Below are 56,461 nucleotides of genomic sequence, written 5' to 3'. Positions count from 1 at the left end.
CTTTGGCTGTCCCGCCAAGGTAGTCAACCGCCACGGTGGTGGTGCAGCATTGCTGCAAGACCCTGAGCATATTGCGACGCTGGTAGCAGCGGTGCGCCGTGCTGTGCCTGCAGGGCTTCCGGTATCGGCCAAGATGCGTCTGGGCTACCACGATGGCAGCTTGGCCCGTGAATGTGCCCAGGCCATGGCAGATAACGGAGCCTGCGAGATTGTGGTTCATGCCCGTACCAAGCAGGACGGTTACCGCCCCCCCGCCTATTGGGAACAAATCCCCGCTATTCAGGCTGCAGTGTCTGTTCCTGTGGTGGCCAACGGAGAAATTTGGACAGTACAAGACGCACAGCGTTGTCGCATGGTCTCAGGGTGTCAGTCGCTGATGTTGGGGCGCGGTATGGTGGCTGATCCGGGGCTGGCGCTGGCTATTCGCGCTGCAGATACCGCCCCTGGTGGTCTGCCGTTTGAAGTGACTATGGCGGCACCTGTGCAATGGTCTGATCTGTTGCCCCATATTGCCAGCTTCTGGCAGTTGGTGTGCAATGGCCTAGAGCCCCGCCAGCGGGCAGGCCGCCTCAAGCAATGGTTGAACCTGTTGCGCCGCCGTTTTCCTGAGGCCGAAGTAGCCTACCAGCAAATTCGCACCCAGACCGATCAGCGCACGATCACAGACTGGGTGCAAGCCCAGCAGTCCACATAAACAGTGGCCTGCACGGTTTTTGTGCTTACCAGCTTACCTCTCGGTCGGGGGTGGCACTGATTTTGTGCAAAGACAAATCGGCCCCGTCAAACTCTTCTTCTTGTGACAGGCGCAGACCCACGGTAGCCTTCAGGGCACCATAAACCAACGCACCACCCAACAAAGCCCAACACACGCCCATCGCTGTGCCTATCACTTGGCCCCAAAAACTCACGCCCCCCAAGCCACCAAGTGCCGATTGGCCGAAGATGCCAGCAGCAATGCCGCCCCAAGCACCACACAGGCCATGCAGAGGCCAGACACCCAGCACGTCGTCAATCTTCCACTTGTTTTGTGTGAGCGTGAACATCTGCACAAAGATGCTGCCAGCAATGGCACCCACCACCAAGGCACCCAAAGGGTGCAAGAGGTCGGAGCCTGCACACACGGCCACCAATCCGGCCAAAGGGCCATTGTGGACAAAGCCAGGATCGTTCTTGCCCAATACCAAGGCCGCCAGGGTGCCACCCACCATCGCCATCAGCGAATTGACGGCCACCAGCCCCGAGATTTTGTCTAGCGTTTGTGCGCTCATCACATTAAAACCAAACCAGCCCACAATCAAAATCCACGCTCCCAAAGCCAAGAAGGGGATGTTAGAAGGGGGGTGTGCCGAAATGGCCCCGTCCTTGCGGTAGCGGTTGGCGCGTGAACCGAGCAGCAACACGGCAGGCAATGCAATCCAGCCACCCACCGCATGCACTACGACAGAGCCCGCAAAGTCGTGAAATTCTTCGCCAGTCAGTGCCTTGATTCCATCTTGCACGCCAAAGTGCCGGTTCCAAGCAATGCCCTCAAAAAAGGGATAGATCAGACCCACAATCGCTGCGGTGGCAATCAACTGCGGCCAGAACTTGGCCCGCTCGGCAATGCCGCCCGAAATAATCGCAGGAATCGCGGCCGCAAAGGTGAGCAAGAAGAAAAAGCGTGTTAGCTCAAAACCATTCTTTTGCACCAGTACATCGGCACCAACAAAAAAGTGGGTGCCATAGGCCACGCCATAGCCCACAGCAAAGTACACCACGGTAGAAACCGAAAAATCGACCAAAATTTTGACTAAGGCGTTGACTTGGTTCTTTTTGCGTACCGTGCCCAGTTCCAGAAACGCAAAACCGGCGTGCATTGCCAGCACCATAATGGCGCCTAGCAAGATGAATAGGGTGTCGGTGCCCTGTTTGAGTGATTCCATGACTTTCTCTCGGCCTTGCAAGAGGCAATAAACAACATTTATGGTGCAAAACACCAACTTTGCACCATAAACAAGCAAAAATTGCGCCAGCTTGGTGTGTCAACCAGATGACAAACTGAGGCGTTAAGTGGGGGCATTTGCTTTCGGTGTGGTTGCCTTCCGGCCCGCAGGCGGTTGGGCACGCTGCTTTTTCTCTCTATGAATTCCCCCATTTCCCGTAATCCCTTGATTGATGTCATCAAGGGTTTGGCCTGTGCTGTGATTGTTTGGCACCATCTGGCGTTTTATGGGCCAATGTCCGATGTGGTGCATCTTCAGGCACCAACCTTGATAGAGTGGCTGTACAACAATGCCCGCATGGCGGTGCAAGTCTTTTTGGTGTTGGGGGGGTATCTGGCAGCAGCCAGTTTGGCACCACAGCAGGTGGCCCGTTTTGACAGTGCAAGTGCGCAATTGTTGCGCCGTTTTGTGCGTCTGGTCGTGCCTTATGCGGTGGCGCTGTTGTTGGCTGTCGGCGTTGCGGCGTTGGTGCGGCCTTGGTTTGAGCATCCCAGCGTGCCCGATGCTCCTTCGCTGTCGCAATGGTTGGCCCATGCCTTGCTCTTGCAAGACGTTGTTGGGGAGGAGGCACTGTCTGCAGGCGTTTGGTATGTAGCAATCGACTTTCAGCTGTTTGTCCTCAGCGTTGGTTTGCTGGCTGCAGGTCGTGCTTGGTCGGGCCAGCACCACCACAGAGCCGTTTTTGTGAGCACGCTCATGGTGGTGCTGCTCACGGGGGCTTCTTTGCTGTTCTTCAACCGTGACCCTGCCTGGGATCAGTGGGGGGTGTACTTTTTTGGTGCCTACGGTTTAGGTATGTTGTCGTATTGGGCGGTACATGCCTCGCGCCCGAGCCTGTGGTTAGCCGGTATGGCGTTGTTGGGTGTTGTGGCTTTGGGGCTGGATTTTCGGGTGCGGATTGCGGTCGCCTTGGGCACCGCGCTGGCGTTGGTGCTGTTGATGCGGTGCCCGGGGGTTGGGGCGCGATGGCCTGGCATTGCACTGCTACAGCGTTGGGGCCAGATGTCCTATTCGGTTTTCTTGGTGCATTTCCCGGTGTGTTTGCTGGTCAATGCTGTTGTGAGCCATTTCTGGCCGCAGTCGCTGTGGGTCAACAGTGCTGGCTTGGTGCTGGCATTTGCACTTTCGTTGGCGGTGGGGCGCATCCTCTACTTACGGGTAGAGTGCCGAGTGCCATCTTGGACATTGGCGTGGCGCTGGCAAGCCAGTTTGGTGGGTATGGGCTTGCTGGTGGTCTGGCTAGAGTTGTTGGCTTGACAGCGCCTTAATCCAAGGGTGTATCGGTGTTGCCACGTTGTGTGCGCCGGTGGTCAATGAACCACGCCAGCAAGGGCAATAACAGCAGCGATCCCGGAACAATCCAGATGATCAAGTAGGGGCTGACCGAAGAGGCTGAACGCATCACTTGGCGCAGTTGGGCGCGTTCATTGGCACTCCATTGGCCTTGGCGGCGTTGGCGCAACAACCAAACCACCGACCCTTTCATCGTCGCCATTTCTCGGCGCAGCCGAGTTTTTTCTCGATGGTTGCCTGCCAGAAACGAGCTAAACCATTCTGGCCGTTGGGCCATGCGCCGCTCCAGTGCGCGGTGGCGCAGGCGTTGCACCTGCAGCATTCTCGTGCGTGGCATGGTGGGGCTGTCTTTGCGTGCCCGCTCAGCGGTGCAATTCTCCAGCGCGTTCAGGCTGGTAGAGAATGTCCGTGACACGCACGGTCATGGCTTTGCCACCAGGGCCGGGCCATGCCAGCTCGTCTCCTACCGACAAACCCAGCAGCGCACTGCCTACAGGGGCCAGAATCGATACTTTGTCGGCACTGCCATCCAAATCACGGGGATAGACCAGCGTCAGGCGCAGCTCTTTGCCAGTTTCTACCATCGTGAACTGCACGGTGGAGTTCATGGTCACCACGTTGGGGGGCATCTCTTCGGGGGGCAAGACATCGGCACGGTCTAGTTCTGCCTGCAATTCTGCTTTGCCTGCCAACGCACTCGATGGAATGCCCGCCAGCAGCGCCTCAAGACGCTCCAGATCCAAGGAAGACAAAATCAGCGGCGGCTTGTGGCTCATGGCATCCTCACAGTAGGCAAAGGGCCGCAATGTAGCCCATTGTCTATCTCGCACTGGACTGCACGGGCAATCGTAAGCCGCTGTGGCTATTGCCCATGTCAACTGGTGGTGGCGGGCATGGTTTGGGCATTTTGTTGACGGCGGCAAAGGGCATAGATGTCTTGGGCACCTTGGTAGGCCGTGGTTTGCACATTCATAAGGCCCAGTACCGAATGGAAATAGGCATCGTGGGTGATGCGTTTTTGGGCCAATTCTTGTTGTAAGCAAGAGGTTTGCAAGTGGTTGCGTGTCTGCATGGCTGGAGACAGCCAAGTAATCCACGGCACATGCTTTTGCACGTCTGGGGCGATTGCATAGGGCAGACCATGCAGATACAGATTGCCCTCGCCCAAAGATTCGCCGTGGTCTGAAACATACATCATGGCTGTGGAGGCCTGACCAGAGCGATCTTGCAACCATTCAATGGTGGCGTGCAGAAAGGCGTCTGTCGCCACGATGCTGTTGTCATACGCATTCACCACCTGTGCCTGTCCACATTCTTGCAGAGCATTGGAGGTGCATTCGGGCTCAAACCTCTTGTGTGCTTTGGTCGAGCGTTTGAAATAGGCTGGGCCGTGGCTACCCATTTGGTGCATAACTACCACTGTGCCACGGGCACGTTGTTCGGCAGGCAATGCGGCAATCCGGGCATCCAGATCTTTGAGCATGATAGTGTCAGGGCACTCGCCTTGGGGGCACCAGTCGGGGTCGGTGTCACGGCTGGTGCTGGCTTGGGCCACTCGGTCGCAGACACCCTTGCAACCCGATTGATTGTCTATCCACAGCACCGCCAGCCCTGCATGGTGCAATACATCCATCAGACTCTCGAAATTGGCTTTGCGGCCTTCAAAACCTTCGCGCCCAAGATGAGAAAACATACAAGGCACCGATGCCGCTGTACTGGTGCCACAAGACCACGCATTGCGGGCGCTGACCAGATCAGTCCGACTGGACAGCAGTGGGGTGGTGTTGCGTTCATAACCGTTGAGGCCAAAGTGGTCGCTGCGGGCGGTCTCGCCCAGCACCAGCACCAGCAGTGGCGGCTTGGCTTGCTGGGCATAGCTGGCACCGAGTTGGGCATCACGCCCCAGAGGGAGCAGGGTGCTTGTATCCATGCGCAGCGGTTTAGAGACCAAATGCACCAGCGCATAAACGCTATTGAGGGGGTTAATCAGGTAGCGCAACTGGGTGTGGTTACGCATGGTGGAGGCAAAGTCCTGAAACACCAACAGCAAGGCAGCCACCAATATCAACACGGCAGCTGTGAGCAGGCCTGCATTGTGGGCCAGATGGCGCACCACCCCTAGCGAGCGTACTGGATAGCGCCACAACCACCATAGCGGGGGCGCAGCCAGTGCCACCACGGTGGCAGGCAAACGCCAGTTGAGCAAATCGCCAGCTTCGCGCACATCGGTTTGCAGCACATTGGTCAACATGCTGGCATCAATCACGATGCCATAGTTGAGCATAAAGTAACTGCCAAAAGCGGCCATGATCACAAAGCTGCCCAGCACCCACTTGGTGGCACGACCCCAAGCCAACAGGCTTAACACGGCTACGTTGCCTGCCGCCACAATCACCGCAAAAGCCAGCACAAACCCCCAGCCATGCAGGCCTCCACCGCTGGGTAAGGCCGTGACTTCGCGCCACAGGGCGGCATTGCACACCGTAGCCAACCAGGCGCTGACCAGCACCATCAGCCAGGCAGGATGCCAGGCCAGAGGTGCGGTACTGTTGACGCTGGCTGTGTCTGAGGAGCGGGGGCGGAGGCGAGAGCTGGCTAAAAAAGACAGCCAGCGGGTCAGGGTCTGGGGCATAGGCGGCGATTGTTGTGCCGCTGCCTTAAGTGCAGATTAATGTTGTGCCAAGCCTGAGAGATGAAGGGCGTTGCTCAGTAAACCACTACCGAGCGGATCGATTTGCCCTCGTGCATTAAGTCAAATGCGCTATTGATATCGCTCAGTGGCATGGTGTGGGTGACAAAAGGTGCCAGCTGGATTTTGCCGCTCATTGCATCTTCCACCATGCCGGGCAACTCACTGCGGCCTTTGACCCCACCAAAGGCAGAGCCCAGCCACTTGCGCCCAGTGACCAATTGGAAGGGGCGGGTAGAGATTTCTTTACCCGCACCAGCTACCCCAATGATGACGCTCTGACCCCAGCCCCGGTGGGCGCACTCCAGCGCCGCACGCATCACCTCGACATTGCCAATGCACTCAAAGCTGTGGTCTACGCCCCAACCGGTCATCTCGACAATCACTTGCTGGATCGGCTTGTCAAAATCTTTTGGATTGACAAAATCCGTGGCCCCAAACACCTTGGCCAAATCAAATTTGGCCGGGTTGGTATCAATGGCGATGATGCGCCCAGCTTTGGCGAGCTTGGCCCCTTGAATCACGGCCAAGCCAATGCCACCCAAACCAAACACGGCTACGCTGTCGCCCTCTTGCACTTTGGCCGTGTTTTTCACGGCCCCTAGGCCGGTGGTGACGCCACAACCGAGTAGGCATACTTGTTCTGGGTTGGCCTCGGGGTTGATCTTGGCCAGTGAGACTTCGGCCACCACGGTGTATTCACTGAAAGTAGAGCAGCCCATATAGTGGTAAATGGGCTGGCCGTTGTACGAGAAGCGCGTAGTGCCATCGGGCATCACACCTTTGCCTTGGGTAGCACGCACGGCCACGCAGAGGTTGGTTTTGCCAGATTTGCAGAACAAGCACTCGCCGCACTCGGCGGTATAGAGCGGAATCACATGGTCGCCGGGTTTGACGCTGGTGACGCCTTCGCCCACCTCCACCACAATGCCTGCACCCTCGTGGCCCAGCACCGCCGGAAAGATACCTTCTGGGTCTTCACCCGACAGGGTAAACGCATCGGTGTGGCATACGCCGGTGTGCGTAATTTTGACCAGCACCTCACCTTTTTGCGGCGGTGCCACATCAATTTCAACGATTTGCAGGGGTTCACCGGCCTTGAAGGCAACAGCAGCTTTGGATTTCATGGGGTAAATATTCTGAAAGGATGGTGAAAAGAAGGTTGCAGCAGCGCATAGCCATGCCGCATAGACTCGCAACTATAGGCCAGCACTGGACGATGGGGCAAGCCGATGCAGCGCAACAGGACGAAATGGGCCTTCGTCCTGCCAGCCCATAATGGGGCACCGTTTTATTCCATGCCAAGTCCATACATGAAAACGACTGCTCTGACTCCGCTCCAGTGGAAAATTACCAAGGATGGTTCCGTGTCTGAAGTAGCCGCTCTGCGCGTTGGCATCATCGCCGTAGGGTATGGCGGCTGTGAAATGTTGCCACAGGTAGCCGCAGCCTTGGGCCAAACGGTTATGAGTACCATTGCCCTCCATACCGATACCGAAGAACTGGCGGCCAGTCTGGCCCAACACCGGCTGCACTTTAACAACACAGCCAAAGAGGCTTGGCCAGAAGACCTACAGGCGCAACTTCACACTTTGCAGCCAGTTTTAGCTACGCTGCAGGTGGTCTTTCTGCTGGCCCATTTGGGCGATGAAATCAGTGCCCACTTGTCCCCCACCCTAGCCGACCTGCTGGCAGCACAAAAATCACCCTGTGTGGCCGTAGTGACAACGCCGTTTGAGTACGAAGGCGGACGCAGGCAGCGGCGTGCCAACGAGTCTCTACAGTCTTTACAGGGGCGGGCGCCCATGCTGTGCGAGGTATCAGGCGACCTGATACTGGAACAAAACTCAGACATCACGCAGACGGAAGCCGCAGAAACCACCACGGAATGGACGGAGCAGATTTGTCGCAGTGTCTTGGCGCTGTTGGATCCGGGTGGTTTGGTGGCTTTGGATTGGCAAGACATCCAGCAAACCTTTGGTTCCGAAGTGCTGGTGATGGGCAAAGGCACAGCGACTGGGCCACAAGCTCCCTTGCGTGCTTTTGTGGCGGCGCTCGATGGCCCCTTGCTGAACGCTGAAACGTTGCGCCAGGCGGATGCTGTGTTGGTGGTGCTGGAGGCCGTGCCGGAAATGCTACAGCTTTGGCAGGTGCGCGATTTGATGGCTACTGTTCGCAAAACGCTGTCGTTGGATGCCGAAATGCTGTTCAGTGCTGTGCCTGTGGCCGAACAGGAGGGGGCAGCGGTGATGAGCGTTTTTTTGCCTAAGGGGGAATATAGTTGCCAATCAAAACCAACACCGTTGCATCAAGCCTGAGGCTGTATAAATAATTTTATGTAATCCATGTAAAAATTTTTAATATTTTCAACATATTCAATTTAAACAATCGCGTTTGATTGATATCAAATCGGTATTTTTAAGGGTAAATATGCTGTTGCTGGAAGATAATTTAAGCAGAGAAATCAAAAAACTTTTGAGCGGAGACAATACGTTGCGTATTGCCGTTGCTTTTATTGGCAATGGAGCAAGCCGATTAATCAATCCGATGGCGAGAGATGTTAGGATTGTCTGCAACTTGACCATGGGCGGCACCAATCCCGTAGAAGTTGCAAGACTTATTGAGCAATTCGGCAAGGAAAACATCAGACAAATCGACAATCTTCATGCCAAGCTCTACATCAGTTCTGAGTATGCAATTGTCGGTTCTGCCAACATGTCTAACAATGGTCTTGGTACCCAGCCCAATGCGTTGCGCGAAGCAGGATATAAATTTAATCTCGATCAGCCCAGTGGAAAACGTAGCCTAGATTGGTTTCATAATTTATGGGAAAGCGCACATCCAATCACCGATCAAGACCTGAAAGAGACAGCAGAAAAATGGAGTCGGAGGAATCGAGCTAGAGATGGTGAGGATGTGATTGAGTCACCACCGCCTGAGATACTGGAACAGCAGCCACTGTCAGAGTTTTTGAAAAACACTCCCCTCAGTGCAGATTGTATTTTTTCCTTTTATTATCACTCTAGGCCGAGACTCAATGAAGAAGATGAAGCGAAAATTCAAGGAGGTTATGGTAATGAAATTGAATATTTTGAGGAAGGCACTTATGATAATAAAAAAGATGCTGATAGGCAGTGCAATCAAATACGAAATAGATTGGAGCTTTCACCAAACGGAAAAATTGTATTTTGCATAAATATGGTGGCAACAAGAAACCCGAGAGGCAATAAATTCCGGGCAGATTCATTTGTTGCGAAAATCAAAGATATTCTTGTTTTTAAAAGTTCTGCGGGCAAATTTGAAGTTATTTCTTTGCACGAGGAGTGCAAAAATTACCCAATAACAATTGATGAAAAATTTACAGAACTTCTTTCTTCGGCATATATAGATACCGTAAAACATCCAAATTTTTACAATTTTGTAAACGAAGCACTTGGTGTGCAGAATAATTATTGCACTTTCAGTGAGTTGAAAAATGCTTTGAATTAAAATACAGCACTTTGATCTTGTCACCAAAACTAAAAAAGCAGCGGTAGCACATTGTCTGCCACGGCAATTAAACAAACGACAGGCAAGAAAAAACCCGCCGGGGCACGGCGGGTTTTCAACATTTGCAGCACCTAGGCGCTGCAAAAGACCATTGAGGCTTTTTAGGCCACGTCGCGGCGGGGCGAGCCGGTGAACAGTTGGCGTGGGCGGCCAATTTTGTACTCGGGGTCGCTGATCATTTCGTTCAGTTGGGCAATCCAGCCCACGGTACGGGCCAGAGCAAAAATACCAGTGAACAGGTTGACGGGGATGCCGATGGCGCGTTGCACGATACCGGAGTAGAAGTCTACGTTGGGGTAGAGCTTGCGTTGAACGAAGTAATCGTCTTCCAGAGCGATCTTTTCCAGTTCCTTGGCCAGCTTGAACAGCGGATCGTTTTCCAGACCCAGTTCGGCCAGCACTTCGTTGCAAGTTTCTTGCATCAGCTTGGCGCGGGGATCGTAGTTCTTGTACACGCGGTGACCAAAACCCATCAGCTTGACGCCGGAGTTTTTGTCCTTGACCTTTTCCATGAACTCGCCAACCTTGGACACACCACCTTGGCGCTGGATGTCTTCCAGCATGTTCAGGCAGGCTTCGTTGGCGCCGCCGTGGGCAGGGCCCCACAGGCAAGCTACACCGGCAGAGATAGCGGCAAACGGATTGGTACCCGAAGAGCCGCACAGGCGCACAGTGGAGGTGGAGGCATTTTGCTCGTGGTCAGCGTGCAAGATGAAGATGCGATCCATCGCACGTTCGATCACAGGGTTGACCTTGTACTCTTCGCAAGGCGTACCAAACATCATGCGCAGGAAGTTGCCAGCGTAGCTCAGGTTGTTCTGTGGGTACATGTAAGGCTCACCCTTACCGTACTTGTAAGCCATTGCCACCAAGGTAGGCATCTTGGCAATCAGGCGGATTGCGGCCACATCACGGTGCTCGGGGTTGTTGATGTCGGTGCTATCGTGGTAGAAGGCCGACATGGCACCCACCAAGCCGGTCAGCACAGCCATCGGGTGGGCATCACGGCGGAAGCCACGCAGGAAGAACTGCATTTGCTCATTGACCATGGTGTGATCCAGCACCAGCTTGTGGAAGTCGGCACGCTGGCCGGCGCTGGGCAGTTCACCCTTGAGCAACAGGTAACAGGTGTCGAGGTAGTCGCACTTGGTAGCCAGTTGTTCGATGGGGTAGCCACGGTAGAGCAACTCACCCTTATCGCCATCAATATAAGTAATGGCCGATTGGCAGGAGGCGGTGGACAGGAAGCCAGGATCGTAGGTGAACATGCCTGTTTGGCCGTACAGCTTACGGATGTCAATGACATCTGGGCCGATGTTGCCATGGTACACAGGAAGTTCCACGCTGGGGCTGCCGTTGGAGAACGACAGGGTGGCTTTGTTGTCAGCTAACTTCATTGCTAATTTCCTTGGGGTAGGTTGCCGATGGTCGGGGCTGGGGAGCGGTGTGGGTTTAGTGCGCTGGCGCGGGTGCGTCACTGCCACCTTGGCGCATCATGCCAAGCACTTCACGCACTTCTTCGGTGTCCAACGCACCTTCGGGATCACGCCGCTGTAGCAGCAGATCCAGCAGGTCGTTGTCTGCCAAATCCATCAACGCATTCATGCCATTGGCATGGCGTTGGGTCAATTGAGAAGCAAAGCGGGTGAAAAACCGTTCGATGAACAAGTCGTTCTCCACCATGCCACGCCGACTGCGCCAGCGCAACATGCTTACCGCCCGCTCATCCAGCAGTGGCAAAGTTGCCACCGCGTCGGAGGATGGAATTTCACCCATGATCTGTCTGTGCCTTAGATGGCGCGACGCACCATCAGCTCTTTGATCTTGCCAATGGCCCGGGTGGGGTTCAGACCCTTGGGGCACACATCGACGCAGTTCATGATGGTGTGGCAGCGGAACAGACGGTAGGGGTCTTCCAGATTGTCTAGGCGTGCAGCGGTTTCTTCGTCACGGCTGTCGGCGATGAAGCGATACGCTTGCAGCAGACCAGCGGGGCCAACAAACTTGTCGGGGTTCCACCAGAAGCTAGGGCAGCTGGTCGAGCAGCTGGCGCACAAAATGCACTCGTACAGGCCGTTGAGTTCTTCACGCTCTTCGGGCGACTGCAGGCGCTCTTTGGTGGGCGAGGTCAGGCTGTCGTTTTGCAGGTAGGGCTTGATCGAGTTGTACTGCTTGAAGAACTGCGTCATGTCCACGATCAGATCGCGAATCACGGGCAGACCGGGCAGGGGCTTGAGCACGATGTCACCTTGCAGGGTGTTCATGTTGGTCAGGCAGGCCAAACCGTTCTTGCCATTGATGTTCATGGCATCAGAGCCACACACGCCCTCACGGCAAGAGCGCCGGAAAGAGATGGTGGGGTCTTGTTCCTTGAGCTTGACCAGTGCATCGAGCAACATGCGTTCGTGGCCGTCCAGATCGATCTGCACGGTTTGCATGTAGGGCTTGGCATCCTTGTCTGGATCGTAGCGGTAGATTTTGAAAGTGCGTTTTGCCATTGTTTGCTCCAGTTCGCTGCGATCAGAAGGTACGGACCTTGGGCGGCACGCTGTCCACGGTCAAGGGCTTGAGGTTCACGGGCTTGTAGGTCAAGCTGTTGTTGGCGCTGTGCCACAGGGTGTGCTTCATCCACTCCTTGTCGTTACGACCCAGTGGGAATTCGGCGTGGTCGGCAGGATGCTCGTAGTCGTATACGGTGTGGGCGCCACGGCATTCTTTGCGGGCAGCTGCCGAAGTCATGGTGGCTTGTGCCACTTCGATCAGGTTGTCCACTTCCAGAGCTTCCATACGGGCGGTGTTCCAGACTTTGGACTTGTCTTGCAAAGTCACGGAGGACACTTGCTCGCGCAGGGCGTTGATCTTGACCACACCTTCGTCCATACCCTTTTGCGTGCGGAACACGCCAGCGTGTTGCTGCATCGAGGTGCGGATGTTGTTGGCAAGTGCCTGTGCATAGGTGCCGCTCTTGGATTCTTGCAGTTGGTTCAGGCGCGTCAGGGTACGCTCAGAACCATTGGCGGGCACGGGTTGGTGGTCGCCATGCGCTTTAACAAACTGAACGATGTGCTTACCAGCCGACTTGCCAAACACCAACAAATCGAGCAGCGAATTGGTGCCCAGACGGTTAGCACCATGCACCGACACGCAGGAGCATTCGCCCACTGCATACAGGCCATTGACCACATGGTTTTGCACACCATCGTGTACCACCACTTGACCATTGATATTGGTCGGGATACCGCCCATTTGGTAATGGATGGTGGGCACAACGGGAATGGGCTCTTTGGTGATGTCGACGTTGGCGAAGTTGTGGCCGATTTCTTCCACCGAGGGCAGACGCTTGCGGATGGTGTCGGCGCCGAGGTGGTCCAACTTCATCAGGATGTAGTCCTTGTTGGGGCCACAGCCACGGCCTTCCTTGATTTCTTGGTCCATCGAGCGCGACACGAAATCGCGTGGTGCCAAGTCTTTCAGGGTAGGCGCATAGCGTTCCATGAAGCGTTCGCCATTGCTATTGAGCAAAATAGCACCTTCGCCACGGCAGCCTTCGGTCAGCAGCACACCTGCACCGGCCACGCCGGTGGGGTGGAACTGCCAAAATTCCATGTCTTGCAGCGGAATACCTGCGCGGGCCGCCATGCCCAAGCCATCGCCAGTGTTGATGAAGGCGTTGGTCGAAGCAGCAAAAATACGACCAGCGCCACCCGTAGCCAGCAGCACAGCTTTGGCGTGCAACTCGTACAGGTCGCCAGTCTCTAGCTCTAGCGCCGTGACGCCGACCACATCGCCTTGGCTGTTGCGGATCAAGTCCAGTGCCATCCACTCAACAAAGAAGTTGGTCTTGGCTTTGACGTTTTGCTGGTACAGCGTGTGCAGCATGGCGTGGCCGGTACGGTCAGCCGCTGCGCAAGCGCGTTGCACGGGTTTTTCGCCATAGTTGGCGGTATGACCACCGAACGGACGTTGGTAAATGGTGCCATCAGGGTTGCGGTCGAATGGCATACCGAAGTGTTCCAACTCGATCACGACGTTGGGGGCTTCGCGGCACATGAACTCAATCGCGTCTTGGTCGCCCAGCCAGTCAGAACCCTTGATGGTGTCGTAGAAGTGATAGTGCCAGTTGTCTTCCGACATGTTGCCCAAAGAGGCCGATACGCCACCTTGGGCGGCCACGGTGTGGCTACGGGTGGGGAACACTTTGGACAGCGAGGCCACATTCAGGCCAGCGCGGGAGAGTTCGAGGGCGGCGCGCATACCAGAGCCGCCGGCCCCGACGATGACGACGTCAAATTTGCGCTTAGTGATGTTAGCGTTGGTGTAGCTCATTATTTACCTTCAGTCGCGGGAATCAGAGACGCCACAAAACTTGGAAACCCCAGCCAGCACAGCCGACCAGCCAGACGATGGTGAAAACCTGCAATACCAGGCGCAGTCCCACGGGTTGGATGTAGTCCATCCAGATGTCACGGACACCCACCCAGACGTGCCAAGCCAATGCCACGATGACAGAGAAAGTGACCACTTTCATCCATTGGCTGGAGAAAATGCCTGCCCAAGCAGCGTAGCCAATGGGGCCTTTGGTAAAGATCAGTTGTGCCAGCACAACCACTGTGAACAGCGCCATCAGGGCCGCTGTGACGCGCTGGCTCAGCCAGTCGCGCAGACCATAGTGGGCACCGACGACGATGCGCTTGGAGCCGTAATTGACGGACATGGTGAAATTCCTTTTGAATGAGGGAGTAGGCTGGGATGCAGTGATGGCGATAGGGCGATCAGTACAAGCCGAACAGCTTGGCACCCAGAACCAAGGTCAGGCCAATGCTCAGCACCAGCGTAACCACGGCAGACGACTTGCCGGACTCTTTGGTGACCGAGTCATGGTTCATATCCATACGCAGGTGGCGCACACCAGCGCAGAAGTGGTGCAGGTAAGCCCAGATGAGGGCCAGTGCCACCAGCTTCACGAACCAGCCGGGCAAAAAGCCCAGACCAGCACTAAAGGCAGCCGTGAAACTCGCAAAGGAGATTTCGGACGACAGCGACATGTCGAACATCCAGAGAATGAACGGCAGCAACAAGAACATGATGACACCACTGGCACGGTGCAGGATCGAAACCCATGCAGCCGGGGCCATGCGATAAGTCGTCAGGTCCTTGAAGGCGTTGATGTTGCGGAATTCAGGCCGCTTTTTGGCTAGCTCAGTCATGGCAAATGCTTTCGTGGATGTAACTGCGTGGTAATTTTTGCGCAGGCAAAGGAAGCCAAAATTCTATTGCAATGCAACAAGGCGTGGATTTGGCGCGGCGCGTATTCTCGATGGTTTGCTGACATGGCGCTGATGGAACCGCCTGTTTAGCTCAAGTCGTTGCGGTAGTGGTGGGTGTCGGTACGGTACAAACCACGGCGTAACTCCATTGGAACATCGTTGTAGGTATAGGCCAGCCGCTCAACGCTCAACAAGGGGGTATCGGGCGAAACTTGTAACAGCTCTGCCTGCTCAGGGTCTGGGAGAACGGCACGAATTTTTTCGGCAGCCCGCACCATGCGCACGCCAAAGTTGAGTTCAAACATGGCGTAAGTGGGGCCGGGGTAACTGGCCATTTGGTGGGCAGTCAGTCCTTTGAACGAAACGCCAGGCAGCCAGATGTCTTCCAAGATAGTAGGCACGCCACTGAACGACAGTATCCGACGTGCTTGCACTACTGGATCGCCAGCGCGCAGACCCAAGATGCGGGCCACATCGGCATTGGCGCGCACCCGTTTGCAATCGATGATGTGGCGCTGCGCTGGACGCTCCACGTTGGCATCACCACTGTCTGGGAGCAGTCGCAGGAAGCGGTATTGCACCTGTTGTTCGGCATGGGTGGCTACAAAGGTGCCCTTGCCTTGGCGGCGCACCACCAAGTTTTCGGCAGCCAGATCGTCAATGGCCTTGCGCACGGTGCCTTGGCTGACGCGAAAGCGTGCAGCCAACTCCATCTCGCTGGGGATGGCTTCGCCGGGCTTCCATTCGCCTGCTTGGAGGCTGTGCAGTATCAAACCCTTGATCTGTTGATACAACGGGCTGAACGCAGGCACAGAAAGCCCCGCAGCACTGGGCAACGAGATGGGATTATCAGAGGAGGGAAAGGGCAATGACGACATGGTGACGCAGGCGCATCATATCTTATATAAGACATAAGACAAATTGACTGGTAGCAAAAATCAACGCTACAATCTTCACCTGTTTGCGGGGCACATGTTGCTGGTAACAGGCGCAGGTGGCAACCGCTGCAATCTCCCCTGTTTTCCTTCACTTCCTGGAGTTTTCCACCATGAGCAAAGCACCCGTTCGCGTGGCCGTCACCGGCGCAGCAGGTCAAATCGGTTACGCCCTGTTGTTCCGCATCGCCTCCGGCGAAATGCTGGGCAAAGACCAGCCCGTCATCTTGCAACTGCTCGAAATCCCAGACGAAAAAGCCCAGAACGCCCTCAAGGGCGTGATCATGGAGCTGGAAGACTGCGCTTTCCCGCTGCTGGCTGGCATTGAGGCCCACTCTGATCCCATGACGGCCTTCAAAGACACCGACTACGCGCTGTTGGTCGGTGCCCGTCCTCGTGGCCCCGGCATGGAACGTGCCGACCTGCTGGCCGCCAACGCTGCCATCTTCACCGTGCAAGGTAAGGCGCTCAATGCCGTGGCTTCGCGCAATGTCAAGGTGCTGGTGGTGGGCAACCCTGCCAACACTAACGCCTACATTGCCATGAAGTCGGCCCCCGATCTGCCAGCCAAGAACTTCACTGCCATGCTGCGTCTGGACCACAACCGCGCTGCTTCGCAAATTGCCGCCAAGACAGGCTCTGCCGTGGGCGACATTCGCAAGCTGACTGTGTGGGGCAACCACTCTCCTACCATGTACGCCGACTACCGTTTTGCCACCATCAATGGCGCTTCGGTCAAAGAAACCATCAACGACCAAGTCTGGAACGCTGAAGTGTTCCTGCCCACCGTGGGCAAGCGTGGCGCTGCCATCATCGCTGCCCGTGGTCTGTCGTCGGCTGCTTCGGCTGCCAACGCTGCCATCGACCACATGCGCGATTGGGCCTTGGGCTCCAATGGCGAGTGGGTCACGATGGGTGTGCCTTCCAACGGCGAGTACGGCATTCCTGCTGGCATCGTGTTTGGCTTCCCCGTCACCACTACCCCTGACGGCGAATACAAAATCGTCGAAGGTCTGGAAATTGATGCCTTCTCGCAAGAGTGCATCAACAAGACTTTGGCCGAGCTGCAAGGCGAAGCCGATGGCGTGAAACACCTGCTGTAAACGCCCCTAAGAGCGCAGACCCAGATGCCTGTGTGTATTCTGGGGCTGCGCTTTGCTTTTTCTCGGCCTAGTGTGTAATTTTCCATGACCCATCCCCGCGACGTTCTCCTTGGTGCCCAGGCGCAAACTGGTTTTTTGCCCGTCTGTGACCATTACAGTGGCGTTGAAGTGCGGATGCGCAAAAGCCTGCAATTGCAGGCTGAAATGACTGAAGAATTGGGTACCTGCGTCTTTGATGTGACGCTGGACTGTGAAGATGGTGCTCCCGTGGGCGGTGAGGCACCACACGCTGCCTTGGTGGCTGCCTTGGCCCGTGCAGCCGCTCCGGGTGCCCGTGTGGCGGCCCGTGTGCATCCCGTTGATCATCCTGCCTTTGCCAACGATATGGCTACCATTGCCGGTGAGGCTGGGCATAAGCTGTGCCACATCATGCTGCCCAAAGTGGAGTCGGTCGATGATGTGCTGCTGGCCGAAAAGGCGTTGGAGCGTGCAGGGGCTGCGCATTTGCCGTTGCAAGTGCTGATTGAGTCGCCCGCTGCTGTGCATCGCGCCTTTGACATCGCCGCACATCCGCGCGTGCAAAGCCTGAGTTTTGGCTTGATGGATTTTGTCTCGGCGCACGGGGGGGCTATTCCGGCCTCGGGCATGACTTCTGCAGGGCAGTTCACGCACCCGTTGGTGGTGCGCGCTAAGCTGGAAATTGCTGCGGCTTGCCATGCCCACGGCAAGGTGCCATCACATTGTGTAGTGACCGAGTTTACCGATGGTGCGGCCATGCAGGCTGCAGCCCACCGTGCTGCCGCTGAGTTGGGCTACACCCGGATGTGGAGCATCCATCCGGCCCAAATTCGCCCCATTTTGGCTGCCTTCGCCCCAGCCCCCAACGAGATTGACCAAGCCGCACGCATCATTGCGGCGGCTGTTGCTGCCGACTGGGCACCTATCAGTGTCGATGGTGTTTTGCATGACCGGGCCAGTTACCGCTATTTTTGGCAACTGTTAGAGCGTGCCCACCAGACAGGTCGGTCTTTGCCAGTTGAGGTACAACACTGGTTGTTACCTGTTCAACCTTGATCTGATCAGATCTGATTTTCCTGCTGGAGTTTTCCATGAAAGCCTTGTTTGCATCCGCCCTGCTGGCCTTGACCCCCGCATTGGTGTTGGCTGTTCCTTCTGCGTCCAAATCTGGAACTTCCGTCAAAAAGACGGCTGCTGTCAAAGCCAAGCCCAGCCAAAAAGTGGTGGTGGCCAAAGCGGATACCCGCAGCAACCGAGGCCGTGCGGTGGCCGTGGGTGCAGCAGCTGTGGGTGCTGGCGCCCTGGGTGCTGCGGCATTGGCTAGTACGCCTGTGGCGGCTGCTTCTTTGTCGCCCGAGGCTTTGTCGGTGGCAGAGCGCGTGCATACCGGCACCATTGCTTGTGAGTTGGGTGCTTCGGTGCGCGTGACTGCTGACCCGCAAGCCCCCGGCCACTTCCATGTAGATGGAAAAGGCTTTAAGTACCACATGGCTCCGGTAGCCACTACCACGGGCACCGTGCGCCTCGAAGACCAGAAAGCGGGTGCCGTTTGGTTGCAAATTGCCAACAAATCCATGCTGATGGATCAAAAGCGCGGCCAGCGGTTGGCCGACGAGTGCATGAGCCCTGAGCAATACCAAGTGGCCCAAGCCATCAAAAAGAATCCCCCGCCCAGCGTGCTGGATGCGCAGCCCACAGCTACCCGCTGAGGCTTTGTTCCTGTACGTTGAAATCGCCCCACACCTACAAAACCACCGGAGAAATTGATGTTGAAAGCCTACCGTGACCATGTGGCCGAGCGCGCCGCGCTGGGTATCCCCCCGCTGCCCCTGGATGCCAAACAAGTGGCCGAATTGATCGAACTGATCAAGAACCCACCCGCCGGTGAAGATGCCTTCCTGCTCGACTTGCTCACACACCGTGTGCCGCCCGGCGTGGACGATGCCGCCAAGGTCAAGGCCAGCTTTTTGGCTGCTGTAGCCCACGGTGACATTGCCGTTGGCCTGATTTCCAAAGCCAAGGCCACTGAGCTGCTGGGCACGATGGTGGGTGGTTACAACGTACATCCGCTGATTGAATTGTTGGATGATGCTGAAGTGGCTGCTGTGGCCGCTGCCGCGCTGAAGAAGACACTGCTGATGTTCGACTTCTTCAACGATGTGGCAGAAAAGGCCAAGGCGGGCAATGCTTTCGCCAAAGATGTGATGCAAAGCTGGGCCGAGGCTGAGTGGTTCACCAGCCGCCCTGAAGTGGCACAAAAGATCACCGTCACCGTGTTCAAGGTGCCCGGTGAAACCAACACCGATGACCTGTCGCCCGCCCCTGATGCGTGGAGCCGCCCTGACATCCCGTTGCACTACTTGGCGATGTTGAAGAACACCCGTCCTGACGCGGCCTTCAAGCCCGAAGAAGACGGCAAGCGCGGCCCGATGCAGTTCATCGAAGACCTGAAGCAAAAAGGCAACCTTGTTGCCTACGTGGGCGATGTGGTCGGTACAGGCTCCAGCCGCAAGTCCGCCACCAACTCGGTGATTTGGGCTACTGGTCAAGACATTCCGTTCGTGCCCAACAAACGCTTCGGTGGCGTGACCTTGGGTGGCAAGATTGCGCCTATCTTCTTCAACACGCAAGAAGACTCTGGCTCGCTGCCCATTGAAGTCGATGTGTCCAAGCTGGAAATGGGTGACGTGATTGACGTGCTGCCCTACGACGGCAAGCTGCTCAAGAACGGTGAGACCGTGGCCGAGTTCGCACTCAAGAGCGATGTGCTGTTGGACGAAGTGCGTGCCGGTGGCCGTATCAACCTGATCATTGGCCGCAGCCTGACGGCCAAAGCCCGTGAGTTCTTGGGTCTGCCAGCCTCCACTCTGTTCCGTCTGCCCACAGCGCCTGCCGAAACCAAGGCTGGCTTCACGCTGGCGCAAAAGATGGTCGGTCGTGCTGTAGGTCTGCCCGAAGGCCAAGGCGTGCGCCCTGGCACTTACTGCGAACCCAAGATGACGACCGTGGGTTCGCAAGACACCACCGGCCCCATGACCCGCGACGAGCTCAAAGATTTGGCTTGCTTGGGCTTCTCTGCCGACTTGGTGATGCAATCGTTCTGCCACACCGCTGCTTATCCCAAGCCAGTGGATGTGAAAACCCACCGCGAACTGCCCGCATTTATCAGCAACCGTGGCGGCGTGGCCCTGCGTCCCGGTGATGGCGTGATCCACAGCTGGCTCAACCGCCTGCTGCTGCCCGATACCGTGGGCACAGGCGGTGACTCGCACACCCGTTTCCCGATTGGTATCTCCTTCCCCGCAGGTTCTGGTCTGGTGGCCTTCGGTGCGGCCACTGGCGTGATGCCGCTGGATATGCCCGAATCGGTGCTGGTGCGCTTCAAGGGTGAAATGCAGCCCGGTGTGACCCTGCGCGATTTGGTGCATGCCATTCCGCTGTACGCCATCAAGGCCGGTCTGCTGACGGTAGCCAAGGCAGGCAAGAAGAACATCTTCTCGGGCAAGATTCTCGAAATCGAAGGTCTGCCTGATCTGAAGGTAGAGCAAGCCTTTGAGTTGTCGGATGCCTCTGCCGAGCGTTCTGCTGCTGGTTGCACCATCAAGCTCAACAAAGAGCCAGTGGCTGAGTACCTCAAGTCCAACATTGTTCTGATGAAGAACATGATTGCCGATGGTTACCAAGATGCCAAGACACTGCAACGCCGCATCGAAAAGGTGGAAGCTTGGCTGGCCAACCCCGAGCTGCTCGAAGCCGACAAGGATGCCGAATACGCTGCGGTGATCGAGATTGATCTGGCCGACATCAAAGAGCCTATCGTTTGCTGCCCTAACGATCCCGATGATGCCAAGTTCCTGTCGGAAGTCCAAGGCACCAAGATTGACGAAGCCTTTATTGGTTCGTGCATGACCAATATTGGGCACTTCCGTGCTGCAGCCAAGCTGCTGGGCGGCCAGCGCGACATTCCCGTCAAGTTGTGGGTTGCTCCACCCACCAAGATGGACCAAAACGAGCTGATCAAAGAAGGCCATTACGCCGCCTTTGGTGCCTCGGGTGCCCGCACTGAAATGCCCGGTTGTTCGCTGTGCATGGGTAACCAAGCCCAAGTGCGCGAAGGTGCCACGGTGATCTCTACCTCTACCCGTAACTTCCCCAACCGTTTGGGCAAGAACACCAATGTGTTCTTGGGTTCGGCAGAACTGGCAGCGATTGCCTCGCGTTTGGGTCGTCTGCCTTCTCCTGAGGAATACCTCAAGGAAATGGGTGTGATTGACGCCGACAAAGCCAGCGTGTACCGTTACATGAACTTCGACCAGATCGAGGAGTACGCGCAAGCTGCCCAAGGCGTTGCTGCCTGATTCTGTCATCGGTTGATTCATCCGGGGGCTAGAATGCCGCCGGTGTGAACCGTTTTGTCGAGGCCCGCGCAATGCGCGGGCTTTTTCGTATGGATGTCAGGGCTTTGGGTGTTGTGAAGTTGAGCCGTTCTCCGATGCTGCCACACTGTTTACAGACCTTGGGTCTGTGGCTGCTGATCAGCCCATTGCTGCTGTTCATTTCTGTGTCTGCCCGCGCCCAAGATCGTGTGACCTTGCAATTGAAATGGGAGCACGCTTTTCAGTTTGCAGGCTATTACGCTGCACTGGAGCAGGGCTACTACCGCGATGCCGGATTTGAGGTTACCTTGGCAGCGGGCAAGCCAGGGGTTGATGTGGTCGGGCAGGTAGTGTCTGGCAAGGCAGAATTTGGCGTGGGCACCAGCAGTTTGTTGCTGGCCCGTGCGGCAGGTAAGCCGGTGGTGGTGTTGGCGGCGATCTTTCAACATTCACCGCTGGTATTGATCGCCCGTGGCAATGCACCTGGACAAAGTGTGCATGATCTGGCGGGTAAGCGGGTCATGCTGGAGCCGCAGTCAGAAGAATTACAAGCCTATTTGCGCCAATCAGGGCTGGCACCATCTGAGTATGCCAAGTTGCCCCACAGCTTTCAGGTACAGGACTTGATTGATGGCAAAGTGGATGCCATCTCGGCTTATTTGTCCAACGAGGTGTTTCTCCTTCGGCAGGCAGGGGTGCCCCACCAGATTTATACCCCGCGTTCGGTCGGTATTGATTTTTATGGCGACAACCTGTTCACATCAGACCGCTTGTTGCGTGAGCAGCCAGAACGTGTGGCTGCTTTTGTGGCGGCCAGTTTGCGCGGTTGGCGCTATGCGTTAGATCACCCAGAGACGATCAATGCTTGGATACGTCAAACCTATCCTGGACTGCATACGCCAGAGTTTTTGGCCTTTGAGGCCGAACAGACCCGTGCTTTGGTACGGGCTGATCTGGTGGAGCTGGGCTATATGCACCCAGGCCGTTGGCGCTATATTGCTGATACCTATGCCAGCCTCGGATTGCTGCCTGCAGGGATACCTCTGGAAGGGTTCTTGTACCAGCCACAGGATGGCCGTGGCACACACTTGCCCTACGAATGGATAGTGGGGGCGGTGTTGGTGATGGGGCTGGGGGGTGGGATGACGCTGTATGTTTGGCGCACCAACCGCCGTTTGTGGGGGGTGTTGCAGCAGAGTCGGTGTCAGGCACAGCGCGAGCAAGCCCGTAGCCAAGTATTGGAAATGTTGGCCCACGACGCACCTCTGAACGATATTTTGTATGCCATTGTTCGCAGCGTAGAAGCAGAACGGCCTGCCATGTTGTGCAGCATTTTGTTATTAACCCCTGACGGCATGCATTTGACCAATGGGGCTTCGCCCAGTCTGCCTGATTTTTATTTGGCAGCCATTGAAGGCCTGACCATCGGGCCTGCGGTGGGTTCTTGCGGTACTGCTGCGTGGGGTGCTCACCGGGTAGTGGTAGAAGATATTCAGTCTCATCCGTATTGGACTCCGTACCGAGCATTAGCGGAGCGCGCAGGCTTGCGGGCTTGTTGGTCACAGCCTGTTTGTGCGGCCAATGGGCAGGTGCTGGGCACCTTTGGCATGTATTTTGATACTGTGCAAGCGCCGGGCGCCGAAGAGATTGCACTGATCGAGGCTGTGGCCCATCTGGCTGCGATTGCCATCGAGCGCGCGCGTTCGCAGGAGGCGCTGCGCATCAGTGAAGAGCGGCACCGGCTGCTGGCCGACCATGCTTCTGATGTCATCTGGACCATGAATCTGGAGGGCCGTTTTACCTATGTCAGTCCCTCTGTCGAAAAGTTGCGGGGTTATACCGTGGCCGAAGTCATGGCCCAAGGTATTGATGAGGCTTTGACTGCCGAGTCTGCGGTGGCGGCCAAGGCGGCCCTGCATGCGGCCATTGAGGCGGTCATGCACGGCCAGTCTTTCCCGGAATTGCGTCAAGAGTTGGAGCAGCCCTGTAAGGACGGTTCTACCGTGTGGACGGAGGTGACCACTTCGGGTATTTACAGCCCTTCGGGTGAGTTTATTGGCATTTTGGGTGTGACCCGTGATATCAGTGAGCGCAAGCGCAACGAACAACGTATTGCTTACATGGCTCGCCATGATCCGTTGACTGATTTACCCAATCGGATGCTGTTGGAAGATCGCTTGCGTCAAGCCTTGCTGGCGAGCAGGCGCCATCATCATCAACTTGCCGTCATGTTTTTAGATCTGGATAAGTTCAAACCTGTCAATGACCAGTATGGTCATGCGGTTGGAGATTTGTTGTTGCGTGTTGCTGCGCAACGTATGCAGACCCAAGTGCGTGCGGCAGATACGGTTGCACGTATTGGTGGTGATGAGTTTGTGGTGCTGTTGCCCATAGTGCAGTCGACTGCGGCGGCGTTGCAAGTGGCAGAAAAGATACGGGTGGCCTTGTCACAGCCGTTTGATTTGCAGGGTGTGGTCGTGAGTATTTCTGCCAGTATTGGGGTGGCGCTGTGTCCAGATCATGGTGGCAGTGATGTGGAGTTGCTGCGCCATGCAGATGCGGCGATGTACCAAGCTAAACAGCAAAACGCCAGTGGGGTGGCCTTGTTTACTGTGTAAGCAGGGGTGGCGTTCAGTCTTTGGGCCGGAAGCCGATCTCTAGGGTAGAGGGCACCCGACCATCAGTGTCGCGGGGTAGACTTTCAGTCTTTTGCAGGGCGCGCAGTACGGCTGTATCCCAGGCCTTGTCACCGCTGGATTGGATGAGTTTGGTGCCAACGATGGTGCCGTCAGGGGCCGCGCGCACTTCGACCACTGCGCGTGGGTTGCCCGCCACATCATCGGGGTAGATGATGTTAGGTTTGACCTTGGAAGCCACTTTGCCGCCATAGCTGGCCGAAGGCCCACCGGCACCGGTGCTGTTGTTGCCTCTACCGCCCGCACCGCTGCCGCCCCCAGCTTGGGGGCCACCACTGTGTTTGGCGTTGCCCGTGGCATCGTCGCCACCGCTGGCACCCGCCAGTGCTTGCATGCGGCGCAAATGTTCTTGGCGCCGGGCTTCTGCTGCTTTGGCATTGGCCTGTTCGATGGCCTCTTGTTTGCGTTGTGCTTCTTGGGCTTGGCGCTTCTTTTCTTCGGCCTGCTGTTTTTGCTTTTCTTGTTGTTCGCGCCGTTCTTGTTCTCGTTCCTTGTCGCGTTCACGTTCGCGTTCTTTTTCACGTTCTTTGGCCTTTTCGGCTTTTTCTCGTTCTTTCTCGCGAGCAGCTTTTTGTGCTTTTTCTTCTTGTTCGGCTTTAGCGGCTTTTTCTTTTTGCAGGCGCTCTTTCTTCTCTTGTTCGAGCCGTTCTTTCTTTTCCTTCTCTAGGCGTTCTTGGCGCTCGGCTTCCTTGCGTTCTTTTTCACGTTCTTTGGCTTTTTCTTTTTCGCGCTCTTTTTCACGTTCTAGTTGTAATTGTCGTTCCTTGTCCTTTTTCTCTTTTTCCAGACGCTTCTTCTCACGCTCGATGGCAATATCCGCGTCGCGGGTGTTGGCGATGGCGGCAGGCGCAGGTGGTGGAGCCGGGAGTGCCGGTGCGGGGGGGAGTGGTGGCGCTTCTGCGGAGGGAGCCGGTGCTGGCGTGGGGGCTGGTGGCGGGGGCTGTTCTGTCAGGCGTGGCGCTGCCTGCTGCGGCAAAGCAGCCCACAATTCTGCTTGCACAGAGCCGCTCTCTTCTTCATGGGTTTTCCAATTCACGCCCCAAGTTAAGGCGCCCACCAGTAGAACATGGGCCAGTACAGCCAGAGAAATGGCGCGCAGCCGACCCGGTGGACGGGGCGGTGAAAACTGCTCGCGGTCGTGGTGCGTGGGCATGGCGTGCAGAAAAAGCGAGGTCGCAGCGATCAGGAGCCGCTTTGTTTCACAGACAGCCCCACACGCTGGACACCAGCTTTCTGTAGTGCGCTCATGGCTTTGACCACCGCTTCGTAAGCCACGGTTTTTTCTGCTGCAATGATGACTGCGGCTGTGCCATCGGGTTGGCTTTGCTGCCATTGCAGCGCCGCTTGGGCCGCTTCTTTCTCAGTGACGGTGCGGGTCGAACCATCGACAGACAGTTGCAGCAGACCATCTTTGCCTACGACCACGGTGGCAAATTTGACAGGCTGTTTGTTGGCTTTGCCCACAGTGGGTACGTCCACCATGCCAGGTGTGAGCATGGGGGCTGTCACCATGAAGATGATAAGCAGCACCAGCATCACATCGATGAAAGGCACCATGTTGATCTCGTTCATGGTGCGGCGACCACGACCGCGCGATGCAATGGCAGGCATGACGGATTCCTTGCCTCAGTGGCCCGAGGCCGAATGAGCGGGTTGTGCCCCCAGATTGCGCTGGAGGATATTGGAGAATTCTTCAATGAAGGTTTCGAGCTGATTGGCTACGCGGTCGCAATCGTGGGCAAAACGGTTGTAGGCAATCACGGCGGGGATGGCGGCAAACAAACCGATGGCAGTGGCAACGAGCGCCTCTGCAATGCCTGGGGCCACTGTGGCTAGCGTGACTTGCTCCATGCCTGCAAAGCCAGTGAAGGCGTGCATGATCCCCCAGACCGTTCCAAACAGACCCACATAGGGCGACACCGAGGCCACCGAACCCAGAAATGACAGGCTGGACTCGACCACATCCATCTCGCGTTGAAAGCTGGCCCGCATGGCCCGACGGGCACCGTCTAGTAAAACACCAGGATCAATAATGCGGCGCTCACGCAGTTTTTGAAACTCCCGCATACCGCTGGCAAAGATGCGTTCCATGGGGCCACCTTGCTTGGCATTTTGTGCTGCACTGGCATAAAGATCGTTCAGGCTGGTGCCCGACCAGAAATCGCGCTCAAAGTCCTCATTCAAGGCTTTGACCCGTTTGAGGGCAAACAGCTTACGGAAGATGGCAGCCCAGCTGGCGACAGACACGCTCAGCAGCAGCAGCATGACGAGTTGCACCACCCAGCTGGCATGGAGTACCAGACTCAGGATGGACATGTCTTGGGAATTCATGATGAGATTTGTTCCAGAAGGGAAGCGGGAATTCTTGCAGGGCGCATCGTGCTGGCATCAACCCAGCCAATACGAATCGTGGCTGCACAAAGCAGCGGAGCCGAAGCACTGAATGGGTACGCAGACAGGAAGGCCTCCTGCAACAATGTCAAAGAGGCGCGTCCCGCTTGTTGGAGTTGGGAGGTCACGATAAGTTCATCATCCAATCGTGCGGGCGCAAGGTAACGCACCTGGGCATCGGTGAGCACAAACATACCGCCACTTTGTTCACGCAGTGCCTGTTGCCCGATGCCCAGTGTCCGTAGCCATTCGGTGCGAGCGCGTTCAAAAAACTTCAGGTAGTTGGCATGGAACACAATGCCACCCGCATCGGTGTCTTCCCAGTAGATACGGATGGGAAGCTGGAAGGCCGTGGTCATGGTGCTGGAGTCCCCCACCTTAGCCGAGCAAAGAGCGCAGTCGGGCCACGGATTCTTGCAATTGAGCCAATGAACTGGCCGTAGAAAAGCGCACGAAACGTTGGGTTTCGGCGTTGCCAAAGTCGCGCCCCGGTGTCACGGCCAGATGGGCGCGTTGCATCAGGGCATAGGCAAAGTCCCAACTGCCTTGCACACCCAGTTTGTGTGCAGCAGTGGTGCAATCAGCCCAAGCATAAAAAGCACCATCGGGCGGAACGGGCACAGGCAGGCCCAGCGACTCCAAGGCCGGGATGAAATAGTCACGCCGGGCCTTGAATTCGGCCCGGCGGCGCTCGTATTCTTGTAGGCTCTCTGGCTCAAAGCAGGCCAATGCCGCATGTTGCGATACCGTGTTGGCACAAATAAACAGGTTTTGGGCCAGTCGTTCCACCACCGGCACCAGAGTATCTGGCACCACCATCCAGCCCAAACGCCAGCCGGTCATATTGAAGTATTTGCTGAAGCTGTTGATGCTGATGATGTGGTCATCGATGGCCAAGGCGGTCTGACCAAAGGCATCGTCATGGCTCAAGCCCAGATAAATTTCATCGATCAGCGTGAGGCCTCCATGCTCTTGGACTGCTTGGTGGATGCGGCCCAGTTCATCAGGGGCAATGGAGGTGCCGGTGGGGTTGGAAGGCGAGGCCAGCAGCACGCCCCGTGTGTGTTTGTTCCAGGCGGAACGCACCTTGTCGGCACTGAGTTGGTAGCGTTCGGCTGCAGTAGTGGGAATCAGCACCGCCCGGCCTTCGGCAGCACTGACAAAGTGTCGGTTGCAAGGGTAGCTGGGGTCGGGCATGAGTATCTCGTCGCCCGCATCAATCAGGGCCAAACAGGCCAATTGCAAGGCTGCTGAGGCACCCGCCGTGACCACAATGCGCCGTGCTGGCACTGCAATGCCAAAACGCTGTGCATACCAGCCACTGATGCGTTCGCGCAAGACATCCAAGCCTAGCGAGGGGGTGTACTGTGTACGGCCATCACGGATGGCGCGCAAAGCAGCTTCCTGCACCAAAGGCGGAGCCGTAAAGTCTGGCTCGCCAATGTTCAGAAACACCATCGGCTGGTGGCTGTGGGCCACCTGTGCCGCCAAGGCTTGGGCAGCCTTGGCCACTTCCATCACATAAAACGGTTCAATGCGTTGGGCGCGGGAGGATATTTTCATGGGCAGGAGAATGGAGAGCGCAACACAGGTGGAGCGGTAGACAACCCAAAACACCCCGCAAATGGGGGGTGTGGCTGCAATTCAGTCTTATGCAGTAGGTTCTGTGGTAGCGGAACCGTGGTTGCGCGGGCTGGCATGGGTGTCGGCAGCTACTTCGGTGGCACGCAGTTGGGGCGCCAGGCCACCCAGCACGCCATTGACATACTTGTGCCCATCAGTGCCACCAAACTCTTTGGCCAGTTCAATGCACTCATTGATCACCACACGCCACGGCACATCGGCACAGTGTTGGAATTCAAAGGCACCAATCCACATGGCCGCATGCTCAATGGGCGAGATCTCGGCCAGCTTGCGGTCTAGCAGGGGGGTGATCAGGGCATCCAGATCGGCGGCTGTGTTGATACAACCGTGCAGCAGGGCGCTGTAGTGTGCGGCATCGGCCTTGTGAAAACCCGACAGATCGCGCGTGAAGGCGTCAATGGCTTCAGCATGGTTGCCGCCCACCAAGTGCTGGTACAGGGCTTGCAACGCAAACTCGCGCGCCCGGCTGCGGCTGGATTTGGATGTGGCCTTGCGGGCGCCCGTGCTGGTCAGGCCTGTGCGCGTTGACCGAGGGGGACGTTGACGTGGGGGGGTGGATGGCTCGCTCATGCTAATTCCTCCAGCAGACAGGCCATCTCTACCGCCACTCGGGCGGCATCGGCACCTTTTTCGGTTTGGCGGGCAATGGCCTGTTCCAGATTTTCGGTGGTCAGGATGGCGTTGGCAATGGGCAGGTGGTAGTCCAAGGCGATGCGGGTGACGCCAGCGCCCGATTCGTTGGCAACCAGTTCAAAGTGGTAGGTTTCGCCCCGGATGATGCAGCCCAGCGCAATCAGGGCATCAAATTCTTCACGGTCGGCCAAAGCCTGCAAAGCCAAGGGCACTTCTAGGGCGCCAGGCACAAACACATGGGTGATATTTTCTTCGGCCACGCCCAGCGCCAGCAGTTCTGCACGGCAGGCTGCTGCCAACGCATTGGTAATGCCTTCATTAAAGCGTGCCTGCGCGATACCGATGTGCAGCTTGCTGCCGTCCAGCTGTTGTGTAGCGCCTTTGTCTGCATTCAACATGGTTTATTCCTTGGGGATATAGCCGGTGATTTCGAGTCCGTAGCCGGTCATGCTGGGCAGGCGCCGGGGTTGGCCCATGAGCTTCATTTTGTGTACGCCGCATTCGCGCAGAATTTGCGCACCAATGCCATAGGTGCGCAAATCCATGCGTCCACGTTCGGGAGCCTGTGCCGAGCGGGCTGTGCCTTCAAACTGTGCCAGCAGTTGGCTGGCGCTTTCGCCACAGTTGAGCAATACGGCCACGCCTTTGCCCTGCTGGTGCAAATAGGCCAAGCTGGTGTCCAAACCCCAAGAGTGCATGGCACGGTTCACTTCCAGTGCATCCAGTACGGACAGCGGTTCGTGTACGCGCACGGGCACCACGTCTTCAGGCGTCCATTGGCCCTTGACCAGCGCCAGATGCACCGATTGGCTCGGTTTGTCGCGGTAGGCATGGGCTGTGAACTCGCCAAAGGCGGTTTGCAGCGTGCGGCTGCCTACTTTTTCGACCAGTGACTCATGGCGGCTGCGGTATTCGATCAGGTCGGCAATGGTGCCGATTTTCAGGCCATGTTCGGCCGCAAACAGTTGCAGGTCAGGCAGACGGGCCATCGTGCCATCGTCTTTCATGATCTCGCAGATCACGGAGCTGGGGCTGCACCCTGCCATCAGCGACAGGTCGCAGCCGGCCTCTGTGTGACCAGCCCGCATCAGCACGCCGCCATCAACGGCCTGTAGCGGGAAGATATGGCCCGGTTGCACCAAATCGGTGGGCTGGCTGCTCTTGGCAACCGCTACTTGTACGGTGCGGGCGCGGTCAGCCGCTGAAATGCCGGTGGTGACGCCTTCAGCCGCTTCGATAGATACCGTGAAGGCGGTGCTGTAGACCGTGCCATTGCGTGCTGCCATAGGGGGCAATTTGAGAAACTCGCAACGCTCGCGGGTGAGCGTCAGGCAGATCAGACCCCGACCAAAACGGGCCATGAAGTTGATGGCCTCGGGCGTAACATGGTCAGCCGCCAATACCAGATCGCCTTCGTTTTCGCGGTCTTCTTCATCAACCAAAATGACCATGCGCCCAGCGCGCATTTCGGCCACGATGTCTTGTACCGGCGAGATCGGTACGGGGGTGAGGGGGGTGTTCATGGGGGCTTTCGTCGGTAGGCCGCAGGGTGGAGCGTGGTGCAGCGCAAAGCCCCTGGTGCTGGCGCTTGGGGCTTGCTGGCCCGGAAAACGCCCCAAAGAACATGCGATACGGCGCCGCCGTACGGTAGGCCAGCCCAAGTTGCACAGGCTGGCCCAAAAAGAGAAGATTCTAGCGCCGCACGAGACGGTGCTCTATGGCAGATGTGATGAGGGTTATTCAGAGGACGGACATTTCGAGCACCACATCAGACAATGGATGCGCCACGCAGGGCAGAACGCAACCGCTGGCATGTTCTTCTGGGGTGAGGCCCGGCCAGTCGATGGTGTAACGCACTTGGCCTTCGATCAGTTGGCCAATGCAGGTTCGGCAGGTGCCATTGCGGCAGGAGCTGGGCCAGTCAATGCCGCCTTGCTCTAGTGAGGTGAGCAGTGGTTGCTCGGGCCAAGCATCGCATTGCTGGCCGTCTGGGGTGGTGCGTGCAATGAAAAAAGGGATGGCTGGTGGCGTAACAGGCAGGGACATGGTGGACGATTGCCTAAAAAATAGGCAATTTGTAGAGGTGCTTTAAGAATCAACCAGTTGGATTGAAATAGGGGGCATTTTGGAGAGTTGTCCACAGGATTGTCCAACGAATACAGGGATAACCCTGAAGAGATTGCGTTCATAAGGCATCTTGGTTGGGGTTCTGGCCTGCGCGCCCGGACGTGCTAAGTTCCAACCCATCGCGTTAGATGGATACCGAGAATATGAGCACACTACAAGAGCGCATCCGCCAGCAATCTCCTGCACGTCTGACCGGCATACGCCGGGGCATCGAAAAAGAGGGGCTGCGGGTTTTGCCCAGCGGTGGGTTGGCCCTGACACCGCACCCATTGATGCTGGGCGCTGCCCTGACGCATCCGCATATCACTACCGACTACAGCGAGTCGCAAATTGAATTGATCACTGGTGCCCATCGGGGGGTGCAGGAATGTTTGGACGAGCTGACCCATATCCACCAGTTTGTATTGCGCACCTTGCAGGCCCAAGGAGGAGAAATGCTGTGGGTGTCGAGCATGCCGTGTGGTTTGCCCACGGATGAGACCATCCCATTGGCCCGCTTTGGTAGCTCCAATGTGGGCCGAGCCAAAAGCGTTTACCGAATGGGGCTGGGCCACCGTTATGGTCGCCGTATGCAGACTATTTCAGGATTGCATTACAACTGGTCTTTACCGGGTGTAGGGAGCGAAGCGTATTTTTCGTTGATCCGAAATTTCCGCCGCCATGCTTTTGTGTTGCTGTATTTGTTTGGTGCTTCGCCTGCACTGTGCCCATGCTTTGTGCAAGGGCGTGAACATCGCCTGCAACCTTTGGGTGATGCGGGGCAATCGCTGTACCTGCCCTACGCTACCTCTTTGCGCATGGGCCGGTTGGGCTACCAAAGTGATGCACAGGCGTCGCTGGCGGTGAGCTACAACGGGCTGGAGGGCTATGCCAACAGCCTGCACGAAGCCTTAACCCAACCCTACCCCGCCTATGAGGCCGTTGGGGTGCGTAATCCGGGGGGAGACTACAACCAGTTGGGCACCAGCTTGTTGCAAATAGAAAACGAGTTCTATGGCACCATTCGGCCCAAGCGTACGGTACACACTGGCGAGCGCCCGCTCCATGCCCTGCGCGAGCGGGGCGTCGAGTATGTAGAGGTGCGGCTGATGGATTTAGATCCATTTGAGCCTGTGGGCATTGCTGCACAGACCATGCGTTTTCTGGATATCTTCTTGCTGCACTGCCTGTTGACGGACAGCCCCGCAGATACGCCCGATGAGATTGAGCAGCTCAAGCGCAATCAGCACAGCACGGCTGAACAGGGCCGTGAGCCAGGGCTGCGTTTGGAGCGTATGGGGCAGTGGGTGACGTTGAACGATTGGGCCGCTGAGATTTTGGCCGAGTGTGTGCCAGTGGCTGAAGCGTTGGATATGGCCCATGCAACCGAGGATTACAGTGCCGCCTTGGACGCAGCCCGCCATCGCTTGGCTACACCAGAGCAAACACCATCGGCTCGGGTATTGCATGACATGGCTGGGGTGATGAACCACAGTTTTAGTGCGTTTGCCTTGCAACAGTCGATGGTGGCACGCGATGCCGTGTTGGCGCTGCCTTGGGATGTCAATCAACAAGCCCATTTTGAGGCCTTGGCGGTGGAATCGCTTGCGGCGCAAAAAGCGTTGGAGGCCGCCGATACCCTGCCCTTTGAGGAGTGGCGCCAGCGTTATATGGCCCCTAGTGAGCTGGGCTGAGCGTGGGGTGCATCCAGTTGCAGCAATGCCGTTTGGCGCCAGTATTCGGTGGCGGCATAAAAGCCCTCCCAAACGCATCCATTGCAGCCCCTGCCACAGCAACTGGTGGGTTCTGGTGGCGGCGGGCGCAAGACGATTCCTGCTTGGCTTGCTGCCAGAGCTTGCAGCTGCTTGAAGAGCTCTCGGGCTTGGGGTAGGTCAGTGGCCTGCGTGGGCCAGAGGGGCGTTGGCATCATGGAGCAGGTGGCTGTTGGTTTTTGGTGTTGGTGCGGGCACGGCGCAGACCGTATTGCACAATGAAGGCGCACCCCAACACCAAAGCGAACCAGCCAACGGCCACCGCTTGGGCCATCATCTCTTGCACGCTGGCTGAACGCGCGATAAACGGAGCCAGCAGCACCAGCAGTCCGATCAGTGCGCAGGTAATGCCTTTGATTAACAGTTCTTTATCGCCCTCAGGGGCGGTGTGGCGTTCAAGGCGGGAAGGCTGTGGCATGGGCGGGTGGTCATGGAGGGGGCGTTATTGGGGCAGGGTGTAGCCGTGCTCGCGCACCAAAGACACCAAGGCATCGGCTACCACCGGATCATAGATATGGCCCCGGCCCCGAACAATCTCGGCCAAGGCCACATCCAGTCCTAGGGCTGGGCGGTAAGGGCGGTCGGCAGCCATAGATTCGAGCACATCCGCCACTGCCAGCACCCGTGCCTCGGGCATGATTTGATCACCGTGCAGCCCCTGTGGATAGCCGCTGCCGTCCATGCGTTCATGGTGCTGGCGGATGATATCGGCCACTGGCATTGGGAAATGGACGTCCTTGAGAATTTCATAGCCGGTTTGGGCATGGCATTTCACGATTTCCATTTCCAGTTCACTCAGGCGGCTGGGCTTGGTGAGGATTTCTGCGGGCACGGCAATTTTGCCAATGTCATGCACCAGCCCGACCAGCTCCAGCATGGTGCAGCGGGCCTCATCCCAGCCCATTTGCCGAGCGATGGCGCCAGCAATCAGTCCAACGCGCCGTTCGTGGCCTGCGGTGTAGGGGTCGCGCATTTCTACCATGTTCGAGACTGCTTGGAGCGTGCCCTTCATGGAGTCTTCCAGCTGGTGGACATAACCGGCAATTTGTTCTTCGGCCCGTTTGCGTTCGGTCACGTCTTGGGCCATGACAATCGTAGCTTCCTCGCCATCGTCCCAAAGAATCTGGTTGGCGTTGAGCCCTAGTTCTATCATCGTCCCGTCTTTGCGGCGCATGGGGACGCTGTAGGAGACATTGCGTTCGCCTTCTTCCAAGCGGTGCCATGCGGCATGGATACGCTCTAGCGTGGGAGAGTCGGTGGTGGTGAAAGACAAAATATCGTTGTTGAGCAGCTCTTGGGCCGACCAACCCATCATCTCGCAGTAACTGGGGTTGACATAAATGATGCGCCCGCCCCGGCGCACATAAATGCCGCTGATGGTTTGTTCAATCATGCTGCGAAAACGCTTTTCACTCTCTAGCAGCGTGCGTTGGCTGCAGCGAATGTCGGTGAGATCAGTCCAAGCGATGATGGCTTCATCGCCCACCAAGGCCACCGTGCCCCGTGCAATGCGGGCGCTGCCGTCTTTGCAACGCAGCACCAATTCGGGCGATTCAGCCACGGTGCCTTGGCGGGCCAAGGTCAGGCTTTCTTCCCAATGCTGCCGGAGTTCGTCACGAATTTGGGGGGTGGCATAGGCCGCAGCAAACCAGTGATTGATGGTGGCAATGTCTTGTGGGGTGTAGCCTAGCCACTGCTGGAACGATTTGTTCAGCGTGCGTAGCTCTCCAGTGCTCAGGCTGTAGATTTGCATCGGGGAGGGCGACGCTTGAAACAGTTCACTGAAGCGGTGCTCTGACAGGCTGACTTGCTCTTGGGCTGCTCGCAGATGCTGTGCGTTGCTAAAGTTGCGCAGTGCAAAAGACAGGTCGGACGCCATTTCGTTGAGCAGCAGCATCTCATCGTGCTCAAAGATGTTTTGTGGGCTGGCGTACAGGCCAAACACACCCAACAGTTGCCCATCGTAAAACAGTGGTAACAGGGCACGTTGCCCAATATGTTGCTCGTGCAGAAAGGCCAGCCAAGGATCGGTGAGGGGGGCGTTGGGGAGGGCAGGAACGTCATAGACCCGTATCTCCCCATCGACCAACGTGGGCAGTAAGGTGTTGAAGGCGCTGCCGTGGTGGTGGATGGTCTGCTCTAGGGCGGGTAGCACTGTGGCCGCGATGCCGTGGGTGTGTGCTAGCTGTAGAGGCTGGTCTGGCGTGGTGCGCAAGGCCAAAAACAGCATGGGAAAGGTGCTGTGGGCAATCAGCCCTTGGTACAGACGGTCGAGCAGTTCGTCGCGGTTTTGTGAATACACCACAGCCCGGTTGGTGGTGCTGAGCAGTTCATAGAGGTTGGACAGGCGTTGCACCTTCTCAGCCGCCTGTATCCGTTCGATGCAATCGGCGATTTGTTGCACTACGCTGTCGAGCAGGGGGTCTTCTTCGGGCAGAAAGTGGGGTGTAGGGCTGCCATCGGCAGGGCAGGGGTACCAGACCAACAATTGGCCTTGGGCTTGTCCGTGGATGCGCAAGGTGCGCTCTTTGCGGACAGCGGGCAGGGGGGTGGGCAGTGGTAAGCCAAAATGGCCCCAGGTGCTGTGCAGGGCCACCTGAATTTGCTCTGGCCGCAAAAAGGCTGCAGGCAACAGACGCACGACACCTTCTAGCAACGGAGGCAGTTGCAGCTGAGGCGTTTCCACCAATTGGGCAATCGCATGCAGACAACGCAATTCTTTGATGCGTTCACCCAAGGTAAACACCAAAGCTTGGCGCTCTGTTTCCATGCGCTGGCGTTCTGTGATGTCGCGCACTACCTGTACATAGCCTCGCCCATCGCCCGGAAAATGCAGTGGTGCCAGACTGCATTCAATGGTGCGTTGATCTTGGTGGCGCTCTAGCTCGACGGTAAAGGCTGTGTGTTGGGTCAGGAGGTGTTGGCAGACGGGGCAGTCTTGTGGTGCCACAGCGGCGTTGTGAAACAGAGCATGGCTGGATTGGTTGACCAGTTTTTCTGTGGGCAGTTGGCAATGCTGGGCTGCGGCTTGGTTGGCCTGGCGAATGGTGCCATCGGTGCCAATGACCAAAGTGGGATCGGGTACGGCATCGTAGGTGCTGGCGGTGCGTGTCAGCATGTCAAACGGCTCGCCCAAGGTGTTGTGCACCAGCGCCAAATACACATGCCAATAGGCAAATATCTTGAGCACATGACCAATCAGATTGGCTTGGGCATAAACGCTCACGTAGCGGGTAAAGGCAAACTCTGCTGCCATGAGCAATGCGGCGGCCAGCAGCAGATTGGTCAGGAGCTGCGGTGACATCAGGGCGCGGTAATGCCAGAACAGCAGCATGGCCCCGACCATCATGCTGATGATGGCGTACTCGGCGTAAATTTTCAGGGGTGTCAGGCCTTGACCGTCGATGTAGGCCGCAGGCAAATGGCCGCTGGCTACCGCCAAAATCGACAGCAAGGCAGCGGCACCAAAACCCAAATGTAGCCAGACAACATGCACGCTGCGCAATAAAAACAGCGGTGCACTGAGTAGGGCCAGGGCTTGCAGGCAGCGGGCGGCCAACCAGAGTTGGGTGGCTGGGTTGGCGCTGTCAGTCGGCAGCAACTGCATACCCTGGAACGCGAGCAGGTGGGCCAGATCAATGGCCCCACACCAACCTATGCCCACAGCCACATAGACCACAAAGTGGTTGCGTGTGAAGCGCAGGGACGTGGTGGCTACCACCATAGCCACAGTACCGATGACAATCGAGAACAGTTCTGCCAGTGCATGAAACAGCAGGTAGCTCACCTTGGTGCCCAACCAGCAGATGAGAGCCATCAGCGAGGGAGCCAGCAAACTCTGAACCATCCGCTGCCAAGGCGTTGGGGGGTGCAGAGCGCCAAGGTTTAGAGGTGAGGGGTGGTGCATAACATGGGGGCCGTGCCAAAGGAATGGAGGGTGCCTGGGTCTGGGGATATCAGGGGGGGCAGGTTCGGATGGCACCATTATCCAAAACGTGGCGCAGAAATGTGCCACGTTGGCTAGGTGGTGCAGCACAATTCTGTGGTTGCATTTTCTGGGCTGCGGTGGGCAGCCCGTTCCCACCCATGAATCCATTTGTTCGTTTCTTGTCCACCTTAGGCCATCTGTGGCGTCGTTTGGGATGGTGGGCCTCTATGGTGCGCCCCGGTTTTTTGGTGATTACGGCGGTGGCGTGTTTGTTGGGCCTTGCTTGTGCCGCACAGGCGGGTGTGGCGTTGTCGGCGGGCAAGGCTGTAGTGACATTGGTGTTGGCCTTGGTGGCCCATGCGGCAGCCAATGTACTCAATGACCATGAAGATGCACGTAACGGTGCCGATGCCGCAAACACACAGGGGTTGTTTCCTTTTACCGGCGGCTCGCGTCTGATTCAGACGGGTGTGGTGCAAATGCAAGATATGCAGCGTTTGGCGTGGGTGCTGCTGGTGGTGTTGGTGTTGGGAGGACTGTGGTTGGCCTGGAACAGTGGGCCAGGGCTGCTCTGGGTGGGGCTGGCCGGGGTGGGGTTGGGCTGGGCCTATTCAGCGCCCCCACTGGTGTTGATGTCGCGTGGCTTGGGGGAGGGGGCCGTGGCACTGGCTTGGGCCTTGATGGTAGTGGGAGCCGATTATGTGCAGCGGGGCCATTTTGCAGCAGTGCCCATGCTGGTGGCGTTAGCTTACGGACTGATGATTGCCAATATTTTGGTGGGTAATGCCTTTCCGGACGCGGCTGCCGATGCACTGGTGGGCAAGCGCACTTTGGCTGTGCGTTTGGGTTGGCGTGGGGCGGCCCGCTTGTACCTTGGACTGGCCTTGTTGGCACATGGTTGGGTGTGGGTGCTGGTGTGGTGGCGTGTATTGCCCCCAGGAGCCGCTTGGGCCTTGCTGGCGGCACCGCTGGCGCTGGCAGCCGCCGCGCTGCTGTGGCGTCATGGCGCCCAACCCCAGCGTTTGCGGCCTGCCTTGGTGCTGGGCATTGCTGCTGCGGTAGTGCATGGTCTGGCATTGACGGTGGGTTTGTGGTGGGCAGCACCTTGAAGGGCGCCACCGGCCGACAATGGCAGCCTGTATACAACACCCCCCATTTCCCAGAAAGAGCGCAATCCATGTCTATCCAATGGTTTCCTGGCCACATGCATCTGACCCGCAAGGCCATCGCCGAACGCATCAAGGACATCGATGTCGTGATTGAGGTGCTAGATGCGCGTCTGCCCGGCTCCAGCGCCAATCCATTGTTGGCCGAACTGACTGGGCACAAGCCCACGCTCAAGGTGCTGAACAAGCAGGATGTGGCCGATCCAGCGCGCACGGCGCTGTGGGTAGATTGGTACAACGCCCAGAGCGATACCGCTGCCGTGCCCCTCGATGCAGCCGATCCTGCACCGGCGCGCAAGCTGATTGATGCCTGCCATCGGTTGGCACCCCACAGGGGTGGTATGGCCAAGCCGATGCGTGTACTGATTTGTGGCGTACCCAATGTGGGCAAATCCACCCTCATCAATACCCTGAGCAACAAGCGCCAAGCCAAAACGGGCGATGAGGCCGGTATCACCAAGCTGGAGCAGCGCATCACACTGGCAGATGATTTCTATCTCTGGGATACCCCAGGGATGTTGTGGCCGCGCATCAGCGTGGTCGAGAGTGGCTACAACCTCGCAGCCAGTGGGGCTGTGGGGCGCAATGCCTATGACGAAGAGTTGGTGGCACTGGAATTGTTGCGGCGGTTGCAAGTGTCCTATGCACCTTTGCTGGAGGCGCGCTATCGGCTGGGGCAGCTTGCTGACAGGTTAGCCACCATGCGTGATGACGAACTGCTGGAGGCCATTGGTCGTAAACGTGGCGCGATGATGGGGGGGGGACGGATCAACCTACAAAAAGCCGCCGAGATCGTGTTGACCGATTTTCGTACTGCTATTTTGGGCTGTATTACGTTAGAGACGCCACAGGAGTTTGAGGCTTGGCGCGCAGCTGCGGCCTTGCAAGATGCGGAACGCGCGGTAAAAAAGCAGGCCCGTGAAGCCCGAAAAAAAGGTCGCAAGGGGGTGTCTAGCCCTGTCGTGGAGTCCTGACAACGGTCAGATGGGCTGTGGCTGCGTTATCTTCAGGCCCATGTCTGTTGTTGCTTCACCTTCCAATCGTTCTGCTGGCGCTGTGCCGGTACCCAAGTCCCATACCGATTATTTCGGCACCCCCGATGCGGGTTGGCGTCAACGCCTGCATACGGTGGTGTTTCGCTCTGATACGCCTGCGGGGTTATGGTTTGACAAGGTACTGATTGTCTTGATCGTTGCCAGCGTGCTGGTGGTGATGATGGAGAGCATGGAGGCGTTGCCTGCTTGGTTGCACCAAACGCTGGCGGTGGCAGAGCTGGTATTTACGGGCATTTTTACGCTCGAATATTTGGCCCGGCTGCTGTGTGTGCGCCGTCCTTGGCGCTATGCACGCAGTTTTTTTGGCATCATTGATCTGCTCTCTATCCTCCCCACCTATTTGGCGTTGTTGGTGCCTGGCCTGCATGTGCTGATTGATGTGCGCGTGCTGCGGTTGATACGGGTCTTTCGTATCTTCAAGCTCACCGCCTTCGTCATGGAATACCAAACGCTGGGCGGTGCTTTGGCCGCGAGCTGGCGCAAAATCATGGTGTTTTTATCGGTGGTGCTGATGATTGTGCTGGTGATGGGCACCTTGATGTATGTGATTGAAGGGCCGGCCCACGGCTTTACCAATATCCCCACCGCTGTGTATTGGGCCATCACCACCATGACGACGGTGGGTTTTGGTGACATCACGCCCAAGACCGATCTGGGGCGATTGATTGCCTCGTTGATGATGTTGTTGGGCTGGGGCACATTGGCGGTGCCCACGGGCATCGTCACTGCCGAGATGAGCTGGCAGCGGCGCGTTCATGAGGTACCTGCCTTACAGACCCCCTGCCCTGGCTGCGGCAGTCGTGACCACAGCCTGCATGCACGCTATTGTCAGCATTGTGGCAGTCTGTTGGACATGCCAGCGCCAGAGTCTGTGCAGAGCGCGACAATGGCACCCCATGAAAACCATTCTTCCTCTGCAACTGCTGGTGGCTCCCGCGCTGGATGACCCCCGTCCTCTGATTCTCTACCACGGCCGTCGTTGTCCGGATGGGTTTGGCGCAGCCTTGGCGGCTTGGTTGTATTACGGCGGCCAAGCCGAGCTGGTGGGCCTAGACCACGGCGATGTGCAAACCTTGGCCGATTTGCCCCCGGTGTCGGGGCGTGCGGTGTATATCTTGGACTTTTCTTTCAGTGCCGATATTTTGCGCGGTATTGAGGAGCAGGCCGCCAAGTTGGTCATGCTCGACCACCATAAGAGTGCAGCCGAAAAACTCACTGGCTTTGCCTGCCGCTGTGGTGTCATTCACTTTGACATGCACAAGTCGGGTGCTCGCTTGGCCTGGGAGTTTTTTCATCCTGATCGGCCGATTCCTGATTTGCTGCGCTACATCGAAGACCGCGACATCTGGAAATGGGAGTTCCCAGAAAGCGCAGCCTTTTTGTCTGCCTTGGATATGGAGCCGCAAGACCTGGCCCGCTGGCAGGAGATTGCCAGTTTCGACGCCGAGCAGCGTGCCGCTTTTGTGGCCCGTGGTACGGCGATGGACGAAAAATACCGCAAACTGTGTGCCGATCTGGCTGAAAACGCCCAGCCCTTGGTGTTTAACGGCATTGCCGGGTTGATGGTCAATGCCCCTGGCATGTTTCACAGTTTGGTGGGCGATATTTTGGCGCGCAAGTCTGGCACCTTTGCGCTGATGTGGAGTGCGGGAGAAAAAGGGGTGAAGGTGGGACTGCGCTCACGCAGCGAGTTCGACTGCATTGCGTTGGCCGAGAGCATGGGTGGCGGCGGGCATGCCCAAGCTTGTGGTTTTCGGATGGGTGTTGAGCGTTTGTCGGAGCTGCTCAGCGGCACTTTTAATGCCTACCCTGTAGCTTAAAACGCAGATCAACCGCCCCACCAGCGCCGCCAGGAGGGACAAAATTATAGTCTTTTGACTCTCGCCCTGTCGTGACAGCGTGCTGCCTTTTTTTTGAGCAAAGTGTAGAGACTCAATAAAGATGCGGGTTTGCGGCCTATCGATGGAGGGTTCCCCACAGAGTTATCCACAGTTTTTGGGTACAACCGCGCTGGCCTTTAAAAGTCTTATATGAATCTCATATAGGAATCAGATATACTCTGCTTCCTATATGAATTCCACTTTGCGCATTCCGCTCAACGCTTCACCCGAACAGGTGCAGCGCCTACAAGCTTTGCAGCAAGGCTTTGCGCAGGTGTGCAATGCGCTGGCACCGCTGGTGCAGCAGACCAGAATCTGGAACCGGGTGGCCCTGCACCACTTGGCCTATCGGCAATTGCGTGAGCGTTTTCCCGAGATGGGCTCCCAGATGGTATGCAATGCCATTTATTCGGTCTCGCGCAGTTGTCGGTTGGTATTCCAGCATCCCGGCAGCCCGTTCCATCTGACCCGCTTGGGCGACAAGCCCTTGCCACTCTTGCGCTTTGCCGATTCCTGCCCGGTGTACTTTGACCGCCACACCCTGAGCCTCAAAGGCGGGCAATTGTCCATGTTCACCTTGGATGGCCGGATGCGTTTCCAGTTGGCGCTGCGCCCCGAAGACGATGCCGCATTCCATGCCAGCAAATTGCGCGAGATTGTGCTGGCGCGTCGGCCTGATGGTGTGTATGAGCTTTCTTTTGTGCTGGTCGATCCTGATGAGCCTGTGGCCTCCAGTGCAGCCCCGGCTGCGGTGGATGCAGAAATTCCCGAGTATGTGATGGTTGAAGAAGCGGTATGAACCCCAACAAACCCCCGTCTGAATTGCGCACGGCCTTGGCCGATTTGCGTCCTTATTTTGTCCGTGCTGGCTGGTTTAGCCTGCTGTCAAGCCTGTTGGTGCTGGCCCCATCGGGCTACATGCTCGAAGTTTATGACCGGGTGGTCAACAGCCGCAGCCACATGACGCTGTGGATGCTGACCCTGTTGATATTGGGCGTGTATGTAGTGATGGAAATGCTGGAATGGGCGCGTGCCGAAATGTTGCGTGCCGCCAGCGTAGAGCTAGACCAGCGCCTGTCTGGCCGCATCTTTCGTGCGGTGTTTGAAGCCAATCTCAAGCGGATTCCGGGTGGCAACCAGCAGCCCTTCAACGACTTTAAGCAGGTGCGCGAGTTTCTTTACTCTCCTGCACTGTTGGCGATGATGGAGGCGCCGGTATCCATCGTCTTTCTGGTGTTGCTGTTCCTGATCAGTCCGGTGTTGGGTTGGTCGTCGGTGGCCTTCTCGGTGGTGCTCACCCTGGTGGGGTGGATGAACGAGCGCAGCACCAAACCCCCGCTGATGGCCGCCAACCGCAGTGCAATGGCTGCGCAGCAATATGCTGATGGCTCTTTGCGCAATGCACAGGTCATCGAGTCTATGGGGATGTTGCGTGACATCCACGCCCGCTGGATGAACAAGCAGCGCGAATTTCTGAACTTGCAAGCCAAAGCATCGGAAAGTGCTGGGGGTTACCAAGCGGTCTCCAAGTTGTTGCAAAACGTCTTGAGTTCTTTACTGCTGGGGCTGGCCTGCTGGCTGCTGCTGCACAACAGCCTCAACGGTGGCGATGCCATGTTGATCATTGCCTCGGTGCTGGGGGGACGGGTGCTGGCGCCGCTGGTGCAGGTGGTTACCCAGTGGCAAAGCGTGGTGAATGTGCGGGCCTCTTGGGATCGGTTGGAACAGTTGCTGGAGGCTATTCCGCCCCGCCCCGACAACATGGCCTTGCCTGCACCGTGTGGCCTGTTGCAGGTAGAGCAGCTCATGGCCGGTGCCCCTGGCACCGGCAACAACAGTATCTTGAAAGGCGTGGCCTTTGCCTTGGCTCCCGGCGAGGTATTGGCGGTGGTGGGGCCTTCTGCCTCGGGCAAGACCACCTTGGCACGTCTATTGGTGGGGTTGTGGCCTGCTGCAATGGGCAAAGTCCGCTTGGATGGCGTGGATGTCTTTGCTTGGGACAAGGCCGAACTTGGCCCCCATGTGGGCTACCTCCCCCAGGGCATCGAATTGTTTGATGGCTCTTTGGCCGAAAACATTGCCCGTTTTGGCGAAGTGGACAGGGCCAAAGTAGAAGCTGCAGCACGTGCGGTCGGTTTGCATGACTTCATCATGGCGCTGCCACAGGGCTACGACAGCCCCGTAGGGCGCGAAGGGGCCATGCTGTCGGGCGGCCAGCGCCAGCGCGTGGGGTTGGCGCGTGCGATTTATGGTGATCCGGTGTTTGTGGTGCTGGATGAGCCCAACTCCAGTTTGGATGAGGAGGGCGATGCCGCCTTGGCGCGTGCCATTGCTGGTCTCAAGGCGCGCGGCACCACTTTTGTGGTGATGACGCACCGCACCAGCGTGCTGGCAGTGGCCGACAAAATGATGGTGCTGCGTGACGGCCAGATGCAAGCCTTTGGCCCGCGCGACGAAGTGCTGGCCGCTCTACAAAAGGCCGCCCAGCAACAAGCCCAGCCCCCACAACGTCCGGCTACTGCGGTGGTCACAGCGGCTTGAGTGATGGCAACAGAAACGATTTTATGAGCAAGCCTTCTTTTTTCCAGCGCAGCGAACTCACACAGGTGTTGTGGAGTTTTCGCCGTGAGTTCATCACTGTGGGTATTTTCAGCATGGTGGCCAATGTGCTCATGCTCTCGCCCACGCTGTATATGTTGCAGGTCTACGACCGGGTGATGATGAGCCGCAGTGAGCTGACCCTGCTGGCCATGTCGTTGATCACACTGTTCTTATTTGGTGTCATGGCCTTTGCCGAGTGGATGCGCTCGCGGGTGCTGGTGCGCGCTGGGGTGCAGCTCGATTCTGCCTTGGGCACCCGCGTGTTCAATGCCAGCTTTGAGTCGTATCTGGGCCAGTCCAGCAGTGGCCCAGCCCGGGCTTTCAATGATCTGATCCAGATTCGGCAGTTCATTACTGGCAATGGTATTTTTGCCTTCTTTGACGCACCCTGGGCACCGATCTACATTGCCGTGTTGTTCTTCCTGCACCCATTGTTGGGTTGGTTGGCGATTGGTTTTGCCTTGGTGCAGTTGGCTCTGGCTTGGTTTGGCCACCGCCGTATGGTGGAACCCTCCGAGGTGGCTTCCAAGGCCACGTCAGAGACCAGTGCTTATTTGCAAAGCAAGTTGCGCAATGCCGAGGTGCTGGAGTCTATGGGCATGGTGCACAACCTGCGTCCCCATTGGGCCGAGCGCCACCAAACGGCATTGGCGTTGCAGTCCCATGCCCAGTCGCTAACGCACCGTATCACGGCTTGGAGCAAGTTCATTCGGTATTCGCAGCAATCGTTGTCGTTGGGCGCAGGGGCTTTGTTGGTCATTGATGGTCAAATTTCTCCGGGGGCCATGATTGCCGCCAATGTGCTGATGACCCGTGCGTTGTCCCCCATCGACATGATGGTGGGCACTTGGCGTGCTTTTATTGGGGCGCGTTCGGCTTTTGAGCGGCTCGAGACCTTGCTGCGTGACTATCCTGAGCGTGACCCTGCACTGTCGCGGGTGGCACCCAAGGGGGCGTTGACTTTGCGCAATGTGGTCGCCAGTGCCCCCGGTCGCAAGACCCCTATCCTCCAAGGCGTGAGCACTGCGGTAGAAGCAGGCACCGTCACAGTGGTGTTGGGGCCGTCTGGTTCGGGCAAATCCACACTGGCGCGCACTATGGTGGGTATTTGGCCTGATGTATCGGGCGAGGTGTTGCTCGATGGTCTGCCCTTGGCGGGCTGGGATCGCACCGAACTGGGCCCCCATTTGGGCTATCTGCCGCAGGATATTGAATTGTTTGAAGGCACCATCGCCGAGAACATTGCCCGTTTTGGCGAAGTGGACTCAGAGAAGGTGATTGCCGCGGCACGCAGTGCGGGATTGCACGACATGATTTTGCGCTTTCCCAAAGGCTATGACACCCCGATTGGCGAAGCGGGGGGCTTGCTCTCGGGCGGGCAGCGCCAACGTATCGGTTTGGCCCGTGCCATTTACGGCGATCCCGTGCTGGTAGTGCTTGATGAGCCCAATGCCAACCTCGACGATGTGGGTGAAGCCGCACTGGTGCGCGCGGTGCAGGGCTTGAAGGCCGCAGGGCGCACAGTGTTTCTGATCACCCACCGCCCTGGCATTTTGGCTGTGGCAGACCGGCTGTTGATTTTGCGCGATGGTCAGGTGCAAGCTGATGGCCCCCGCGATCAGGTATTGGCTGCCTTGCGCGCAGCGGCGGCACCTGTCCAGCCTGGCACGGCCATGGCTGTGCAGCCTGTCTGAACGCCATTTCTGGCGCCCTCTTTTTTTGTAATCCAAACACGGTCGAGTTTTGACATGGGTAAAGCAACTTTGAGTTCTTCCAGCAGTGCCGCACAGGCACCGGTGGCAGTGGGTGGTCTGGCGGGCGCTACCGCCCCGACACCGGGTGATGCCCGGCGTATTGGGCGCATGGGCTTGTGGGCCTTGGGTGTTGGTTTTGGTGGTTTCTTGCTCTGGGCGGGTTTGGCTCCCTTGGATGAGGGGGTGCCCGGTCAAGGCATGGTCGCCATTGACACCAAGCGCAAGGCGGTGCAGCACCTGAGTGGTGGCATCGTCAAGGAGGTGTTGGTGCGTGAAGGCGATATCGTCAAAGACGGCCAGTTGTTGATTCGTTTGGACGAGGCCGTGGCCCGTGCCAACTACGAGTCGGTACGCCAACGTTATTTGGGTTTGCGGGCCATGCAGGGGCGTTTGCAGGCTGAGCAGGCCGGCCAGCCCAGCATTCGCTATCACCCAGATTTGCAGCAGGCCAGCAGCGATCCACTGATTCGCCAGCAGATGCTCAACCAAGAACAGCTTTTTATGACCCGGCGCAGTCTGTTGCGTTCTGATTTGCAATCGATTGAAGAAAGCATTCAGGGGCAACATGGTTTGTTGCAGGGCTACGAGAGCATTTTGATCAATCGCAAGAGTCAGCAGGCCTTGCTCAATGAAGAGCTGGGCCAGATTCGGGGGTTGGTCAAGGAAGGCTATGCGCCACGCAATCGTCAACTGGAGCTTGAGCGCATGGTGGCCGAGTCCGGCTCCTCCATTGCCGATCTCCAAGGCAATACCGTACGGGCGCAGCGCACTATTGGTGAATTGCGTCAGCGCGCGTTGTCACGCCAGCAGGATTTTCGCCGTGAGGTGGAAACCCAGCTGGCAGATGTGAGCCGTGATGTGTTGGCCGAAGAGCAGAAGTTCAAAGCCGTGACCGATGATCTCGGACGCACGGAGATCAAGGCACCCGTCTCTGGTCAGGTAGTCAGTCTGGCGGTGCAAACCGTCGGGGGGGTGGTACAGCCCGGCCAGAAACTGATGGATATCGTGCCAGAGAAGGAGCCCTTGCTGCTCGAAGCCCATGTGGCGCCACACCTGATTGACCGTGTGAAGGCTGGGCTGCCAGTGGATGTGCGTTTCTCTTCGTTTGCCCATTCGCCACAGTTGGTGGTGGATGGTCAGGTGGTGTCGGTCTCGGGCGATTTGCTCACCGAGCCGCAAACCAACATGAGCTACTACTTGGCGCGGGTGCAAGTCACGCCCGAAGGCATGAAGGCGCTTGGAGCGCGCCAGTTGCAGCCGGGTATGCCAGTAGAAGTGGTGTTCAAAACAGGTGAACGCACCATGTTGACCTATTTGCTGCACCCATTGACCAAGCGCATCTCTGCGGCCATGAAAGAGGAGTGAGCCATGCCCTATTGTGTTGAACCACGCCAGGCTACAACATCCCTGCAAATTCCTCGCCTGCTGGCCTTGAGCACCGTGGTCGCTGGGGTGGTGGCGGCTTTTCCCCAAGCGGGTTGGGCCATGGATTTGCGCCAAGCCTATGAAGCAGCGCAGGCCAATGATGCCCAAGTGCGTGCTGCCCGTGCCGGTGCCGATGCCACCCGTGAGCGCCTGCCCCAAGCCAAAGCACAACTGCGGCCCAATGTGGCCGTGAATATGGGGCGCAATTACAACGACTTGACCACCACTGGGCGCGGTTTGCTGGGTAGCCCAGTCACCACCCAGACCCACTACTATTCCAGCAACCAGTCGTTGTCGGTGCGCCAGCCCATTTACCGGCCTTATCAGCAAGCGCAGGTGCGGCAAGCCCAAGCCCAGGTGGAAGATGCCGACGCCACATTAGAGCGTGATGAGCAGAATCTGGTCGTGCGTGTGGGCGAGTCCTATTTTGATGCGCTGCTGGCTGAAGACCAGCTGGCGCTGATTTTGGCGCAGAAGACCACCTACAGTACGCAATTGGATGCAGCCCGCAAAGGCTTTGCTGCTGGCACAGGCACCCGCACCGACATTGACGAAGCGCAGGCCCGCCTAGACATGACGGTGGCGCAAGAGCTGGAGGCACGGCAGAACATGGAGTTCACGCGCCACCGCCTGGAGGTGCTGACCGGCCAGTCGATGGATGTGCTGGCGCGGTTGGATGTGCAACGTTTTCAGGCCAGCGCCCCTGTGCCCGGTGCAGTAGAGGCCTGGATGGAGCGTGCCGAGGCACACAGCCCCGAGTTGCGCTCCTTGCGCGCCCAGTTGGAGGCTGCACGCCTAGAGGTGGACAAAGCCCGTGCTGGCCATTTGCCTACGCTGGACGCGGTGGCCCAATGGTCTCGTACCAACAGCGATAACGTCACCAGCGTCAACACCCGCTACGACAACAAGACCATTGGTTTGCAACTGTCGATTCCGTTGTATGCGGGTGGGCAGATCAGCTCCACGGTGCGCCAGTCTTTGGCCGCCCAAGAGCGGGCGCAGGAGATGCTAGAGGCCACTCGGCGTGACTTGGGTGTGCGCGTTCACCGTGAGTTCCGTGGTGTGACGGAGGGGGTGCTGCGCATCCAGGCGCTGGAGCAGGCTGTGCGTTCGGCAGAGCAGGCCGTCCAGTCCAACCGCCGCTCCTTTGAGGCAGGTGTGCGCACTACGATTGATGTGCTCAATGCCGAACAGCAAAAAACACTGGCCTTGCGCGATTTGGCACAGGCCCGTTATTTGTACCTGGTCTCCCAATTGCGCCTGCAATCTTTGGCGGGTGCCGACCGTGTGTCCACTGTGGAGCTGGCCAACGGCTGGTTGCAGGCAGCGGCCCCCCACCCAACGCCAGCCAGCGACTAAGGTGCAGCGCGTTGGCGCAGAGCTTGTTGGACAGCCTGCCCCAGTTCAATCACTGCCATTGCGTAATAGCTAGACCAGTTGTAGCGCGTGATGGCATAAAAATTGTCGGTGCCTGCCACATAGGTGGCAGGCTGCTGACCGTTTTTGAGTTCAATGAGTGCTAGCAATCCCCCGTGGGCTTGGCCTGTGGCGCCCAGTTGCACGCCATGCTCGTCCATGTCACGGGCACTGAAGGTGGGGCGTATGTCGGGGGCCAGTAGTGTCTCTAGGTCTACACCCGCAGGGTTAAATTCGATGGGGTAATGGGTGGGCATGCCTGGGTGCCAGCCATGTGCCACAAAGTAGTTGGCCACCGAGTGAATTGCATCGGGCACGTTGTCAAACAGGTCGATATGGCCATCGCCATTGCCATCTACAGCATAGCGTACCCAGCTCGATGGCATGAACTGCCCCAAGCCCATCGCCCCAGCATAGCTGCCCCGTGGTACCAGTGGATTGATGCCCGTTTGCTGGGCTAAGGTCAGCAACTGCTCGAGTTCCCCTTGGAAATAGGCTTGCCGTGCCTGTGCGCGTGGGTGGGCGCTTGGAAAGTCAAAAGCCAGCGTTGCCAAGGCATCGATGACGCGGAAGTTGCCCATCTGCTGACCATATAGGGTTTCTACACCAATGATGCCCACAATGATCTCGGCAGGGACGCCATACAGATGCTCGGCTTGGGCCAGCGTGGCGCGGTATTTTTTCCAAAAACGCACCCCAGCCCGAATGCGGACGGGTTCGACAAAGCGGCTGCGATAGAGCTGCCAGTTCTTGGCTCCAGCAGCGCCTGAGGGCAGCATTAAGGGTGGAACTTGGGGTAAAAATCGGGCTTGACCGATCACGTCGCGTACCCAATCCACATCCCATTGATGGCGTGCGGCCATGTCCTGTGCCAACAGCATTGCATCTGCCCGACCCGCATAGGCATGGTGGCTTGGTGCGGCATGGCCAGAGCGGGGTAACTTTTCTGCTATAGCGGTGGCAGGCAATGTGCTGGCGGCCAGCAGAAAAATCAGGTGGGAGACAAGAGAGCGCATTGGCAGACTACTTTCAGCAAAAGGTTCAAGAACTGCGGGGGGCAGGCCAAGGCAGGCTGTGCCAGCGCCGCTGTAACTGCCGCAGTTGCCCAGACGCCGCAGGAGATGGCGCATAGCGCAATTGTTCCAACTCCAGCAGCCAAGCGCACAGGGCATGGGCACTGTCACCAAATTGCGCCTGTACTTGCGTGGCGATGGTGCGTGGTGGGGTGCTATCGGGCAGTACCAGTCCGGCCTGGGCCAGCCGTTGGCGGGTACGCGCCAAGAGGCGCAGCCAAGGGTCATGCTGGCGGCGCTCCCAGAGTGTCCAGGCGGCCCCGAGCAGTGCAGCCACCCCCAGCAGACCACCCAATACACGGGCCAGGTCTTGCCAGCTGGGCGCAGTAAAGCCTAGCGCCTTGAGCAGATCCAGTTGGCGGCTTTGTGTGTAGTTCAGCACCCATTGGTTCCAGTGGTTGTTCATGGCCTCCCAGACCGCACGCAGTTGCTGCACCATGCCGGGGCTGATGACTGTGCCCATCGCCTCGCCGAACACGCCTCTGGGGGCTGTCAGGCGCTGGAACTGGCCTATCCGCCCTGGAGCCACGGCGCCTGTAGGGTCAACACGAACCCAGCCACGCTGCTCCATCCATACTTCTGCCCAAGCATGTGCGTCACTCTGGCGTACAGTCCAATAACCATCAACATTGTTGGACTCGCCGCCTTGGTAGCCGGTCACAATGCGCGCTGGCACACCGGCGGCACGCAGCAAAATCACAAAAGATGACGCAATGTGTTCACAAAAACCGACTTTGCGGTCAAACCAAAACTCATCAGCACTGTGTTGACCATAGAGGCCTGGCTCTAGTGTGTATTCGTAGCCACCTGTGCGCAAACGATGCAGTACGGCATCGACCAAAGCCTGTGTGCCGCCTTGGGCAATGGCTGGGTCGGCTTGCAGTGTCTGCGCCAATGCCACGGTGCGTGGGTTAGAACTGGCTGGTAACAGGGCCAAGTCACGCAAAGCATCTGTCATGCGCGTTGGGCCATGCTGAAAATCGGGATAGCTTTCGGCGCTATAACGCACGACATCCGTGATGGGGCGTGTGGACAGCCATTGAAGGTCTGGGGTCATGAACGGGTTGGCCCCGTTGAGTGCTGGTTTTTCGGTGGCTGCTTCCAGCACCATCAGCCAGGGCCGCTGGTGCGGCTCCAATGTCACGGTATACCGTATCGGTTCCCCCTGCACACGCATTTGCGTCAGCAGGCTCCATTGCCCTAGCCACGGGTCTTGACGCAATGTGGGGGCACGCCACTGCCAACCATCAAATTCCGACAGTACCGGGCCACGAAAATACAACTGCGAGGCGGGTGGTGCAACATGACCAGGGGTGTCAAAGCGAATACGCATCACCACACTGTCGTCCAGTGCCAGTTTGGCTACATGGCCTATCTCCATGGTTCCCGACAAGCCGCTGCGCCCACTCAGGGCATCGCTGGGCATCCCCCACAACGGTGCCATACGCGGAAAGAAAACAAACAGCGCCAACATAATCGGCGCTCCCAACACCGCCATCATGCCTGCGGTACGCAAAGGCAGCAGCAGGGGGGGGCGGCCTACAGGCATGTGGGCATTGACCAATGCGGTCAGTAGCCCCATCAAGGCCACTAGCATGGCCACGGCAGTGAGCAGCGACTGCGAGAAAAAGAAATTGCTGAGCATGGTGAAAAAGCCCAGAAAAAACACCACCAGTGCATCGCGTCGGGCACGCAGTTCCAGTGTTTTGAGCGTCAGCAGCAGCACAATCAAGGTAACACCCGCATCCCGCCCCAGAATGGTGCGATAGGTGATCAGCGTGGCCCCCACAGCGATCACCACTACCCCTAATAACAGCCAGCGGTTGGGCAGTGCCTGTCCGCGCCAAGACAGAATGCCACGCCAGAACAGAAAGGATGCGGCCAAGGCACTGGCCCACCAAGGCAGGCGTCCCACCTGTGGTGCAATCACCCAAGCAATCACGCCCAGCATGAACAAGGTGTCGCGGGTGTCGCGTGGCAATGTAGCCAGCGTTTGGCGCAGATGGCCAGAAGAGGCTGGTGGTGGTGCAGAAGTCACAGACATGGGCGTTGCAGCAAAAAGGGGCGGCCTGCTATCAGCACAGAGCCAGTGCTTGCAGGCAGCGTTGGCGCTGGGCAGCACCACTGCTCGGGGGAATTTCTAAGCCTGGCAGGCGCAGGCCGTAGTCCAGTCCCAGTCGGTCTGCTTGGAGTACCCAGGCCGTCAGGCGAGATAGGCGGGCCTCGGTATCCGCCAGGCCTGTGCGCTCTGGGGTCAACCACAGCTCATGCCGCTGCATCTGTAGGCTGTCACGGCTGACCAGGGCATCACTGCCGCTGGCCAAAGCCTGCGCCGCTTTTTTCCATACGACCAATTGCAAGGCATCACCACGGCGGTAGGCGCGCACGCCTTCAAAATCTCCCATACCTTGGCTATGGGTACTGCCTGTGCCACTGGCATGGGGTTCGCCCGGAGGCAAAGGCGGCGCTGGAATTTCGGGGGCTGGGTACACCAGTACCTGCGTTGCTGGGCGCCAAAGCGTCCAGACCCGGAACGTGCCCAGTGGAAAGCGAGTCTCTGCCGTCAGCATGGGTATTGGGTGTAGCCCTCGGTGGCTGGGTGCGAAGGCAATCTGTACCTTGGCCGATCCTTGTGCGGGCACATCCGTCCACGCCCATTGGCTACTACCATGCACTGCCACGGCAATGCCAAAGCGAGGTGTATGTCGCTCGCTGCTCAGCTGCACATCTAGCACGGCACTTTGGCCCAAAAAATGGGCTTCTGGGGCTTGTAGATGCAAGGTCAATCCACGCAAAGTGCCATGACAGACATGCATGCCCACCACGGCGCTGCCAGCCAGCAGAAAAGTGAGCAGATAGCCCAGATTGAGCTGGTAGTTAATGGATGCCACCAGCAGCACCAACAGTGTCAAGGCCAGCATCCATCCTGGCCCGGTGGGCAGGATGTAGACGTTGCGCTGGGTCAGCGTCAAGGTGTCGGACAGTGGTAGCCGTGCCTGCCACCAGCGCGCCAGTCGGCGCCGTGCAGCGGCCAGTGGGTCGATGGCAGCCCACCGTGCCTGCCAACCCCGAGCAGTGGCTGGGCTGGCAGCGGTGGCTTGGGCAATAGAACGCATGGTCAGGGCAGCGGTACGCTATCGACCATAGCCCGCACCTGCTCTATGGCACCCCGCCCAGCATTGCCCACAGGCACCAAGCGGTGGGCAATGGTTTGGGCGATGATGGCCTGCACATCGTCGGGTGCCACATAGTCGCGCCCGCTGATGAGTGCCTGTGCCTTGGCAGCTCGCACCAAGGCAATGCCTGCGCGTGGCGACAGCCCTTGCACAAACCAATGACCAGAGCGGGTGGCGGCAATCAGGTCTTGCACATAATCGAGCAGCGGATCGGCGGCATGAATAGCCAGTACCTGCTGTTGCAATGCAGCCAAGTCTGCCGCTGAAAGCACTGGACTGGCAGTGGCTGCCATCGCGCGTCGGTCGCTGCCTGCCAGCAGCAGCCGCTCAGACCGTCGGTCGGGGTAGCCCAGTGAAATTCGCATCAGAAAACGGTCTAATTGCGACTCGGGCAAGGCATAGGTACCCAACTGATCTTGTGGGTTTTGCGTGGCAATGACAAAAAAGGGCTGTGGCAATGGGCGTGTTTCTCCCTCTGCCGACACCTGTTTTTCTTCCATGGCTTCTAGCAGTGCGCTTTGTGTTTTGGGGCTGGCACGGTTGATCTCGTCGGCCAGCAACACCTGTGTAAACACGGGGCCAGGATGAAAGACAAACGCTTCCTGCCCACGCTCATAGACCGAGACACCGATGAGATCGCTGGGCATCAGGTCGGCTGTAAATTGCACACGGGCAAACTGCAGTCCAAAAGTATGTGCCAATGCGTGAGATAAAGTGGTCTTGCCCACACCGGGCACGTCCTCAATCAGCAGGTGCCCGCCCGCGAGCAAACAGGCCACACAGTCTTGCACGCGTGCTGCCTTGCCCACAATCACCGTGTTAAGCTGATCCAAAAGCGATTTGATTTTTTGCTGTGCATGCATAGCGCAACGTTATCCGAAAAAAACGACCGACGGAGACACACCTATGGGAAAGACAGGTTATTACACCCACCGCGATTGCTGGAAACATGAAATGGGCCCAGGCCACCCCGAGTGCCCTGAGCGTTTGGACGCTATTGAAGACCGTTTACTGGTGACGGGTGTCAGTGATGCGTTGGAGCGTTGCGAAGCGCCCGAGGCGGCACTGGCCGATATCGAGTTGGCCCACGGGCGCCTGCACATTGCTGCAATGCGTGGCTTGACCGATTGGCTGCGCGAAGAAGTGGCCGCTGGTGGCCCTACCCACACTCAGGTAGACCCTGATACCTCCATCAACGTCCATACTTGGCAGGCGGCGCTGCGTTCGGCAGGGGCGGCACTGGCGGCCACCGATGCGGTGATGGCTGGCGAATTGGAAAACGCTTTTTGCGCGGTGCGTCCACCCGGACACCACGCCTGTCGTGACAAGGCGATGGGTTTTTGTTTTTTCAACAATGTGGCTATTGCTGCCAAGTACGCTCTGCAACGCTACAACCTGCAACGTGTGGCCGTGATCGACTTTGACGTTCACCACGGCAATGGGACTGAAGACATCTTGGCGGGCGATGAGCGCGCACTGATGGTGAGCTTCTTTCAGCATCCATTCTTTCCTTACAGCGGCGACCAAAACCCCGCCGCCAACATGCTCAATGTCCCGGTGTCGGCCTACACCAAAGGGATGGACATCCGCGAGATGATCGAGATGACTTGGATTCCACGTTTGGAGGAGTTCAAGCCCGAAATGATCTTTATCAGCGCGGGCTTTGATGCCCACCGCGAAGACGACATGGGCCAGTTGGGTTTGGTCGAGCAAGACTACACTTGGATCACTTTGCGTATCAAAGATATTGCCCGCCGCTTTTCCCAAGGGCGCATTGTGTCCTGTCTGGAGGGTGGCTATGTGCCCAGCGCCTTGGCGCGCAGCGTTGAGGCGCATTTGCGCGTGTTGGCTGACCTGTAACGCCCATGAGCACCCTTACCTCCCTTTCCACGACCGTGTTGCAGGTGGAGCACGATGCCCGTGGCGTTGTCACCCTGACACTGAACGACCCCACCCGCTTCAACGCCTTGGGTGCCGAGATGCTGGTGGCTTTGCAGCAGGCGCTCGACGCTATCGCCCGCGATGACAGTGTTCGGGTAGTGGTGCTGGCCGCTACTGGCAAGGCATTCTGTGCTGGGCACAACCTGAAAGACATGGCTGCCCACCCCGAGTTGGCTTGGTACCAAGCACTGTTTGCCCAGTGCAGCAAAGTGATGTTGTCCATTCAGCGGTTGCCCGTGCCCGTCATTGCCAAAGTACAGGGCATGGCAACTGCTGCGGGCTGCCAGTTGGTTGCGCAGTGCGATTTGGCTGTAGCGGTGCAACAGGCCACTTTTGCGACCAGTGGCATCCATTACGGTTTGTTTTGTGCCACGCCCAGTGTGCCTTTGGTGCGCAATGTACCTATCAAGCAGGCAATGGAAATGCTGCTCACCGGTGATTTTATGGATGCCCGTACGGCGCTGGAGCGGGGGCTGCTCAACCGGGTGGTTGCTGTGGAGGCACTGGACGCCGAGGTGGAAAAACTGGTCTCTTCCATTTTGGAGAAGCCCCGTGCTGCCATTGCTATGGGCAAGGCATTGGTGTACCAACAGCGCGAGCTGGGCACGGATGCCGCCTACCAATTGGCAGGCCAGACCATGGCAGTCAACATGATGGACGCAGCGGCTCAAGAGGGTGCCCGTGCCTTTGTTGAGAAACGCACCCCCGCGTGGAAGCCTCCCAGCCAACACGAAGCAAGGACCCCGCGCTAGCAATGGCCAAGACACCTCCCCCACCAGTGATGTTTGACGATGTAGGACGTTGGTTCCAAGCCTTCTTGCAACCCACCGTGCTGATCGAATTGGGTTCGCTGGCGCTGTGTGTGCTGCTGGCTTGGTTGCTGGTGTCGGGGCTGCGCCGGGCTTTGGGCCGCAGTGACACGCAATCCATCTTGTTTGGTCACAAGATCTTGGATGGTGCGCTGTTTCCTGCCGTCCTCTTGGGACTGGGCTATCTGGCCCAAGCCCTGCTGACTCAATGGATTACGCTGGCTGTCTTCAAGGTTGCCATTCCAGTCTTAATGGCATTGATGGTGATTCGCATCGGTGTCAAAGTGTTGCAAGTGGCCTTTCCGCGGGCCACTTGGTTGCACCCCATCGAGCGTACTATTTCTTGGCTGGCTTGGGGCTGCATGGTGTTGTGGGTCACAGGGCTGCTGCCGTTGGTGTTGCAGGATCTAGACGACATCCGCTGGAAGGTGGGCAGTTCTACCTTGTCAGTGCGTACCATTTTGGAGGGCATCCTGACCTCGGGTGCGGTGCTGATCCTGACGCTGTGGGTATCTTCCACTATCGAGGCCCGTTTACTGCATTCGGCCAGTGGCAGTGATTTGTCAGTGCGCAAAGCCCTTAGCAACGTGGCCCGGGCCGTGTTCGTGTTTCTTGGGCTGATCTTCGCCTTATCCACCGTGGGCATTGATTTATCGGCTTTGTCTGTCTTGGGTGGTGCTGTGGGCGTGGGTATTGGCTTCGGTTTGCAAAAACTGGCGGCCAACTATGTCAGTGGTTTTGTCATCTTGGCCGAACGCAGTGTGCGCATTGGTGACAATGTCCGTATCGACAATTTTGAGGGCCGCGTCACCGATATCACCACCCGTTACACCGTCATCCGTTCTGGTGCTGGCCGTGAATCCATCGTGCCCAATGAGATGCTGATTACACAGCGGGTAGAGAATTTTTCGCTTGCCGATCCGCGTGTTTGGCATTCCACAGTGGTCAGTGTGGGCTATGACAGTGATGTCGATTTGGTGATGCGTTTGTTGCAAGAAGCGGCATTGGTCAGTGATCGCGTATTGCGCGATCCAGCCCCAAGTGTGGCTTTGTCGGCCTTTGGCGCCGATGGTTTGGAGTTCACCGTAGGATTCTGGATTGCTGATCCAGAAAATGGCCTGTTGGGCTTGCGCTCGCAAATCAACCTTGCCATTTTGCGCGCCTTGCAGACCCATGCCATCGATATTCCTTATCCGCGCCGAGTGGTGGAATTGGTAGGACAAAATCCACCCCCATCGGTGGGGCCAATCGCCTCTTGAGACAGCAGTATCTCCTCTGTGCTTTACGCCGCAAGCCAGCCATTAAGCCAGGCCACTGCATGTGCACACTATGCACAGTCTGCCCAAGCAGCGCAGTAGGACATAGAATGTCTCAGTTTACGTAACGTCAATTCAATCGACAACTCTCTTAGGAGCCGCAGCAATGAAGGTATTGGTCCCAGTCAAGCGCGTGGTGGACTACAACGTGAAAGTGCGTGTCAAATCCGATGGCACCGGCGTGGACATCGCCAACGTCAAAATGAGCATGAACCCCTTTGACGAAATTGCCGTCGAAGAAGCCGTGCGTCTGAAAGAAAAAGGCTTGGCCACTGAGGTGATCGCCGTCTCCTGCGGCACCGCCCAGTGCCAGGAAACCCTGCGCACGGCTATGGCGATTGGCGCCGACCGCGCCATCTTGGTCGAAACCGAGGCCGAACTGCAACCGCTGGCCGTGGCCAAGCTGCTCAAGGCGCTGGTGGACAAAGAACAACCCGGCCTCATCATTTTGGGCAAGCAAGCCATCG

Annotated in this window: 51 protein-coding genes (1 of these 51 cut by a window edge); 23 read left to right on the top strand and 28 right to left on the bottom strand. The window is 57.6% G+C overall.

Annotated elements, in window-relative coordinates; all coding sequences use genetic code 11:
* A protein-coding gene (locus ACYVB2_RS14555; RefSeq protein ID WP_382434507.1) for a tRNA dihydrouridine synthase crosses the window boundary here: on the top strand, positions 1-694 show its 3' portion. The gene continues 284 nt to the left of window position 1, outside the view; 694 of the gene's 978 nt are visible here — the last part of the coding sequence; its start codon lies beyond the left edge, outside the window; its stop codon occupies positions 692-694.
* A 25-nt stretch (positions 695-719) separates the two neighbouring features.
* Here the strand turns inward: ACYVB2_RS14555 and ACYVB2_RS14550 are convergent, their stop codons facing one another.
* Positions 720-1,922, bottom strand: a complete 1,203-nt coding sequence (locus ACYVB2_RS14550; protein ID WP_382434505.1) for an ammonium transporter — start codon at positions 1,920-1,922, stop codon at positions 720-722.
* Between the two features lie 198 nt (positions 1,923-2,120).
* Here ACYVB2_RS14550 and ACYVB2_RS14545 point away from each other — a divergent pair, with 198 nt between their 5' ends.
* Positions 2,121-3,239, top strand: a complete 1,119-nt coding sequence (locus tag ACYVB2_RS14545) for an acyltransferase family protein (RefSeq protein WP_382434498.1) — start codon at positions 2,121-2,123, stop codon at positions 3,237-3,239.
* A gap of 7 nt (positions 3,240-3,246) precedes the next feature.
* On the opposite strand, the gene ACYVB2_RS14540 is transcribed toward ACYVB2_RS14545, so the two are convergent.
* From ACYVB2_RS14540 to ACYVB2_RS14525, 4 genes are all read right to left on the bottom strand, one after another.
* Positions 3,247-3,612, bottom strand: a complete 366-nt coding sequence (locus tag ACYVB2_RS14540) for a hypothetical protein (protein WP_382434496.1) — start codon at positions 3,610-3,612, stop codon at positions 3,247-3,249.
* A 25-nt stretch (positions 3,613-3,637) separates the two neighbouring features.
* On the bottom strand, positions 3,638-4,051 hold the full coding sequence (gene rnk, locus ACYVB2_RS14535) for a nucleoside diphosphate kinase regulator (RefSeq protein ID WP_382434494.1): 414 nt from the start codon (positions 4,049-4,051) through the stop codon (positions 3,638-3,640).
* Positions 4,052-4,149: 98 nt separating this feature from the next.
* A complete protein-coding gene (locus ACYVB2_RS14530) occupies positions 4,150-5,907 on the bottom strand; it encodes a phosphoethanolamine transferase (RefSeq protein ID WP_382434492.1) in 1,758 nt (585 codons plus the stop codon).
* A 74-nt stretch (positions 5,908-5,981) separates the two neighbouring features.
* Positions 5,982-7,091, bottom strand: coding sequence for an S-(hydroxymethyl)glutathione dehydrogenase/class III alcohol dehydrogenase (locus tag ACYVB2_RS14525; protein WP_382434490.1), 1,110 nt, complete (start codon positions 7,089-7,091; stop codon positions 5,982-5,984).
* Positions 7,092-7,331: 240 nt separating this feature from the next.
* Between ACYVB2_RS14525 and ACYVB2_RS14520 the strand changes: the two genes are divergently transcribed.
* Positions 7,332-8,282, top strand: coding sequence for an FtsZ/tubulin family protein (locus ACYVB2_RS14520; RefSeq protein ID WP_460537108.1), 951 nt, complete (start codon positions 7,332-7,334; stop codon positions 8,280-8,282).
* A gap of 76 nt (positions 8,283-8,358) precedes the next feature.
* The gene (locus ACYVB2_RS14515) at positions 8,359-9,453 is read left to right on the top strand and encodes a phospholipase D family protein (RefSeq protein WP_382434481.1); all 1,095 of its coding nucleotides are present in this window, start codon (positions 8,359-8,361) and stop codon (positions 9,451-9,453) included.
* 161 nt (positions 9,454-9,614) lie between these two features.
* Here the strand turns inward: ACYVB2_RS14515 and gltA are convergent, their stop codons facing one another.
* From gltA to ACYVB2_RS14480, 7 genes are all read right to left on the bottom strand, one after another.
* Complete coding sequence (gltA, locus tag ACYVB2_RS14510; protein ID WP_382434479.1) at positions 9,615-10,910, bottom strand: citrate synthase; 1,296 nt, start codon at positions 10,908-10,910, stop codon at positions 9,615-9,617.
* A 55-nt stretch (positions 10,911-10,965) separates the two neighbouring features.
* A complete protein-coding gene (locus ACYVB2_RS14505) occupies positions 10,966-11,289 on the bottom strand; it encodes a succinate dehydrogenase assembly factor 2 (protein WP_382434476.1) in 324 nt (107 codons plus the stop codon).
* Between the two features lie 14 nt (positions 11,290-11,303).
* The gene (locus tag ACYVB2_RS14500) at positions 11,304-12,011 is read right to left on the bottom strand and encodes a succinate dehydrogenase iron-sulfur subunit (RefSeq protein ID WP_382434474.1); all 708 of its coding nucleotides are present in this window, start codon (positions 12,009-12,011) and stop codon (positions 11,304-11,306) included.
* Between the two features lie 22 nt (positions 12,012-12,033).
* On the bottom strand, positions 12,034-13,839 hold the full coding sequence (gene sdhA / locus ACYVB2_RS14495; RefSeq protein ID WP_382434473.1) for a succinate dehydrogenase flavoprotein subunit: 1,806 nt from the start codon (positions 13,837-13,839) through the stop codon (positions 12,034-12,036).
* Between the two features lie 22 nt (positions 13,840-13,861).
* On the bottom strand, positions 13,862-14,227 hold the full coding sequence (gene sdhD / locus ACYVB2_RS14490; RefSeq protein ID WP_382434471.1) for a succinate dehydrogenase, hydrophobic membrane anchor protein: 366 nt from the start codon (positions 14,225-14,227) through the stop codon (positions 13,862-13,864).
* A 58-nt stretch (positions 14,228-14,285) separates the two neighbouring features.
* Positions 14,286-14,720 (bottom strand): succinate dehydrogenase, cytochrome b556 subunit, encoded by a 435-nt coding sequence (gene sdhC, locus ACYVB2_RS14485; protein ID WP_382434469.1) that lies wholly within the window; start codon positions 14,718-14,720, stop codon positions 14,286-14,288.
* A 146-nt stretch (positions 14,721-14,866) separates the two neighbouring features.
* Positions 14,867-15,658 carry a GntR family transcriptional regulator gene (locus ACYVB2_RS14480; protein WP_382434467.1) on the bottom strand — a complete coding sequence of 264 codons (792 nt, stop codon included), beginning with the start codon at positions 15,656-15,658 and terminating at the stop codon, positions 14,867-14,869.
* A 170-nt stretch (positions 15,659-15,828) separates the two neighbouring features.
* Between ACYVB2_RS14480 and ACYVB2_RS14475 the strand changes: the two genes are divergently transcribed.
* The 5 genes from ACYVB2_RS14475 (at position 15,829) to ACYVB2_RS14455 (ending at position 23,830) form a co-directional block, all read left to right on the top strand.
* On the top strand, positions 15,829-16,818 hold the full coding sequence (locus ACYVB2_RS14475) for a malate dehydrogenase (protein WP_382434465.1): 990 nt from the start codon (positions 15,829-15,831) through the stop codon (positions 16,816-16,818).
* A gap of 84 nt (positions 16,819-16,902) precedes the next feature.
* A complete protein-coding gene (locus ACYVB2_RS14470; protein WP_382434463.1) occupies positions 16,903-17,892 on the top strand; it encodes an HpcH/HpaI aldolase/citrate lyase family protein in 990 nt (329 codons plus the stop codon).
* Positions 17,893-17,927: 35 nt separating this feature from the next.
* Entirely contained in the window at positions 17,928-18,545 is a 618-nt protein-coding gene (locus tag ACYVB2_RS14465) for a hypothetical protein (RefSeq protein WP_382434457.1), read from the top strand.
* Between the two features lie 57 nt (positions 18,546-18,602).
* On the top strand, positions 18,603-21,194 hold the full coding sequence (gene acnB, locus ACYVB2_RS14460) for a bifunctional aconitate hydratase 2/2-methylisocitrate dehydratase (protein WP_382434455.1): 2,592 nt from the start codon (positions 18,603-18,605) through the stop codon (positions 21,192-21,194).
* A 134-nt stretch (positions 21,195-21,328) separates the two neighbouring features.
* Positions 21,329-23,830, top strand: coding sequence for a diguanylate cyclase domain-containing protein (locus tag ACYVB2_RS14455; RefSeq protein WP_382434452.1), 2,502 nt, complete (start codon positions 21,329-21,331; stop codon positions 23,828-23,830).
* Between the two features lie 13 nt (positions 23,831-23,843).
* Here the strand turns inward: ACYVB2_RS14455 and tolA are convergent, their stop codons facing one another.
* The 9 genes from tolA to ACYVB2_RS14410 all read right to left on the bottom strand — a co-directional run bounded on the left by tolA (position 23,844) and on the right by ACYVB2_RS14410 (position 30,622).
* Entirely contained in the window at positions 23,844-25,061 is a 1,218-nt protein-coding gene (tolA, locus tag ACYVB2_RS14450; protein WP_382434450.1) for a cell envelope integrity protein TolA, read from the bottom strand.
* A gap of 29 nt (positions 25,062-25,090) precedes the next feature.
* On the bottom strand, positions 25,091-25,519 hold the full coding sequence (locus ACYVB2_RS14445) for a biopolymer transporter ExbD (RefSeq protein ID WP_382434448.1): 429 nt from the start codon (positions 25,517-25,519) through the stop codon (positions 25,091-25,093).
* Positions 25,520-25,534: 15 nt separating this feature from the next.
* Complete coding sequence (gene tolQ / locus ACYVB2_RS14440; RefSeq protein ID WP_382434446.1) at positions 25,535-26,239, bottom strand: protein TolQ; 705 nt, start codon at positions 26,237-26,239, stop codon at positions 25,535-25,537.
* Entirely contained in the window at positions 26,236-26,658 is a 423-nt protein-coding gene (gene ybgC / locus ACYVB2_RS14435; protein ID WP_382434444.1) for a tol-pal system-associated acyl-CoA thioesterase, read from the bottom strand. The genes tolQ and ybgC overlap by 4 nt, the downstream gene beginning before the upstream one ends.
* A gap of 19 nt (positions 26,659-26,677) precedes the next feature.
* Complete coding sequence (locus ACYVB2_RS14430; RefSeq protein ID WP_382434442.1) at positions 26,678-27,862, bottom strand: pyridoxal phosphate-dependent aminotransferase; 1,185 nt, start codon at positions 27,860-27,862, stop codon at positions 26,678-26,680.
* 87 nt (positions 27,863-27,949) lie between these two features.
* Positions 27,950-28,513, bottom strand: a complete 564-nt coding sequence (gene nusB, locus ACYVB2_RS14425; RefSeq protein WP_382434440.1) for a transcription antitermination factor NusB — start codon at positions 28,511-28,513, stop codon at positions 27,950-27,952.
* Positions 28,510-28,974, bottom strand: coding sequence for a 6,7-dimethyl-8-ribityllumazine synthase (ribH, locus tag ACYVB2_RS14420; RefSeq protein ID WP_382434438.1), 465 nt, complete (start codon positions 28,972-28,974; stop codon positions 28,510-28,512). The genes nusB and ribH overlap by 4 nt, the downstream gene beginning before the upstream one ends.
* Positions 28,975-28,977: 3 nt before the next feature.
* A complete protein-coding gene (ribBA, locus tag ACYVB2_RS14415) occupies positions 28,978-30,099 on the bottom strand; it encodes a bifunctional 3,4-dihydroxy-2-butanone-4-phosphate synthase/GTP cyclohydrolase II (RefSeq protein ID WP_382434436.1) in 1,122 nt (373 codons plus the stop codon).
* Positions 30,100-30,316: 217 nt separating this feature from the next.
* Entirely contained in the window at positions 30,317-30,622 is a 306-nt protein-coding gene (locus ACYVB2_RS14410) for a 2Fe-2S iron-sulfur cluster-binding protein (protein WP_382434434.1), read from the bottom strand.
* Positions 30,623-30,846: 224 nt separating this feature from the next.
* On the opposite strand from ACYVB2_RS14410, the gene gshA reads away from it, so the two are divergent.
* Positions 30,847-32,376, top strand: coding sequence for a glutamate--cysteine ligase (gshA, locus tag ACYVB2_RS14405; RefSeq protein ID WP_382434432.1), 1,530 nt, complete (start codon positions 30,847-30,849; stop codon positions 32,374-32,376).
* Here gshA and ACYVB2_RS14400 read toward each other — a convergent pair.
* From ACYVB2_RS14400 to ACYVB2_RS14390, 3 genes are read right to left on the bottom strand one after another with little or no spacing between them, the layout of a single operon-like run.
* Positions 32,349-32,609 carry an oxidoreductase-like domain-containing protein gene (locus ACYVB2_RS14400; protein ID WP_382434430.1) on the bottom strand — a complete coding sequence of 87 codons (261 nt, stop codon included), beginning with the start codon at positions 32,607-32,609 and terminating at the stop codon, positions 32,349-32,351. The genes gshA and ACYVB2_RS14400 overlap by 28 nt on opposite strands.
* Positions 32,609-32,872, bottom strand: a complete 264-nt coding sequence (locus ACYVB2_RS14395; RefSeq protein ID WP_382434428.1) for a hypothetical protein — start codon at positions 32,870-32,872, stop codon at positions 32,609-32,611. Before ACYVB2_RS14395 ends, ACYVB2_RS14400 begins: the two co-directional genes overlap by 1 nt.
* 24 nt (positions 32,873-32,896) lie before the next feature.
* Positions 32,897-36,271: an MASE3 domain-containing protein gene (locus tag ACYVB2_RS14390; protein WP_382434426.1), complete on the bottom strand. Its 3,375-nt coding sequence runs from the start codon at positions 36,269-36,271 to the stop codon at positions 32,897-32,899.
* A gap of 269 nt (positions 36,272-36,540) precedes the next feature.
* On the opposite strand from ACYVB2_RS14390, the gene ACYVB2_RS14385 reads away from it, so the two are divergent.
* The 9 genes from ACYVB2_RS14385 (at position 36,541) to ACYVB2_RS14345 (ending at position 47,622) form a co-directional block, all read left to right on the top strand.
* Positions 36,541-37,491, top strand: coding sequence for a prenyltransferase (locus tag ACYVB2_RS14385; RefSeq protein ID WP_382434424.1), 951 nt, complete (start codon positions 36,541-36,543; stop codon positions 37,489-37,491).
* 68 nt (positions 37,492-37,559) lie between these two features.
* Positions 37,560-38,522: a ribosome biogenesis GTPase YlqF gene (ylqF, locus tag ACYVB2_RS14380; RefSeq protein ID WP_382434422.1), complete on the top strand. Its 963-nt coding sequence runs from the start codon at positions 37,560-37,562 to the stop codon at positions 38,520-38,522.
* Between the two features lie 40 nt (positions 38,523-38,562).
* On the top strand, positions 38,563-39,549 hold the full coding sequence (locus ACYVB2_RS14375; RefSeq protein ID WP_382434420.1) for an ion transporter: 987 nt from the start codon (positions 38,563-38,565) through the stop codon (positions 39,547-39,549).
* Entirely contained in the window at positions 39,500-40,423 is a 924-nt protein-coding gene (locus tag ACYVB2_RS14370) for a DHH family phosphoesterase (protein ID WP_382434418.1), read from the top strand. The genes ACYVB2_RS14375 and ACYVB2_RS14370 overlap by 50 nt, the downstream gene beginning before the upstream one ends.
* A 250-nt stretch (positions 40,424-40,673) precedes the next feature.
* The gene (locus ACYVB2_RS14365; RefSeq protein WP_382434416.1) at positions 40,674-41,282 is read left to right on the top strand and encodes a hypothetical protein; all 609 of its coding nucleotides are present in this window, start codon (positions 40,674-40,676) and stop codon (positions 41,280-41,282) included.
* Positions 41,279-43,024, top strand: coding sequence for a type I secretion system permease/ATPase (locus ACYVB2_RS14360; RefSeq protein ID WP_382434414.1), 1,746 nt, complete (start codon positions 41,279-41,281; stop codon positions 43,022-43,024). The genes ACYVB2_RS14365 and ACYVB2_RS14360 overlap by 4 nt, the downstream gene beginning before the upstream one ends.
* A gap of 23 nt (positions 43,025-43,047) precedes the next feature.
* Positions 43,048-44,778, top strand: coding sequence for a type I secretion system permease/ATPase (locus ACYVB2_RS14355; protein WP_382434412.1), 1,731 nt, complete (start codon positions 43,048-43,050; stop codon positions 44,776-44,778).
* A 54-nt stretch (positions 44,779-44,832) separates the two neighbouring features.
* Positions 44,833-46,203 (top strand): HlyD family type I secretion periplasmic adaptor subunit, encoded by a 1,371-nt coding sequence (locus tag ACYVB2_RS14350; protein WP_382434410.1) that lies wholly within the window; start codon positions 44,833-44,835, stop codon positions 46,201-46,203.
* A 3-nt stretch (positions 46,204-46,206) separates the two neighbouring features.
* Complete coding sequence (locus tag ACYVB2_RS14345) at positions 46,207-47,622, top strand: TolC family outer membrane protein (RefSeq protein ID WP_382434407.1); 1,416 nt, start codon at positions 46,207-46,209, stop codon at positions 47,620-47,622.
* Here ACYVB2_RS14345 and mltB read toward each other — a convergent pair.
* From mltB to ACYVB2_RS14325, 4 genes are read right to left on the bottom strand one after another with little or no spacing between them, the layout of a single operon-like run.
* On the bottom strand, positions 47,619-48,695 hold the full coding sequence (mltB, locus tag ACYVB2_RS14340; protein ID WP_382434405.1) for a lytic murein transglycosylase B: 1,077 nt from the start codon (positions 48,693-48,695) through the stop codon (positions 47,619-47,621). The genes ACYVB2_RS14345 and mltB overlap by 4 nt on opposite strands.
* A gap of 25 nt (positions 48,696-48,720) precedes the next feature.
* Complete coding sequence (locus tag ACYVB2_RS14335) at positions 48,721-50,796, bottom strand: transglutaminase TgpA family protein (protein WP_382434403.1); 2,076 nt, start codon at positions 50,794-50,796, stop codon at positions 48,721-48,723.
* Positions 50,797-50,827: 31 nt separating this feature from the next.
* On the bottom strand, positions 50,828-51,868 hold the full coding sequence (locus tag ACYVB2_RS14330; RefSeq protein ID WP_382434401.1) for a DUF58 domain-containing protein: 1,041 nt from the start codon (positions 51,866-51,868) through the stop codon (positions 50,828-50,830).
* 2 nt (positions 51,869-51,870) lie between these two features.
* A complete protein-coding gene (locus ACYVB2_RS14325) occupies positions 51,871-52,791 on the bottom strand; it encodes an AAA family ATPase (RefSeq protein ID WP_382434399.1) in 921 nt (306 codons plus the stop codon).
* 43 nt (positions 52,792-52,834) lie between these two features.
* Here ACYVB2_RS14325 and ACYVB2_RS14320 point away from each other — a divergent pair, with 43 nt between their 5' ends.
* The 4 genes from ACYVB2_RS14320 to ACYVB2_RS14305 form a co-directional block, all read left to right on the top strand.
* Complete coding sequence (locus ACYVB2_RS14320) at positions 52,835-53,788, top strand: histone deacetylase family protein (protein ID WP_382434397.1); 954 nt, start codon at positions 52,835-52,837, stop codon at positions 53,786-53,788.
* A 5-nt stretch (positions 53,789-53,793) separates the two neighbouring features.
* On the top strand, positions 53,794-54,621 hold the full coding sequence (locus tag ACYVB2_RS14315) for an enoyl-CoA hydratase (protein ID WP_382434395.1): 828 nt from the start codon (positions 53,794-53,796) through the stop codon (positions 54,619-54,621).
* Positions 54,622-54,623: 2 nt separating this feature from the next.
* Complete coding sequence (locus tag ACYVB2_RS14310) at positions 54,624-55,937, top strand: mechanosensitive ion channel family protein (protein WP_382434393.1); 1,314 nt, start codon at positions 54,624-54,626, stop codon at positions 55,935-55,937.
* A gap of 163 nt (positions 55,938-56,100) precedes the next feature.
* On the top strand, positions 56,101-56,461 hold a 361-nt coding region (locus tag ACYVB2_RS14305), incomplete at its 3' end, for an electron transfer flavoprotein subunit beta/FixA family protein (protein ID WP_460537081.1).

The organism is Giesbergeria giesbergeri (assembly GCF_054779375.1).
Note: the sequence above shows the minus strand (reverse complement) of the source record. Positions and strands in the feature narration are given on the sequence as shown.

Excerpts from the sequence above, each read along its gene's own strand:
- ACYVB2_RS14550 (WP_382434505.1), bottom strand. The coding sequence starts at position 1,922 with ATGGAATCACTCAAACAGGGCACCGACACCCTATTCATCTTGCTAGGC.
- ACYVB2_RS14545 (WP_382434498.1), top strand. The coding sequence starts at position 2,121 with ATGAATTCCCCCATTTCCCGTAATCCCTTGATTGATGTCATCAAGGGT.
- ACYVB2_RS14540 (WP_382434496.1), bottom strand. The coding sequence starts at position 3,612 with ATGCCACGCACGAGAATGCTGCAGGTGCAACGCCTGCGCCACCGCGCA.
- rnk (WP_382434494.1), bottom strand. The coding sequence starts at position 4,051 with ATGAGCCACAAGCCGCCGCTGATTTTGTCTTCCTTGGATCTGGAGCGT.
- ACYVB2_RS14530 (WP_382434492.1), bottom strand. The coding sequence starts at position 5,907 with ATGCCCCAGACCCTGACCCGCTGGCTGTCTTTTTTAGCCAGCTCTCGC.
- ACYVB2_RS14525 (WP_382434490.1), bottom strand. The coding sequence starts at position 7,091 with ATGAAATCCAAAGCTGCTGTTGCCTTCAAGGCCGGTGAACCCCTGCAA.
- gltA (WP_382434479.1), bottom strand. The coding sequence starts at position 10,910 with ATGAAGTTAGCTGACAACAAAGCCACCCTGTCGTTCTCCAACGGCAGC.
- ACYVB2_RS14505 (WP_382434476.1), bottom strand. The coding sequence starts at position 11,289 with ATGGGTGAAATTCCATCCTCCGACGCGGTGGCAACTTTGCCACTGCTG.
- ACYVB2_RS14500 (WP_382434474.1), bottom strand. The coding sequence starts at position 12,011 with ATGGCAAAACGCACTTTCAAAATCTACCGCTACGATCCAGACAAGGAT.
- sdhA (WP_382434473.1), bottom strand. The coding sequence starts at position 13,839 with ATGAGCTACACCAACGCTAACATCACTAAGCGCAAATTTGACGTCGTC.
- sdhD (WP_382434471.1), bottom strand. The coding sequence starts at position 14,227 with ATGTCCGTCAATTACGGCTCCAAGCGCATCGTCGTCGGTGCCCACTAT.
- sdhC (WP_382434469.1), bottom strand. The coding sequence starts at position 14,720 with ATGACTGAGCTAGCCAAAAAGCGGCCTGAATTCCGCAACATCAACGCC.
- ACYVB2_RS14480 (WP_382434467.1), bottom strand. The coding sequence starts at position 15,658 with ATGTCGTCATTGCCCTTTCCCTCCTCTGATAATCCCATCTCGTTGCCC.
- ACYVB2_RS14475 (WP_382434465.1), top strand. The coding sequence starts at position 15,829 with ATGAGCAAAGCACCCGTTCGCGTGGCCGTCACCGGCGCAGCAGGTCAA.
- ACYVB2_RS14470 (WP_382434463.1), top strand. The coding sequence starts at position 16,903 with ATGACCCATCCCCGCGACGTTCTCCTTGGTGCCCAGGCGCAAACTGGT.
- ACYVB2_RS14465 (WP_382434457.1), top strand. The coding sequence starts at position 17,928 with ATGAAAGCCTTGTTTGCATCCGCCCTGCTGGCCTTGACCCCCGCATTG.
- acnB (WP_382434455.1), top strand. The coding sequence starts at position 18,603 with ATGTTGAAAGCCTACCGTGACCATGTGGCCGAGCGCGCCGCGCTGGGT.
- ACYVB2_RS14455 (WP_382434452.1), top strand. The coding sequence starts at position 21,329 with ATGCTGCCACACTGTTTACAGACCTTGGGTCTGTGGCTGCTGATCAGC.
- tolA (WP_382434450.1), bottom strand. The coding sequence starts at position 25,061 with ATGCCCACGCACCACGACCGCGAGCAGTTTTCACCGCCCCGTCCACCG.
- ACYVB2_RS14445 (WP_382434448.1), bottom strand. The coding sequence starts at position 25,519 with ATGCCTGCCATTGCATCGCGCGGTCGTGGTCGCCGCACCATGAACGAG.
- tolQ (WP_382434446.1), bottom strand. The coding sequence starts at position 26,239 with ATGAATTCCCAAGACATGTCCATCCTGAGTCTGGTACTCCATGCCAGC.
- ybgC (WP_382434444.1), bottom strand. The coding sequence starts at position 26,658 with ATGACCACGGCCTTCCAGCTTCCCATCCGTATCTACTGGGAAGACACC.
- ACYVB2_RS14430 (WP_382434442.1), bottom strand. The coding sequence starts at position 27,862 with ATGAAAATATCCTCCCGCGCCCAACGCATTGAACCGTTTTATGTGATG.
- nusB (WP_382434440.1), bottom strand. The coding sequence starts at position 28,513 with ATGAGCGAGCCATCCACCCCCCCACGTCAACGTCCCCCTCGGTCAACG.
- ribH (WP_382434438.1), bottom strand. The coding sequence starts at position 28,974 with ATGTTGAATGCAGACAAAGGCGCTACACAACAGCTGGACGGCAGCAAG.
- ribBA (WP_382434436.1), bottom strand. The coding sequence starts at position 30,099 with ATGAACACCCCCCTCACCCCCGTACCGATCTCGCCGGTACAAGACATC.
- ACYVB2_RS14410 (WP_382434434.1), bottom strand. The coding sequence starts at position 30,622 with ATGTCCCTGCCTGTTACGCCACCAGCCATCCCTTTTTTCATTGCACGC.
- gshA (WP_382434432.1), top strand. The coding sequence starts at position 30,847 with ATGAGCACACTACAAGAGCGCATCCGCCAGCAATCTCCTGCACGTCTG.
- ACYVB2_RS14400 (WP_382434430.1), bottom strand. The coding sequence starts at position 32,609 with ATGCCAACGCCCCTCTGGCCCACGCAGGCCACTGACCTACCCCAAGCC.
- ACYVB2_RS14395 (WP_382434428.1), bottom strand. The coding sequence starts at position 32,872 with ATGCCACAGCCTTCCCGCCTTGAACGCCACACCGCCCCTGAGGGCGAT.
- ACYVB2_RS14390 (WP_382434426.1), bottom strand. The coding sequence starts at position 36,271 with ATGGCTCTCATCTGCTGGTTGGGCACCAAGGTGAGCTACCTGCTGTTT.
- ACYVB2_RS14385 (WP_382434424.1), top strand. The coding sequence starts at position 36,541 with ATGAATCCATTTGTTCGTTTCTTGTCCACCTTAGGCCATCTGTGGCGT.
- ylqF (WP_382434422.1), top strand. The coding sequence starts at position 37,560 with ATGTCTATCCAATGGTTTCCTGGCCACATGCATCTGACCCGCAAGGCC.
- ACYVB2_RS14375 (WP_382434420.1), top strand. The coding sequence starts at position 38,563 with ATGTCTGTTGTTGCTTCACCTTCCAATCGTTCTGCTGGCGCTGTGCCG.
- ACYVB2_RS14370 (WP_382434418.1), top strand. The coding sequence starts at position 39,500 with ATGAAAACCATTCTTCCTCTGCAACTGCTGGTGGCTCCCGCGCTGGAT.
- ACYVB2_RS14365 (WP_382434416.1), top strand. The coding sequence starts at position 40,674 with ATGAATTCCACTTTGCGCATTCCGCTCAACGCTTCACCCGAACAGGTG.
- ACYVB2_RS14360 (WP_382434414.1), top strand. The coding sequence starts at position 41,279 with ATGAACCCCAACAAACCCCCGTCTGAATTGCGCACGGCCTTGGCCGAT.
- ACYVB2_RS14355 (WP_382434412.1), top strand. The coding sequence starts at position 43,048 with ATGAGCAAGCCTTCTTTTTTCCAGCGCAGCGAACTCACACAGGTGTTG.
- ACYVB2_RS14350 (WP_382434410.1), top strand. The coding sequence starts at position 44,833 with ATGGGTAAAGCAACTTTGAGTTCTTCCAGCAGTGCCGCACAGGCACCG.
- ACYVB2_RS14345 (WP_382434407.1), top strand. The coding sequence starts at position 46,207 with ATGCCCTATTGTGTTGAACCACGCCAGGCTACAACATCCCTGCAAATT.
- mltB (WP_382434405.1), bottom strand. The coding sequence starts at position 48,695 with ATGCGCTCTCTTGTCTCCCACCTGATTTTTCTGCTGGCCGCCAGCACA.
- ACYVB2_RS14335 (WP_382434403.1), bottom strand. The coding sequence starts at position 50,796 with ATGTCTGTGACTTCTGCACCACCACCAGCCTCTTCTGGCCATCTGCGC.
- ACYVB2_RS14330 (WP_382434401.1), bottom strand. The coding sequence starts at position 51,868 with ATGCGTTCTATTGCCCAAGCCACCGCTGCCAGCCCAGCCACTGCTCGG.
- ACYVB2_RS14325 (WP_382434399.1), bottom strand. The coding sequence starts at position 52,791 with ATGCATGCACAGCAAAAAATCAAATCGCTTTTGGATCAGCTTAACACG.
- ACYVB2_RS14320 (WP_382434397.1), top strand. The coding sequence starts at position 52,835 with ATGGGAAAGACAGGTTATTACACCCACCGCGATTGCTGGAAACATGAA.
- ACYVB2_RS14315 (WP_382434395.1), top strand. The coding sequence starts at position 53,794 with ATGAGCACCCTTACCTCCCTTTCCACGACCGTGTTGCAGGTGGAGCAC.
- ACYVB2_RS14310 (WP_382434393.1), top strand. The coding sequence starts at position 54,624 with ATGGCCAAGACACCTCCCCCACCAGTGATGTTTGACGATGTAGGACGT.